Origin of the sequence: Paenibacillus sp. TAF43_2 (genome assembly GCF_052113545.1) — a bacterium.
Classification (GTDB): Bacteria; Bacillota; Bacilli; order Paenibacillales; family Paenibacillaceae; genus Pristimantibacillus.
In genome coordinates this window covers 1-41,740 of sequence record NZ_JBFRDK010000040.1, presented here as the reverse complement: position 1 = coordinate 41,740, position 41,740 = coordinate 1, and the positions used below count along the sequence as shown (strand labels likewise).

The following is a 41,740-nucleotide window of genomic DNA, read 5'->3' as shown; positions in this document are numbered from 1 at the left end:
GGGCTTCGCCACACACTTACAATCGCCTGTCAAGTTCTTTTTCCTCATTTGGGCAAAAAAAGAGCAGGCTATCTTTTTGATAACCTGCTCTTTTGCATTCTATTGAACTTACACCTTAACTTAATGACATTGCCCAATTGGGCTGCTTTTTACTTTATTAATCGTAGCTGGGAAGTAGCATGAGCTATTCCTTAACCGCACCAATGACAATCCCTTTTACAAAGTAACGCTGCAAGAAAGGATAAACCAATAGAATCGGTAATGCGCCGATAAAGATCTGCGATGCGCTAATGGTTCTTTGCGACATATTGGCAACCATTTGCGGATCAAGCTTAGTCATATCCTTTTGAACGATAATCGTTTGCATGAAGCTTGCAAGAGGCAGCTTCTCAGCATCTTTCATATAGATGATACCGTCGAAATRGGAATTCCAATGTCCGACCATAATAAACAAGGAAACCGTTGCAATCGCAGGCAAGGAGATCGGCAAATAAATCATGAAGAAAGTACGCAGCTGGCCGGCTCCATCAATGAAAGCAGCTTCTTCCAGATCCTTTGGAACAGTACGGAAGAAGTTTAGCAAAAGAATAACGTTATAAACGCCGACTGTACCTGGCAGAATAAGCGCCCATAAAGTATTCATTAGTCCGAGCTTAAGGATGAGGAGGTAGCTTGGAATAAGTCCGCCTGCAAATAGCATCGTAACGACAAAATACCAAAGATAAACGTTGCGAGCACGGAAGATATGAGAATCTTTGGACAGCGCATAAGCAGCAAGTGTACTAACTAGCATAGCAAGCGCCGTACCAAGGATGGTCCGCTGTGTCGACACCCACAAGGAAGTTAGGAAATTGCTGTTGTCGAACGTCTTGGCATAGGCTTCTAATGTGAAACCGATCGGCCAAAAAGTGACCAATCCCGCATTGGCGGGAGCGGACGCACTCATGGAAACCATGAGAAGGTGATATAGCGGCAGCAAGCATAATATGGAAAGAAGAATCAAAAACACGTTGTTAAATATGCTGAAAATACGGTATGGCAGTGTTTTATGGTGCATACGTTGTCACCCTTTCTAGAAGATTCGGTAACCGGCAAATTTATAAGCAAGACGATAAGAGATTACGATTAGAATCAAGCTGATCCCTGATTTAAACAGGCTAACGGCTGTTGCAAAGCTGAATTGACCGCTGAGTAGACCTTCACGATAGACAAAGGTGTCAATAATATCACCCTGCTGATAAATCAAAGGACTGTACAAGTTGAACACTTGGTCGAAGTTTGCATTTAGTACGTTACCAAGCGCCAAGGTTGCAACTACAATTGCAATTGGAATGAGTGATGGAATCGTAATATGCGTCGTTTGCTTGATACGGCCTGCACCGTCAACTTCAGCAGCTTCATAAAGTGCTGGATTAATACCGGCAAGCGCTGCAAGGAAGATAATCGTATTGAATCCAAATTCCTTCCATACATCACTAAAAATAATGGTGAAGCGGAACCAGGCGCCATCGCCCAAAAAGAAAATCGGCTTAATGCCGAATACATTGCTAATAAATTGATTAATGATTCCTGTCTGTGCGAGCATATCGATCAAAATTCCGGATAGCGTGACCCAGGAAAGGAAATGCGGCAGATAGACGAGCGTTTGGATTGATCTTTTGAGCCCCATGTTCCTGACTTCATTCAGAAGCAAAGCAAAAATGAACGGAATGATTAAGTTCAGCACGATTTTGGAGCAAGCAAAAAATAGGGTGTTCCACGTAATTTGCAAGAAATAATCATTTTGAAACATGTATTCAAAATGCTTCAAGCCTACCCATGGAGAGCCCATCATTCCAAGCGAAGCTTTATAATCTTGAAACGCCATCATAATACCTGTCATCGGTATATAGGAGAAGATGAAAACCGAAAGTACCGCCGGCAGCACCATGAAATGCAGCATCCAAGGTTGTTTATATTTGTGTTTTGTTTTTGCTCGTGGTGTGGTCTCCAAAGTCACTTGCTTTTCTGTGTTTGCTTCCATAGCTATCCCCCGTWCCATAAAATTGGTTTGTGTATAATAAGAAACCCTGCTATATATAGTAACAAGCATTTCTCTTACTGGACTATAGGACAATGTTAGGATTGATATGGTTTTGTTAGGGGATATCGTCTGGAGGAATGAATGATGGAGATTAGTAACGGTCTTGCTTTTGTCAAAAGAAAGATGGGTGCTCGGTTTAGCCTGTTTTCTAAAATGAATGGGTTGATCTTAATTTTGTTCATCCCCATTGTAATCATGTATACGTATTCAAATGACGTAGCCTTTAACGTTGTCAGCAAGGAGCTTAAGCTATCGAACACGAGACAGTTGTCCTTTTTGTCCAGTCAAATTGACTCGCGGATTAATCAGATGGTCGATTTCTCCAATACATTCTCGAAAGATCCGAATGTGCAGAGATTTAATGGGCTTAAAATATGGGAAGATCGTTATGACCGCATGCAGACCCGCTTTATCGTTCAAGAGAAGATGGCACTGCAATCAGGCGTCATTAACATATGGCCAGTCAGATACACTGTATACTCGCAGCAAAACAAAGAGTTGATATCAAATTACAACAATCCTGCTGAGTACGATGAGGAATTTTTAAAGCGAAACATGAGCGGGAAATGGACTTATGGCAATGGTGAAGCCAAGGCTGATAATGAGGCCAGTTACTTTCATTGGTTTTATACCGAATCATATGGGCAGCAAGGAAAACTGAATGGAAGCAATCTAGTCATTGAAGCGAGCTTCAGTTATGAAAATATTCAAAACATGCTGGACACCTATAAATCAGGCGGACAGGGCGACCCGATTTTTTATCATAAAGGTGACGCTCCGATTACGAACCGCAGTGCGGATCAACAGCTTTCAGGAGAGTTGGTTTCCTACTTGGACGAGCAGTCGCTGGAAGACACAACACAGCAGGTAGTGAAGCTGCATGGTGAGAACTATTTGGTGAGCTCGGTTAAATCCACTTATTTGGGCTGGCATTTGGTTGACGTTGTTCCGCTCGACCAAATATTGAAGCCGATATCGATCACTCGCAATTTGTTTTATGTTTCGATGATTTTGTTATTTGTTGTGGGCATATCTGCTTCCATCCTGCTTTATCGTAATGTGCAGCGGCCGATCAGGCAATTGATCAAAGGTTTGCAAAGCGTACAGCGGGGGGATTTCTCGTTTCGGATCAGCTCAAGCGTAAATAATGAATTTTCATTTTTATTTTACCGCTTTAACGATATGTCACGACAAATTCAGGACTTAATTGAAAATGTGCTGAATGAAAAAATTCGGTCAAGGGAAGCGACATTAAAGCAATTGCAGGCTCAAATTAATCCGCATTTTCTATATAACTGCCTGGGCTATATAATTAATATGGCACAGATGAAAGAACAGGAAGYGGTTGTGTCGATGGCATACAACTTAAGCGCCTATTATCGCTATACGACTCGAACGGAGAGACAAACTGCCGCGCTGGACGAAGAAATTAAATTACTTATTAATTATTTGGACATTCAGAAGCTGCGCAACGGCAGAATAGATTATACAATAGATATCCCAGCAGAAATGCTGAAGCAGCGCATACCGCCGCTTATGCTTCAGCCTATCGTAGAAAATGCGGTCATTCATGGCATAGGAAAATCCTATACATCTGGTGAAATTCGAATTACCGGCGAGATGTCAGACGGGTTATGCAAAATATATATCGATGACGATGGCCCGGAGCTTGAGTCAAGTGTGCTTGAAGCGTTGAACACAAAGATGAGCGAGCCATTGAAAGAGGAAATGGGCTGCGGTCTTTGGAATACGAATCAGCGTATCATTCATCAATTTGGCGATAAATCTTATTTATGCTTCAAAAAATCGCCATTAGGAGGATTTCGGACAGAAATCGTATGGGAAACAGCATCTGGAGAAGAACAGAGACCTTATCCTACTTTAMAAGGAGACACACAACATGCAGATGATAATCGTAGATGATGAAGCACACTGGGTAGAGAATTTATCGATGCACAAGCCTTGGCATACACTTGGTATTGAGCAGGTTCATAAAGCTTACTCTGCACATGAGGCGCTTCAAATTATAGAAACGAATCCCATTGATATTGTCATATCCGATATTTTAATGCCCGAAATGACGGGGCTTGAACTCATAGAGAAAATCCGGGAACGCGATAAAAGAATGAAATGTATTATTTTATCAGGACATTCGGACTTTGAATTTGCCAAAAAAGCGGTCCAAAATCAAACGGTAGATTATTTGCTAAAGCCGCCGTCGGATAACGAGCTATTCAGCGCGGTTAAGACTGCGATTGACCAATTGCAAGCGGAATGGGAAGCGGTCAGCTCGCAGGAGCGGACGGAGTATACGCTGAGGGAGAACCTGCCGCTGCTGCGCGGTCAGTTGCTGATTGATGCGCTAAAAGGCTACCGGATGTCTGCTGATGAATGGACTCGAAAGCTTGAAAGCTACGGCTTGCCGTTCAGCTATGGAGACTGCACATTGCTGCTCGTACGTATGGAAGAGGAATTTGGGCAATATACAAGTAACGGTCAACAGCTGATGGAATATGCCATTATCAATATGGCGGAAGAGATCTTCAGTGAATTTTCTGAAGTATGGGGAGTTAAGGAGGAGCATGGTTATTTGGTGTTCTTGCTTCAACTGAAGGATAAGGGTTCAATCCCTGGAAAAGAGAAGATTTTGGAGAAGCTTGCGATTCAGCTTCAGCATAAAGTAAAACAATTTTTGAAGGGCTCCTTATCCATCGTACTATCAGAATCTTTCAAGTTTCCTGAACAGCTTCAGGATAATTATCGCAAATCGTTTGCTTACTTTAGGCAAATCGTAGGGGACGAGCGAGAATTTGTTATGCGGGTTGGCGATATGGAGCCAAGCGTATCGCATGGTCCGTTGGACGCTCTTTATATGCCGCCGTCTTTGATCAGCTTATTAGAGGCTGGGCGCTGGGAGGCTGCGGAGGATAAGCTGGTGGGCGTTTGCGCGGAGCTCGACGAGAGATGGTCCGACTCATGGGAGCATTGCATGGAGGCTGGATTTTTGATCGCCTCCTCGTTCACACAGCTGGCACATCGGAATGGGCATACGCTGGTCAAGCTGCTAGGGGCAGATATGGAGCCTTTGCAAAGCGGAGAAGCTTTTACATCGATCAGCAAGCTGCGCAAGTGGTCGCTTAACGTGCTTTCAAAGCTGAAGGACGGCACCTCAAGTGAAATTAAAGATATACGTTCTTCTTATGTGAGGAAAATTCAAAATTTCGCGGAGGAGCATCTTCACGAAGACGTTTCTTTGCGAGCGCTCGCTGACCATGTGAATTTGCATCCTACTCATCTATCCAAAATATATAAGATTGAGACGGGTGAAGGCATAAGTGATTATATATCACGTCTGCGGATGGAACGAGCCTGCCATAAGCTGAAAACGACAAGCAAAAAGATTTATGAAATTAGCATGGAAATCGGCTATTTGGACCCGGCTTATTTTATCAAAGTGTTCAAACGCCAGTATGGTGTAACACCGCAGGAATATAGGGACGGCAATCAATAGCCTAACAGAGTCCTATGGAAACTAACAATGTCCTATAGATACCCCCCCGTACAAATTGTTAAAGTTACTCATGTAAGGATCTTACACCGTAGGGGGAAAAGAAAAATGGCTAAATTCAAAAAAGCAGGGCTTCTACTTGCAGCTTTGGGACTCGTTTTCGTTACAGCTTGCAGCGGTAATACCGGCAAGAACGCAAACAAAGAAGAGTCAGGTTCAACGAATACTAGTACTAGTACAGCTGATAGCGCATTCGCCGCTGGCAAATACGATCCACCGATTGAAATCAGCACCGTATTGATGCCGATTAAGAACTATGGCGGTAAAGGCGATACGAAGGAAAACAACGTCCATGATCGTTGGATGCTTGAAACACTTGGTATTAAACATAAGGATACTTGGTATCCAGCAAGTGATGATCAATACAGACAAAAGCTTCAACTTGCGATTTCTTCAGGCGAGAAGCTTCCGGATTTTGTAAAGGTACCAACAAACGCTGTATTGACTAACCAACTCATCGATTCTGGTCAGTTTATTGCAATCGATGAGCTGTTCGACAAGTACGCAACAAAAGTTTGGAAGGACCATGCTGAGAAAAACCCTGAGCTTTGGTATCCCTTTACAAGAGATGGCAAGAAATACAATGTGCCATTGATGGAGTACACGAACAATGACAACACGCTGCTTTGGCTTCGTGAAGATTGGATGGAGAAGCTGAAACTAGAGGCTCCAAAAACAATTGCAGATCTTGAAGTCATTATGGACAAATTCAAAAACGAAAACCCTGACGGCCTAGCGCCAAAAGATGTTTATCCACTAGCGATTTCTTTGAAAGGCGCTACGAACACTTGGATGGGCGGACTTGATTGGTTATTCGGTGCTTATGGTTCTGTTCAAGAGCAATGGAACAAAGATAAAGACGGAAATCTTGAATACGGTTCCGTAAATCCAGGAGCAAAAGCAGCACTTGCGAAGCTTCAAGAATGGATGAACAAAGGTTATATCCATGCAGACTCCGCTTTGTGGGATGAAGGCAAGTCAGCAGAAAGCTGGACAAAAGGCGCAGCAGGCATCTTGCCAGGCGCAAACTGGGTACCAGATTGGCCGGCTCCAGATTTGTTGAAAAACGTCCCAGGCTCCAAATATAAAGCTTACCCGGTACCTGCAGGTCCGGACGGTTACATGGGTACAAAATGGCAGAACTCTGGCGTAAACGCTAGTATTATGATCAACAAGGATGCGAAGCATCCGGAAGCTATTTTCTTGTACTACAACTACTTGCTTGAAAACCTAGCGAATCCTACGGTTGGCAGCAAATATGAGCATGGCTTTGCACAAGGCTATGACTGGGATATCGTAGACGGTCAACCAACGAGCAACAAGGATAAAATCCCTGGATTCACGAACGAATTCCCGTTCCTAACAGGTCCGGCTCGTATTCCTGATCTATTTATGACAACTTTGGTTAAGCTTGCTGATGGAGCTGCTCCGGAAACACCTTACGAGAAACAAACGGCTGAATTCCGCAAACCTGAAAACTGGTATGCAGCAAAAGTCGTTATGGATCAAAAGGATATTCGCAAGCAAAACTACTTTACAGGTGCAGCAACAGAAACAATGGTTTCGAAATGGAACTTGCTGCGTCAATCCGAGATGGAAACGTTCAACAAAATCATCTACGGCAAATTGCCGGTTGATGCTTTCGATGAGTTTGTATCCAGCTGGAAAGCAAATGGCGGAGACCAAATCACAAAAGAAGTTAATGAGTGGTTCCAATCCGTTTCTAAGAAATAAAGATCTTGGCCCGCAGAGTCTTCTGCGGGCTTTTTTGTGTGTGCTGGGTTGTGTGGTGCGAATGGGGGAGGAGGTGGGTGGCACCAACAAGATAAAAAAGGGGATAGAGCGGCTGGTGCGTGGGAGGTGGATGGTTGTTTATGGAGCGGTGTTGGTGGTGAGTAAGATAGTTAGTAAGTCAGTAATTCAGTAAGTGAATGATTAAATGAATGAATGTCGGACGCTCATGTGTGGAACTATGATAGCGGGTATTCTGTAGTGGACTATTGGGTGTGGAACGGTAATGGTGGTGTGTTTGGGCATGGAGCAGCGCGGATGTTGTGTGTTTGGCGAAGGATTCGGAGTAGAACGCTGCAATGTGGAATGGATGAAGCAGACTTGCTTGAGCGTAACGGACATCAGAGCGCTTATTTGAGTAGAATCTGCTGTTTTTGCAGAGCTAACGGACATAGGTTCCGTTATTTGGGCTAAAGTGCTTGAAATTAGTACCTTTTTACTAGAATAACGGAACCTATGTCCGTTAAATTCTAGATTAGACATAATTATTGGAAATAGCGGAACCTATGTCCGCTAGGTGCTAGCCCATAAATGCCAAGCAATGTTTTTGAGGTGATCTGGTGTCAAAGATTTCGAACGCAGAATATATGGATGAATGTGAGAAAAAGGTCTGAAGGGTATATGCATGAAAGATGATCATGCTACGAAAGATGCGGGTAGTGTGGGCTTGGTAAACAATTATGTGTGGAGCGGTGATTGTGAAGTGGGAGTGGGAGTGGGAGTGACGTGGATGACGATTTTGCTTGGAAAACGACAGGTGGCGTGGTAAACAATTGTGCATGGAAGAGTGATGGTGACGACGAACGAGCGCGGAACGAAGCAAAAAGTATGGTTGAGTGGACTATTGTATGGGAACGGTGATTGTGGTGTGGGTGTGGGAGAGGGTGTGGAGGGAAATCGTGCTACTAGAGATGTGGAAGTATTGTGTGCGAGCAACATTATGTGGAACAGTAATGGTGGCTTGCTTGTAGCGGACGTTTGAGTTCGGAACGGTGAGGATGTTGTGTGTGTAGCAAATGATTCGGTGTAAAACGCTACAATGTGGAATGGATGAAGCAGACCTGCTTGAGCGTAACGGACATCAGAGCGCTTATTTGTGTAGAATCGACTGTTTTTGTAGAGTTAACGGACATATGTTCCGTTATTTGGGCTAAAGTGCTTGAATTTAGCGCTTTTTTAATAGAATAACGGATCCTATGTCCGTTAAAATCCAGATTAGAAGTAATTATTGGAAATAACGGAACCTATGTCCGTTAGATGTAAGCCAAATGATGCCCAGCAATGTTTTTGAGGTTGTGCTTGTTGGAAATAACGGAACCTATGTCCGTTAGATGTAAGCCAAATGATGCCCAGCAATGTTTTTGAGGTTGTGCTTGTTGGAAATAACGGAACCTATGTCCGTTAGATGTAAGCTAAAGGATGCCAACACCGTTTAAAGCTTGTGATTATTGGATGTCCGACATTTCGAGTATGCAGCATTCGTAAAAAATAGCTGCTCCAGCACCGCAATTGCCATCGTGTTAATGTGCTAATAAAGGTGCTGGGTTAGTTTGTATGGTGTATCGTAGTGGCTAAATGGACTTCGAAATCATCTGAATATATGCGGCATACATGCGTCCTAGCTCTCGTAATAACATCGGCTGCACAAATACGAGCACTAAGCCGATCCCGCCAGCTATCCAAGAGCGCTGTGCAGAAGTAATCTCTGCGTAAAAAGGAAAGAAGGTCCAGGTGGACTGAAATAGATCAAAGTTGAAGAAGTCTGCACTCACCTTATAGGCAAATGGGGAAAACATGACTGCATAGGCGGTAACCGGCAGGACAATCCCTAGTGTAAATCCGGTAATACCAATCGGAAGCTGCAATAGGCTGTACAGAATACCTTGGTAGGTTTGACCTTTTCCAAGAAGACGAAACATTGACCGCGAGCCTTCCCAGCTAAGGGATAGTTGATCGTTTACCCGATCAAGCGATTGGGAATTACCTCGATACCAAGCTAGAGTAGATTGTTGTTCCTTGACCATCATCCAGCGACACGCTGCAAGTGTCGCCCACAACATGGGCAATCCAACCCATAAGATGATCAGCGGCAAGCTTACTGATAAACCTGCAACAGCTATTACAAATGCTATGATTCCTTTCGGAAGCGACATTAGAAGCATGGCCCAAGCTTTTACGGCACTTTGTTTTTGCATGTATAGAACCCCTCTCTTACCAACACTTCCTTCAGTATAGAGGGATCATTCCACTTAAGCATTGATCCAAAGACTGGATAGCGTGCTCGACTTTGGTCTAGTATTCTTATCTTTTTTTTGGAAAATAAACTCAGACCAACCGTTCCGTATCCTGCGTTCTCTCAACCAACACGCGCATTAAGCCTTTTAAAACATGAATTTTTTGGAAGCAAAAAGCAAATACCTGCTCTCTAGTCAGTTCCAGCAAAATGGTGCGGCTAATGGCTGTACAATCGGCTGAACGCGGCTGTCCGTCGATGATGGCCATCTCACCAAAGCATTGTCCGACCTCGAGTGTTGCAAGCTGCTCAGATCCCTTATGCACTTGCACTTTCCCCTCAATAATTCCGTACATGGTGTCACCATCCTCACCAATGCCACAAATTCTCTCACCGGGCTCATACACGGACTCTTCCACCATTCTAGCCAGTTTTATAACGTCTTCTTGTGAGCAGTGGGCAAAAAGGCTAATCTTCTGCAGCACAAGAATACGCCTAATAATCGTCTCGTTTCGGTCTTCAGCTTCAATTGACGCAAGAGCATGATCCTCGACAGCGGCATCTTCTATTGCAGCTTCCACAATGGCTCTGGACACCTTCTCATTAGTGTTGCGCAATCGGAGCGACAACTGCTTCATCAGCTCCATAGCAATTTCGGTTCGATCAAAAATCATTTCGTAAAATGCACTCGAAGTCAGCTCGTATAGGACGACATTCTCTTCCGCTATAACGGTTGCAGAGCGAACTCTTTGCGTGATCACGCTTATCTCGCCAAAATAATCGTAAGCGCTGAGCTCATTAATTCTGTGGCCATGGATATAAATGCCTGTACGGCCTTGTTCAATAAGATAGAGAGAGTCACCAGCATCTCCTTCGCGAACGATTTCGACTCCTTTATTTATCCATACCTTTTGCAGGCGCATCGCGATGTTGTAGAAATCACGACCTGTTAAACCAGCAAACAACGCTACACGTTTGAGCAAATGAATTTGTTTCATAAGTGAATCCTGCTCAAGCTTATCGTTTGATTGTGATAAATAATCAATATTTAGATTAATCCAAGGATCGCCTTGATCATAAAACCACTGTATTGCTTCTTTAACATGCAATTCTGAGGGAGCTTCTTCTCCGGGAGTGGAAGACGATGAAATGATTTTTGTCATGTCAGTCCGCAATTTTCCTTTAAGCAGCTGGTCAATTACTTCAATGGCATTAGCCTGCTGCCTAGCATTGCCATCCTGCCAATTGGCATACACAGCGTGAATGGACCTTGAGTCATAAAGAAAGGCCAGCAGCTGAAAAATTCTTTTTACATGACGAACCCGCATCTGTTCAATCGCCTCAGCTAGATCACTCATGCGATTTGTATTACCGATAAGTGCAAGTTTCTCCACCCATTTAAAATAATAGGAAATCTCCTGATCAATCAAATGCTCAGCATGTTTTTTGTCAACCTGATTGGCTCCAGCATGAATCCGAGTTGCAGACTCAAGTGCTTTCTCCCTAAACTCGCTGGAAAAGAGCAAATAATGCCTCAATAAGGCATCTAGTGCAGCTTGTGTTCCGATTTCCTCTAATACGCGTGGCAAATGAAGGTTAAACTCTTTCGCAGTCATGCGGCTTTCAAGTATAGGAATGATGATGGCTTCATCATAGCTTGTTAATGCAGCAGTAGCTTGAAGCCTGACCTTGCTATCATCAAGAAGTGGAATAATGAACCGAACCAGCTCGGGTACTCGCAATGTGGAAGCAGACTCCAATGCCCGTATACGAACGAGATGGGAGGAGTCCTCGAACATCGGGATCAACGGTTTGTAAAAGCTGGCAATGCCAATTTGTCCGAACAGGCCTGCCATGGCAATACGCTCTTCTTCCTGTCCATTTTTGAGCAGCTCCTTTATTACGCCGACGGCTTGGAACATGCCTTCTATGCCGTAATATTTAATTAATCCGACGATGGCTGCTGCTCGTATATGAACATCCTCATCATGCAGATAGGCAGTAATGCGATCTAATTGCTCTTCCAGCGCATAGGCAGATAAGGCAAGGATGGCATGGGCGCGAATGGTAACTGATGATGAAGAAAGATGGGCTTCAAGCTTCCTTTCACCAAGGGCAGGCGTGCTCAATTGAAGGTATTTTAACGCTTCGATCTGCAGCTCCTGAACGGGATGCTGAAGCAGAGGCGTGATCTGCTCATTCATATCAAATTCTTGTATGCCGCTAAGAATCGCAAAAGCATATAAAGCCTGCTGCTTGTCGTGCTTATGCAGCGCTGACGCTAAAATTTGAATGCTCGCTGGATCTACGAAATCCGGCTCATCTTGCAGGTCCATGCTTTTCGATTGCAGAGTTGATAAAAGCATGCTTAAATAGTTTTTCTTAATTTTTATCGCCGCAACTATACAGCAGCCAATCAACGCAAGAATAAAATAACTGAATTGCTCAATCGCGAACCATTGCGAAAGCACAATGAGACTGATTGCCGCGATTCCTTTGGCACCATTTCGTACAATGCCATCGAGGAAACCTTTGGCTCTTCCGCGCCATTCGGGAGCAACGGGAAACATAATGAGCTGACTTACGGAGGAGTATATCGTATCACCAAGCACCTTATCGCTTGCTTTAACTGCAGTTGCAATGGCAAGCACAGGCATGATGAGGAGTGCGAAGCTTCCTGTAAACAAGACGATCGGAAAAACAAGAATCGCAGTCATGACACCGTAGCGGGTTATCATTTTTCCGGAAATGAATAATTGAACAAATAGCGCAAGCAATCCCGCAAATCCATAAAAGCTGCCCATAAAGCTGGCGAGCTCTTCATTTTGCAAGGTGCCGCGAAGAATAACTTTGAATTGATAATCAATAAGCGTAAGCGAGATTGTAAGTGTTCCGGCCATGATCGCCACATATTTAAGATGAGGCACGCTTTGGAATAAGCCTTGTTTCTCTTCAACGGCTCGCGTTTGTGCTTTGGATAACTTTTTAACAGTAGATTTAACCGCGAAAAACTCGGCAGGATTTGGCACTCCTCGCAGCAGCTTAAGGACAAATAACAGGCAAAGCAGCTGTGCAGCAGCATAGATGAAGATTAAATTTTCGGTTCCTAACGGCTGTACCAGCAGCTTTAGACCAAAGCCGCTCAAAATACCGCCAACAAGTCCACCGCTTCCTACAAAACCAATCATGCGTTTCGCTTTGCGCTGATCCATAATGGAGGTCGCAAACTGCCAGAAGCAGACGATCATCAAAAAGTTTAGTACATCGTATCCGATGTAGATGACGGGGAAAATCCAGCTAAAGCCGATTCCGACAGCAAGACGCGAGAGAAGCGCGAGCATAGAAGCAATGATTATAACTCTAACAACGAGTTGATCGGTGCGGAAGCGTCCGCATAGCTTTTGGTATATAAATCCGGTTAAGAGAAGGGTGGCTGCTTGGGGCAAATACATATAAGATAAGACGGATGCGTCGTATCTGCTGAGAAACAAAGTATCTGCAGCTGTTCGACTGATAGTAGAGGCAGCGACGATGAAAAACAGATAACCGAATAAATAAAATATTTTGCTATATTCTGTTCGATCGGATTGAAATTGACGTGAGAGCAGAGTGAATGGATTAACGATATTTTTCTTAGACATGATACTTTTTCCTCTCCGTTTCTCTTCCTGCCCGCAATTGCTTAAGAAGAATAGTATATATGAAGAAAATACATATTGGAACAAAATTTGCTAGAATACTGCGCGATACGTATGTTCTTTTGGAGCAAGTAGTAGATTCTTTGCTAAAAATAATGTCATGATTTATGCTGTCAGATATTGAAAATGATAATCGTTATCATTTATAATGGTAATGAATGTTTATATGTAATGCTTTCACAGGGAGAAGGGAGTGATCCGACACGATGAAAATGAGTGATCACCTAATGTTATGGAATCATGCTTCGATCAAAGTGATGGATATACGGCATACGGTCATGGAACCAGGCGAGGAGCTGCGATCGTATCGCTTGCCAACCAGCGCTTTTTTTTATGCGATTCGCGGCAGTGCGCAGATGTGGTCGGATGGAACGATGCACATGGTGAATCGATTTCATGTTTTGCATGGCGGCAAAGGAATGTGCCTGGATATTACCGCTCATGATGCTTTTGAATATTATCTGATTTTTTATAAAGCTATTCTCGCTTTGCCTTCTCGCCAACCTTTAATGAAGCTAATGGAGACGGAGAACCCATTCCAACTGCAATATAGCTTTGTACCTCATTATCCGATCCCCTTATATCATAGTGTTGAGCTAATGAGCAAGGAATGGCGTGAGCCGGAACTGTTGGAGAAATTACATATAAAAATGCTATTCTATCAATTTGCCTATGAGCTTTTAAGTCAAATGAGCAGTCAAAACGTAAAGACCCAAAAGGTGGACCTCGTGTCACAAGTGGTTCGTTATATTCATGAGCACTCTTCAGACCGAGTAACATTGGACGAGCTTGCAGAGCTGCTGGATTGCAGCGTCAGTTACTTATCAAGAAAATTCAAGCATGCGACAGGCAAAAGTCCCATTGAGTATTTGATTGCTGTTCGAATCGACAGAGCGAAGGAGCTTTTGCAAAATACAGATGCAACGCTGCAAGAAATAGCCGAGAGCGTAGGTTTCTCCGATGACAGCTATTTCAATCGCATGTTCAAAAAACATGTAGGCATGTCGCTTGGTCAATTTAAAGCAAAGGTTCAAAATAATCCTGTGGATCGTTCAAGATATACAATTGTCCCACGCAGAATCAGGCGTTATAGTGGTAATGGTTATGAAAATCATTATCAATACAAGAAAGTGGGAATATTCAAAATGTATAGAGGATCAAGAACACCAATGGCTGCATCATTATTGCTTTGCTTTGTTTTATTTCTCAGCGCCTGCTCTGCGGGTACGTCAAATACGAGTTCAACAAACGGAGGGTCGTCTGCACCAACCGCTAATGTGTCTGAAGCAGCTGCAACCGACTCCACACCAGCAAATGTTACCCGCGTAGTAAAACATGCGATGGGGGAAGCAACAATAACCGGCGCGCCTGAGCGTGTTGTCATACTTACGAACGAAGGAACGGAAGCGCTTCTTGCCGTTGGCATTAAACCGATCGGCGCGGTGCAATCTTGGATTGGCGACCCTTGGTACGACMATATCAAAGATGAGATGCAGGACGTTACCGTTGTAGGCGATGAACTGCAGCCGAATATTGAAATGATCGCGAGCCTGAAGCCAGATCTAATAATCGGGAATAAGGTGAGACAGGAAAAAATATATGATCAGCTAAGCAAAATTGCGCCGACCGTATTCGCAGAGGACTTGGTTGGAGATTGGAAAATCAACTTTAAGCTTTATATGGAAGCCGTGGGTAAGACGGAAGAGGGCGAAAAGGCGATGGCTGACTTCGACAAGCGTGTTGCTGAAGTGAAAGCGAAGCTAGGCAGCAAAGCGGATACGAAAATTTCGGTTGCACGCTTCTCCGCTTCCCAGGTACGAATCTATCAGAAGCAAACCTTCTCGGGCGTCCTCTTAAATGATTTAGGATTTGCACGGCCTGAGTCACAGGATAAGGATTCATTTATTGAAGTGATGTCCAAAGAAACGATTCCAAGCATGGATGGAGACGTATTATTCTACTTCGTCACGGAGGCAGCTGGGAAGACCGATGCATCCAAGGTGGTAGAGGAGTGGATGAACGATCCGTTATTCAAAAAACTAAATGTCGTGCAAAACAACAAGGTAATAAAAGTAGATGAAGCGATTTGGAATTCTGCTGGAGGCTACAAGGCTGCGAATTTATTGCTCGATGAAATTGTTGCCTATTTTGATGTAAAGTAGCTTAGCATTGTTAGTCAGCAAGCTGACGTCGTGACTATCAGACGTCAGCTTATTTTTGATGAAAGGAGTGAAGTTAACATGGCATTAAGGCTCCATAGCCGCAAAAGAAAGCTGGTGAGTCTGGTGGCAGGCGCCGTGCTGCTGCTCATTGGTATGCTCGTTAGTATTCTATATGGCATCCATCTATTCGAATTAAAAGATTTATGGCGTGCCTATACGCAATTTGATGGTTCGGATGCACATCTCATTATTAGAAATGCGCGAGTTCCTCGAGCATTAATTGCGGCAGCAGTAGGGGCGAGTCTTGCTATTGCGGGTGCAATCATGCAAGTGTTAACCAAAAATCCGTTAGCTTCTCCATCTATATTTGGCATCAATTCAGGCGCTGTTCTATTTATTGTTGTCAGCTTGGCTATGCTAGGCTCGTCACTAACTATGAATAGAATGGTTTGGATTGCTTTAGCAGGCGCAGCCACTACTTCTTTGCTTGTTTTTACACTGGGAATGCAGGGGAGAAGCGGTTTTGAGCCAATTAAGCTTACGTTGGCCGGGGCTTCTGTAGCTGCATTTGCTTCCTCTCTATCCTCAGGCATGATGCTGATAAATAAAGAATCTCTTGATTCTGCATTGTTTTGGATGGTCGGTTCTGTATCTGGGAGACAATTAAATCATCTAACTATTGTATTTCCTTATATGCTTCTAGGATGGGTCTTAGCGCTGCTATTGGCAGGCTCTTTAAACGTCATGGCTTTGGGTGATGATAGTGCCAAAGGCCTTGGCCAGCGAATGATGCTTATACGGGTTGTGYCTGTCCTTGCTGTTGTACTTCTAGCAGGAAGCTCGGTAGCGGTGGCAGGACCAATTGCGTTCATTGGATTAATTGTACCCCATCTCTGCAGATATATAGTTGGAAATGACTATCGCTGGCTATTTCCTTATTGTGCGTTGGTAGGAGCAATCCTCCTCGTATTCGCTGATATCGCTTCGCGGTTTATCCTTATGCCCAAGGAGGTACCTGTAGGTGTCGCTACTGCGCTTATTGGTGTTCCTTTCTTGATTTATGTGGCGAGAAGGAGTAAACATGCATAGAGGAATAGGCAAATCTATCTTAATACTCGCAATATTAAGCATCGCACTGATTGCGTTGTCTATTCTTTGTTTATCCATAGGCGGTGTAAGTATTCCTGTTAAGGAAATCTTCCTTTCACTGCTGGGTAAGAATAAAGAGGGCAGCGACTTAATTATTATGCAGTTTCGTATGCCGCGAATTGTGGCAGCTGTTTTAGTCGGCGCTGCTTTAGCGGTTGCAGGTGCTGTGCTTCAAGGCGTGATACGGAATCCGCTTGCATCACCAGATTTGCTGGGTGTGACCGGCGGGGCGTCAGTTGCGGTTGTAGCTTTTATGACGCTATTCACAGGATACAGTGTTCACTGGATTCCTTTCTTAGCTGTCGCAGGGGCTTTCGTTATTGCTGCTCTAAACTATGCGCTAGCTTGGAAAAATGGGGTTTCACCGTTCAGGCTCGTACTTATTGGTATTGGCATATCGACTGCTATGGGTGCACTTACGATATTTCTGCTTATTAGCGGACCAGCCTATTTGGCTGCGCAAGTGCTGAACTGGATGACCGGAAGCATCTACGGGACGAGTTGGAAGTATATTGAGGTGTTGTGGCCTTGGGTCGCCATCTTCATTCCATTATCCATTCTCTATGCAAAAGAGCTGAACGTACAATCCTTAGGTGAAGCAACGGCAATCGGATTAGGCAGCCGACTTCAATTAAGCCGTATGATCCTGCTGTTCTATAGCGTAGCGCTTGCAGGAGCAGCGGTCGGAATTGCTGGAACTATTTCCTTTTTAGGATTATTGGCGCCACATATGGCTAGAAAGCTTATCGGCCATTCTTATAAGCTAGTAATTCCAGTATCCGCTCTTCTGGGTGCGATGATATTGCTATTGGCTGATCTGGCGGGGAGAACGCTTTTCCAACCGCTTGATATACCAGCCGGCGTCTTTACCGCAGGTATAGGCGCTCCGTTCTTTATGTACCTTTTGTTTAAACGGAAAGCTTTTAAATGATGTTGTTCGCTCAAAAAGAAGAACGGCGACCGATTATGGTCGCCGTTTTTTCTTGTATAATTATTCTAGGAAGCTTAATAGCCAATGAATGCCTTGAAGCAGATTCTAAAACGGAATCGGTCGAGGAGAGCTAGCTAAAAAGAAAATCCCCCGTATTCTGAACAATTCAGGGGGATTTTCCGTGCTAATAGCAGCAACGATTAAACATGCTGCTATCCTAATAGCCTTATTTTCTGCTGCTTAAATTCATCTTCCGTTATAAGATTATCTCGCAACAATGAGGAAAGTTTTAATAATTCATCTGCAACTGAAAGTTGATTAGCGTTAGTCGGCTTTTCCGTTTCATCCACTTGCTTAATTAAAAAACTCAACATAGCATGCCAATGCGTAATTTCATTATCAACGGATCTGAACATTATATTGTCTTTAGTAATGCCCTTTGGGAAAATCTCAAACGTAATGCGATGGAAAGGTTTTGACATATTATTAACAACGATAAGAAGTTGAACTTTCTTGATTAGATCAAGAGTGGTTCTTGAAGCGCTTAGGCCACCAATAATAGCTCCAGTATCTCCAGCCATAGATCTGCCAAGCAAAGCTCTGCCAATGATGTCCGTTCGTGAGGAAGAGGTTACTGTAACACTGTCATGAAGAATGGTTGATTGTAAAATATCTTTATAGAGAAAAATCTCGCATTTGTAATTGTATTCATTCTTGCTTAATAAAGGCTCCGTATTAGTCTCCTGATTATAAATGATGCATATTTTTTTATTTGTTTCATCCAATGCAATATAGCTTTCTTTATCATCCGACATAAATTCTTGTGAAAGTTTAAAATCTTTTATGCCTGGCACCATATCTTTAATTTGTTTTTCAAGATTTATCGATAATTGATAATAATTTTTACTTTTCCGATTAGCGGCAGTAAGTGTGAATAATATAAAACCTGAAAATCCAATTAGCATGATGGTTTCATGACGCGCAAACAAACCAATAATACCGACAAGCAAAAATACTGCCAAAAAAAATACAGATGGATTTCTATACATCGTTTCTCCCCTATCAAAAACGAACGCAAATGGTTGGATTTGATCATTCGTTTACTTATTAGGAATATCGTACCATGAAAATCTTCCATTTGTCATAACAATCTTCTCTCCATTTTCTCCTGCCAAACGCTTAAAGATGGTTTATACTAAAAACAACAGAAAAAATCGAATTCGAGGTGAAAGAGAATGGCTTATATGGTCCCAGAGGTTATCCGGACGAGTGCGACTGCTGGGGAGCGGTTATTGTTTCGTACGCTGAAGGATTATCTGCCGAGCGATTATGCGGTTTATTTTGAACCGGAAATTGGGGGGAATCGCCCTGGCTTCGTAATCATAGGCCCAGATCTGGGATTGGTCGTTCTTGAAGTGAAGGACTATACGAGGTCTGCTCTATTCGAGGTTGATCGTGACGAGTGGCGTTTGCATGCATCTGGAGGTCAGATTCAAGCTGTCATGAACCCTTATCAAGAAGCAAGGGAGAGCTTGCGGCAGGTGGCGGGCGAGCTAAGAAATGATGACAGCCTCATTGAACAGAAAGGCAAATTTCAAGGACAGCTCAAATTTCCGAACGGCTTCGGAACGGCTTTTACACGGCTGAAGCAGAAGGATTTTATAGAAAATGGTTTGTACGATGTCATTGCAGAGCAATTTGTGCTTTGCCGCGACGAGATCGACCCTGAGGATGCTGGATTTACAGCCGATTCCCTCATTGAGAAGATCCATGGCATGTTTACGGCACGCAAGCGCAGCAGCTACATTTTATCGCAAGAGGAGATCAGGCAGATTCGTAATCACCTCATACCTGAGGCGCGGATCAGCGCGGAATTTCTCCAGCCTGCAAATCAGAAGCAGCAGGAGCAGTTCGTACTGTCGCATCACAATATTAAGGGTATGGATCTGCATCAGGAAAATATGGCAGAGCAGCTTGGTGATCGCCATCGGCTTATCCGCGGCGTGGCGGGGAGCGGGAAGACGCTTGTCCTCGCCAGCCGAGCCAAACATTTGGCCAATCATCACCCAGACTGGAAGATTCTAGTCCTCTGCAGCAGTATCGCCTTGTCTCGAAGTCTTCGGCAAATGATTGACCGGAAGATGGAGGAGCCGGAGGATTTGCTTGATTGGATTAGACTAGCGGAGCAAAAGGAAGGCAAGCCTCGCGACCAAAACGTCGAGGTCTATAATTTTCATGAGTGGCTGCGAGCAGTGCTGAACGTGAGAGATACGGATGTCACTAAGCTTATTAGCAAGCTGGAGAAGAAGGAAGCTATTTTACCTACCTATGAAGCAATCCTTATTGATGAGGGTCAGGATTTTCAGCCAGAATGGCTTAAGCTTCTAAGTTATTTGCTTAATCCAGCGACACAAAATTTGCTGCTGGTTGAGGACCGGGCACAATCGTTCTTTAAACGGAAATCGAGCTTGCTGCAGGACACGGGGCTTGATTTTCGCGGACGTTCGCGCATTCTCTCCGTTAATTATCGCAACACGGCTCAAATCGCGCAGTTTGCTTGGGATTTCTATCAACGGCATTCTCTGTTTCAGAACAAAGTTCAGTACGGAGTGTCGAAAGGGGTAGAGATCATACCTCCTCAGAGTACACGGAGAAGCGGGCCTGAGCCAATATTGGAGCGTCGCGGGAGCTTTCAGGAAGAGATGAAGGCTGTCATTGAACAAATGCGATCCTTGCATGACCATCATAAGATTGCTTATTCAGAGATGGTCATCTTATACCGAGTAAAGGACAATTACTACTCCTCCTTCACGGATATGATCAAGAGGGCGCTTAAGAGACAAGGCTTTCCCGTATATTGGATCACAGAAAATGCCGATTTGAACCAGGAATCAGACATAGCCGGCGATGCGATTAACGTATCGGACATTGACAGTGTGAAGGGGCTCGATTTCCGAGCGGTCTTCATCGTAAATGCCGAGAACATGCCTTTCTCATTGGAAGATGTGGAGGAGCGGGAAGTATCGCTGTTTTATATTGCTATGACACGCGCATTGGATTGGCTGCACATTTCCTACAGCGGGGATTCCAAGTTTACGCTTTATTTGGACGAAGTGCAGCAGCAGCGGCTTAAGCAGGAGCATGCTATAAAGAAGATGGGATGAAGCGAAAGGCTAATTCCATGCTAATGAAAGGCTGTCCGATAACGCATCGGACAGCCTTTTTTTGCTGTCGAGAGCTTGAAGAGGGTTGGCTGAGGCTTCACAAGGAATTTGAAGAACTTTGTCGAATGATAGACGAATCGAAAAAAAGGGAGGCATTGTCATAGACACAAGACAATGGATGTCAATATTGCTGTGCTTCGCGACCGCAGTAATGCTGTTCGTGGCGTTCCTCTCCTACCGGAACCGTCATATGCAGATGGCGAGGACCATGATTTATATGATGATAACGGCGTCTTTTTACGCACTCGGGTACACCTTTGAGATTTTTAGCGACAGCTTAAGCGGTGTGAAGTTTTCTCTACAGATCGAGTACATCGGCATTCCCTTTGTCTCTGCATTTTGGCTGCTGCTCGTTATCCAGTTCACAGGACTTGCGCCACGCTACCGGAAGCGGCTTGCGATCTTGCTGTTTATCGTCCCAACAGCGACTTTCCTCCTTCATCTCACTAACGATTGGCATCATCTTATTTACAAAGAATACGTCCTGAACGCAATCAAGACGGTTCCCTTGTACAATACGGTGAAGGGTCCATGGTATTCCGTACATGCGATCTACAATTATACAATTCTGCTTCTCGGTATTCTTTTGTTTATTCCCATGTATTTGCGCGCATTGCCAATCGTGAGGACACAGATCGTCGTCCTTATTTTGGGCGCGGCCGCTCCTATGCTGTTCAATATCGCCTATATGTTCAGCAAAGTTATCGATTTCACACCACTCGGCTTCGCTGTATCGGGCGTTGTTTATGCTTGGGGCATTTTCCGGTTTAGGCTGCTTCGTTTAACACCGCTTGCATATGCCAAAATGTTCGATACCATACGCGACGGTGTTGTCCTGCTCGATTATGAGGATCAGATTGTGAACCACAATCGCGCGGCGGAAGAGGTATTTCCTGAGCTTGCCTCGGCAAAAAGTTTTCCTGCTCTCATCAAGGACTTGCTGCCAGACTGTCCTGAGCTGCTCGAGCGAATTGCCGCAACGGAATTCCGAGATGATCGGTTTTCGCTTCAGCGCTTGCAAGGCGTTCGGCAAAGGTATTATATTTGCAGCTTGGATTATATTTATGATACAGGTGTGACCCCTATTGGAAAAATGTTGATGCTCAGCGATATTACGGAGCTGAAGGAGAACGAGGAGAGGCTGCGCGAGAAGTCTGAACGATTGTCTCGACTGAACGCCTTCAAGGACAAGCTGTTCACCGTAATGGCTCACGATATCCGTGATCCGATCGCGCTGCTTGTCAGCTTGACCGAGCTGCTGGGCGATGAGCCGGGCGACACTGACATCGCGAATGCTGAAGTGTTTCAAGAGATTAGGAGGCAAGTGCGCGGTACCTATTATCTCGTTGATAATTTGCTCGACTGGTATCGCAGTCAGAATGGGGAAGTGGCGTTTCGACCGCTCACGTGGAATTTGCAGCAGGTCGTTCGCCAAGCCATCTCGTTAGCCGGAGCAAGGGCTGGCATGAAGAGCATCAGTATCTCAGAGCATATCGACGAGAGGCTAACCGTGAACGCGGATAAAGAAATGCTCGATCTCATTTTCCGAAATTTGCTTTCAAATGCGATAAAGTACACGGACATTGGCGGGGAAATTGCGATAAATGCATCTATCGATCGGGACCAGGTGACGGTGACTGTACGCGATAATGGGAGCGGGATAGACGAGGAAACAGCACAACTGCTGCATCATGATGAACTGTTTTTCAAGGAGCCTGGATTTGCCAGTGGAGAAGATGGTGGAGAGATGAGGTTTGGTCTCGTATTAACTCGAGAATTTCTTCGCATGCATGGCGGCAGTCTTAGGTTCGATAGCTTGCCTGGCGTAGGTACAACATTCTTTTTTACGTTGTCCGGCTCATCGAGTCGCGGCGGAACGATGGAAAGGGAAGGAACGGCGGTGATAGCTGATGAAAGTCATATTGATTGACGATGAGCCCGTCATGCATTTAATCATGCGGAAGATGCTCGTGAAATATGCTGAGCTTAAGGTGGCAGGAACGTTTGTGAATACGGATGCTGCGGCTGCCTTTCTGAGCGAAAATCCCGACATCGAGCTGGCGTTCGTGGATATCTCCATGCCGGGTGATAGTGGACTTACATTCGCCGCAAGGCTGGACGAAGCGGGCTGTAAGACACAAATCGTGTTTGTCACCTCGCATAAGGATTACGCTCTAGAAGCTTTTGAGTTGTCCGTGCTTGATTATTTGGTGAAGCCGGTGACTCAGGAGCGGCTGGAGCGGACGATTAACCGGGCACTGGAGAGCAGGAAAATCGTTCAACCGCTGCAGCAAGCAGATACTGCGATTCGGGGTATGAGCCGTGTCAGCGTTGCCACGCTGGGCGACTTTTTTGTACGCAATGAATCAGGACGCGTAAAGTGGATTTCCAGCAAGAGTGCTGAACTCTTCGCCTATTTGCTGCTGAATCGGGGCAGACGAATTTCGCGCTCGCGCCTTGTTGCTGATATATTCGCGGGTATGGCGAGCATGAATGCCGAAAAATATTTAAATACAACCGTGTACCAGCTGCGTAAATCATTGGAGCCAATAGGGCTCCGGGAAGCTATTCGTTCTRAGAATGACGGCTATGCGCTGGAACTGGACGATGCAGTTATTGACTACGTTGAATTTGAGCGTCAAACGGAAAATCTGGGAAGTATCGACGCGGGCAACGTGGAAGAAGCACTTATCGTTGAAAGGCTCTATACGGGTGATTTGTTCGGCAGCAAAGCTTACGTATGGGCAATTCATGAGACAGATCGGCTGTCAGAGCGGTATGCTTCTTTTGTCAAAAATGCAGCAGAGACGCTGCTCACCCTGTCGAACACGGCTGCGGCGTCGAAGCTTCTTCTGAAGCTGCATGCCCGTAATCCGCTTGAAGAATCGGTGGTCGAGCTGCTGATGAAGAAGCATGGACTGGACGGGGATAAGAAAGGGTTAACCGCACAATACACCGACTATGTGAGGCTTCTAAAGCGGGAACTGGGCATTCGTCCATCCCAAGAGCTGCTTATGCTGTATGATTCTCTTGTCAGCGGACTTTCCGAAGTAGGAAAATAAATATTTTGAACAGGTTGCAAAAATCGCGAAGCCTTGATGCTGCGCGGTTTTTGTCGTTTTACGCGAAAATCTTTTATTATTCTTTCATCGCAGCCTATTAGACTTAAGCTTAAGTGCTGTTAACGTTGCCGAACTTGGGCTCTATCAAATACAGAGTAAGCTCTTAAGCCAATTGGCGAAGATGGAAGGGGAAATCATTGTGAGGAAACAAAAAGTTAGAATGTTAAGGAGCCTGCTGCTCAAGTGGATGATGATTACTAGCGTAGTTGTCGGTCTTGTAGCTCCCGGCATAGGCAATGCGAGCGGACAAGCCTTCGCAGCATCTGCAATTCCGGCTAAAGTGCCCGCCGCATTCGCAGATTTAGCGGGCCACTGGGCGGAGAAGACTGTCAGGGAGTGGGCAGGCCAAGGTTTAATTGAGGGTTTTCAGGACGGAACCTTCAGGCCAAATCAAGCTCTAAGCCGGATTGAATACGTAACGCTGGTCAACCGGCTATTCGCTTTCAAAGGGGCGGGGACTAAGCAGTTCACGGACGTCGCTCCGACCGCTTGGTATGCAGTGCAAGTGCAAGCAGCCGCGGAAGCAGGGTACATCGAAGGCTATGGCAATGGAACATTTCGGCCAGAGCAGAAGCTAAGCCGGGTAGAAGCAGCTGTTGTGCTTTCGCGCCTTGTGCCTGTAATAGGCAAAGACGGGGCTAGCCTGCTCAGCGAGTTTAAGGATCAGGCCAGCATTCCGGGTTACGGACGCGATGCATTGGAAGCCATTGTTGAAGCGGGCTACATTAGCGGGCTTGCGGACGGCACGCTTCGGCCGGTTCAGCCGATGACAAGGGCGGAAGCCGTCATGATGCTCGATAGAGTGCTGAAGCAATCAACTAGATCGGCAGACGGATTAACCGTTAGCGCAAAGGTTCTTGAAACAGGCGGCACATGGGGCAAGGCGCAAGGGAACTTTGAAGTCGCCGGCGACTTGACCATTCAGGCTCCAGGCACAACTCTTCGCAATGTAACGATTAAGGGAAATCTCATTATTGGGAAAGAAGTCGGCGAAGGAGATGTGTTTCTCAAAGGTGTGAAGGTGCTTGGCAGCACGTTTGTAAAAGGCGGCGGGCAGCACAGCATACATATTGATGATTCGCAGCTAGCAACTGTCATCGTCGACAAAGCAGATGGACGAGTTAGGGTTGTTGTCGGTGGAACAACGATTATAAGACAGTTGGATGTGCAATCGGAGGCAAATATTGAATCTCCGGTATCGGAAGGCAGCGGGATAGAGGGAATTACGATCTCTTCTTCCGGCGAAGTTATTTTGTCCGGCAAGTTTAAGCAAGTCGAGGTTAAGAGCGATGTGCAGTTAACCATTGCTTCTGGATCTGTAGAGAAATTAACCGTTAGTGAGCAGGTTAAGACATCAACCATTTCACTTTCGGAAGGCGTCAACGTTAGCAGCATGGAACTGCATGGGCCAGCGAATGTGAAAGGCAAAGGAATGATTGAGAAAGCAATTGTCGACGCTCTGGGAGTTGTTTTTGAGAAGGAGCCTGCTCAAAAAGAAGTAACCGAGAAAGGTGGCCTAATTGGAGGTGGAGCATCCGGAGGAACTGGTTCGCCGGGCGGGCCAACGAGCCCAACTAATACACCTAAACCAACCGATACACCCAAACCAACAGAAACGCCAAGACCAACGGATCCGGTTGATGTAACAGTAACCGCGACTGCGGGTCAAGCAGGAGTGACGGGATTCAGACTCGCGTTCAGCTCGCTAGTACCGGGGCTCGCCGCAACACATCTGACGTTGAAAAACGCTGTGAATGGAAACATTACCATTGCATCAGTGGCTACGCTTAACGGAGGAAGTTCTTACTTTATTACAGCAGCTCTCACGGAGGGCGAGTCTTATAAGCTGACGATAGCTAAGGCTGGGTTTCAGTTTGGATCTGAGATTTTATTTCAAGTTCCGAAAACTGAGCAGCCTGCCATTTCGGTTGCAGCATCCGTATATGGGTCCAGCAAAACGGGGTTCTCGTTGCTGCTGAGTCCGTCGGTTGTTGGATTGACGCAAGCTGAATTTACACTCAAGCACGGCAGCGAAAGTGTCGCAATAGGTTCCGTAACCGAGCGGACGGGAGGCAGCGCTTATGATTTCTCAGCGTCACTTGCCGAGGGCGAAACGTATTCGCTTACGGTTGCCAAGGAAGGGTATCATTTCGGCAACGGGGTATCGATATTCGTGCCGATTACTGATCCAGAGGTTATATCAGTAGTCGCCTCAATATCTGGCGCAAGTACAGCTGGCTTTACAATGAAGCTGGATACTCCTGTCGCGGGGCTGACAGAGGATCATTTGTCATTAGCCTTAAATGATCTGGGCACTGAGATTGGAGTGTCGGAGGTCACTACTGATGATGACGGTAGAACTTATGCTGTCAAAGCGGAAATGGCCGAAGGCGAGACATACTCACTAACGATACGGAAAGCTGGATACAGCTTTGGCGCGGCGCTTATCGTTGCGGTTGCTCCTTCCAGCAACATCCCTGTCCATGCGGCGGTTAGCCGCATCTCGACATCCGGCTTCATGCTGGAGCTCGATCGTACCGTTCCAGCTATCGATGCTCTAAGCTTTATTTTAAAGAATGCTGCTGGAGCGGACATAGGCATTAATATGCTAAGCGCGGTATCTATCGGCAAAGAGTATGAAGTGTATTCCTCCCTAACGAAAGGCGAGACGTATACCTTATTGCTAAATAAAGAAGGTTATGTTTTTGGCAGCGAAGTTGTCTTAAAGGTAGAACCTTCCCTAATTCCATCAAGTGTAGGCTGGGTCAATCGTCTAGGCTTTCAGCTGAATTTCCCAAACGACACGGTTGATTTGGCTAAGGCCTTGATCACAATAGAGGATGGAAACGGCAAATCGCTTGCTGTCTCTTCTGTCCAAATGAACGTGGATGGTCATTCGGCTATCCTATCAACCGATTTAATGGCTGCTGGGAGCTATCGGTATAGAATTGATGTGGATGATGACCGCTATACGGTCGGTACGCTTATCGTTCCAGAGAAGATAGCCGTGTCAAAACAAACGGCGTTTGATACGTCCAATGCAGGAATTATCGTGCACTTCAGCGTACCTGTTCCAGGATTAACCGCAGCAGCGTTTTCTCTAGCGAATACAAACGGTGATCAAATTGCAATAGACAGTGTATCTACTCTGGATAATGGCAGAAGTTATTTTGTTAAATCGACGGCCATGCAGTATCAACCCTTAACACTAAAAATAAGCAGTGAGGGTTATGACTTCGGAAACACTGTAAACGTTGTTCGAACAACGATTAACCCATGGTATATAGGCGTTGGTCCGAATAATGTCATGGTTGGGCTTAACCCGAATATAGCGGGTTTGACCGCCAATGATTTCAAGGTCATGGATGCGCTCGGGAATGCGGTGGCCATAACGAATGTCGTGTGGGACCCTCAGCAAAGATTTTATGTTGTCTCTTATAACGGATTGAGAGGAAAACCATATTTTATTAGCGTTGTACGTGAGGGCTTCGACTTTGGTTTGCCAAAATCGGTYACGCTTGCGGAGAAGAACACGATAACTGACATTTCCTATACTGGATTCACCTTTGTTCTTAATCCTCCTGCTTCTATTGATGCGGTCAACGGCTTTGTTCTCAAGCGGGCCGACGGAAGCAGCATAAAACTCCGCTCTGCAGTGACAAGCGACGGCGGTTGGAGTTATCGGATTGCTGCTGATCTGACTCCTGGTGATTACGTACTGAAGGTCAGTGCAACAATGGATCAGACGATTTATAACATTCATGTTCCGGTCGTTACTACCATTTCGGCGGATCAGATTGTCGATTCGGGACTTCGGGTTAAGCTTAGCTATGCCATTGCGGGGTTATTGCCCGGTCAGTTTCTTCTAACTCGCAAGAGTACAGGAGAGCGGGTAACGGTACAAGACGCTGTGACAATGGATGGCGGTCTTACCTACAGGCTGAAGGCTGAATTGCTTGGCGGCAGCTATAACCTGAGTCTTCCCGGTCATCTTCCATCGCAAGGGATCGACTTTGAAGCGGGAGAAACAATCAACGCGGGGAAAGCGACCATTAGCAAAATAGCCATGAATGGCTTTGATCTGACATTTGAACAAGCGGTTCCTGGATTACTGCCGGCTCATATTCAACTGACAGATAATCAGGGCAATGGGGTTAGCGGACTGGCGCTGACAACCGCCAATGGAGGATTATCCTATCGCGTCAGTGCAAATCTGATCAGTGGTCGCGACTATACGGTTTCCTTCCGCAAGGATTACGTGAAGTTTGACGGGCCGGCAACGTTCTACGTCAATCAATTGGTCACCGGGGTTATTACTGATGTCTCCAAAGACGGGGCAGTAGCTGTTACTTTCTCTACTCCTCTAAGGCAAATAGAGTACGGGCAGGGTCTTGCGGTGAAAGATGAACAGGGCAAACGCTATCACCCAAAAACGCTCGTCATGTCTGCCGATGGAATGAGCTTTGAGATGTCTTTTGGCGGTACGTTTGCTTTGACACGCGGACAAACATACGCCTTTGATATTGAGGTGGATGGTTATTCGTTCAGCCACCTGGCCTTTACCGTGCCTTCCGAAGCCAACGTTGCCGGATTTTCTGCTTCGGGTGTTACCGTGCATTTTGACATTCCGGTTATCGGACTTGGGAAGAAAAATTTCGTCATTCGGGGAGCTCAAGGGGAAACGATAAACTTAGCTTCGGCGAACACAACGGATTTCGGAAGCAGCTATGTATTGGAAGCAGCGCTGATTCCTAGTAAATCGTATACCGTTCTGGTAAAGCCGGATTTGGCTTATCAACGTTACGAGCCGGTATCCTTTGTGTTTACCAAGCTCATTACCGCTTCTGTATCCGAGATGAAGAAGGATAGCTTCAAACTAAGCTTTAGCGAAAAGGTTGCTGATTTGAAGCCAGCCGACATTATTTTGCGAAAACCAGACGGTCAGCAAATTCCGTACACGGAATACTCTTTATCAACAAAAGATCAGGGTTTAACTTATATGGTGGCGATTAAGGCCGTGACTGGTGAAAAATATTCGCTTGAGCTAATCCGAAGTGAATTTATGCTAGCGTCGCCGATCACGGTGGATATTCCCGTAATAGGCTCACTTCAATTAAGAGGTACGACGGCAACGAAGATTTATGTCGATGTTTACCCGCTTATTTCAGATTTGACAGGGGACAGCTTTAAGCTGACAGACAGCAAAGGCCGGCCGATCGGATTTACGCTTCATTACGAAGGAGGCGCATCCTATTCTCTCATTGGCAATTTTAATGTATCCGAGACATATAGCCTGGTCATCACTTATCCGGGATATGACTTTGGAAACCCGTTGATCGTTGGGCTGAAGGTTCGTGCCGATGCGATACTGTTACGCCAATCGCAGCAGGGATTCACCATTTATTTCTTCCCTTCGATTCCGAATCTTCAAGCCGCAGACGTGAAGGTTAAAGATAATAACGGAAATACAGTCGCTATCGAATCCATCCAGACGAGTGATGACGGAGCAAGCTATACTATTACGGTTCCTTTAAAAGGAGGAATCACCTATACCGCTATTGTAGAGAAAGAGGGCTACATGTTCCCTACGCTCGACAAGATTACACTGAACTCGAGATCCATTTCGGCCGTGCAAGCAACGGCTTCGAGAGTCACACTGCACTTTAAGGAACAAACGATGATAAATACTTCGGATATTCATATAGTGGATGAAAACGGGGTAAACGTTGCGATTCGCACAAACRTGTCAAACGATGGAGGCTATTCGTATGAGCTAGGCGTCGCAATCGTTCCTGATAAGGCCTATTCGGTGTTTATCTCAAAAATGGGCTACGACTATGGTGATCCGCTAGCTTTCTCCATTCGCTCTGTAGGCGTTCGTTTTGGCGGGATGATTAGCGGGAACAATCAAGCTTTTATATTGCATTTAGATCAGCCAGTTCCTCATTTGCGAATAAGTGACTTCCAACTGAAACGTGTGGAGGGCGGTACAAAGGCAATTACCTCCGCAACCACGAGTGATGGGGGAAATAGTTACCTTATTGAAGCTGAGTTTTGGGGAGCGGAGCAGTATACAATCACCGCTGCCAAAGCCGGGTATGATTTTGGAAGCCCGATTGTGGTTGACGTTCCAATCATAGCAAATGCCGCAGTGCTAAGTTCAGGCGCATCGGAAATTGTCATTGGCCTTAGCCCTGCTGTACCAGGTTTGAATATAAGTCATGTGGCTATCACGGACGAGGAGGGCATCCGGCTTGCTGCAGCTTCGGTTATTACGGATGATGGAGGACTAACCTATCGGATTAAAGCTTCTTATAAAGGAGGCAAAACTTACTCTTTTGCGCTAAGCAAGAGCGGGTATGATTTTGGACAAGCGTTGTCGGCTTTGCTTCCAAGTGCAATTTCTGGGACGGTGGAAGGTGCAACTGAGTCGGGTCTTGTCGTCTCTGTTGCACCGGGACTAAGCGGGCTATCTGCGAGCAGCTTCACGCTAAAGGATGCCGAGGGAAAATTGGTAGTTATTAAAGCAGCAGCAACAAATAACGGTGGAAGAACGTACACATTATCCGCAGCGCTTGAAGGCGGGAAAACATACAAACTGATCATAACAGCAGAAGGATATGATTTTGGAGCGGCATTGAACGCTTTTGTGCCCGTACCAGTAAATCCAACTCTATCAAGTGTCAGTAAGGATGGGTTTAACGTGCTGCTTGATTCGGCTGTTCCGGGCTTGCGTGCAAGTGACTTTAGCTTGCGTAATAGTCAAGGTGCTGCGATTGCCATCGCCTCTATTACAGCCGAGAACGCTGGTATCGAATATGCGGTACATGCCTCACTCGAAGAGGGAGCGGCTTACAGTCTGACTTTAACGAAGAGCGGCTACGCATTCAGCAGCGGTCTTCCGGTTCTTGTTCCAGCTGCGCCTATACCGGAAGCGCAGGTGCCGATTCGTTTGACAGCAAGCCATATTACAACTAACGGTTTCACATTGGAAGTAAGCAAAGCAGTCCGTAATATGGATCGCACATGGCTTACACTGATTGATGACCAGGGACGAGGAATTGGATTCCAGCTTGTAAATCCGAACGGGAACAGTCCAGATGCGCCAGATGCAGGACGAATCTACAACATCATTACTCCGTTGTCAGCAGGTGTGAATTACAAGCTGATTGCTCAAATACCGGATCGTGTGGTGGAAGGACCGCTGGATGTTTATGTTCCGATGACGGAATATCCGAAAAGTTTAGCTGCTGCTAGAAACGGCTTGACGGTCACTTTCGTTGGAGCGGGTCCAAAAGATTTGCAGCCGGAAGATGTGAAGCTCTTGTCAAAAGACGGGACAGAGGTCACAGTCACCGGAGTGACAGCGGGTGCAGAGACAGGGTCGTTCTTAATTAAAGCGAATGTGGTCGAAGGGCAAACGTACACCGCAGCTTTTAGCAAGCAAGGCTATATCTTTGCTGGGCAGGAAAAATTAAATGCCGCTTATGTGCCGATTGTTATCTCTGTATCGCTTGTAAGAGTGAATGAAAATGGATTTAATCTGCTCCTTAGTGCTCCGATAGAAAATTTGAATATCGAAATGCACAATGGCAGCGCAGTCTGGTATCGTCCAACCTCTGTTTCAACGCCGGACTTTGGGCAAACCTACTTTATTAGTGAATATATCGGATACAATAAGGAGTTTAAGCTTCGTCTGAGCAAGGACGGGCATGACTTTGGAGGGGATACGATCATCAGCAACGTGAGCACACCTCCCGAGCTGATCGATGCAGTGTCGAGTGAAAACGGAAAAGCCATTACCCTGACCTTTGATAAGCCGCTTGCTGCTGTTAATTCGGGGTCAACGTTTTCTGTGAAAATTAACAACCAATGGCAAAGCGGGGTTATGACAAGACTGACCTCCGATGCAACGAAAATCGAGTTGACTTGGAGCAGCAGCGGAGCGGTTATCAGTTCGACATCTACGATAGCCGTCGCTTATAGCGGCATCAACCGGGTCAAAGCAGTTAATCAGACGTATTTGGCCACTTTTGGAGAATTCCAGGTAGCTAATGTCGCTACGCTGGATGGTTTCCTGCAAAGCCATTCCACCCAGTACGATGCTGTTTACCCTGTGCATGTACTGCGGGTTGATTATGGCAAGACTGCGTTAGAGTCATTAAGACTGCTCCGGCAAGCTGGATTTACCCCAGCGAACTACGCAAAAGCGGTCAAGAAAGAATATGGTTTGGATTGGAGTGCGTTCATCCGCCTATTATACGAAATAGATACAGATGCGCCTACGTTGTTTCAGGCTTTAAGCGCGTCGGGCTATATTTCCAACTATGTCAATCTGATACCGGATTTTGTGACAGCTGGTTATGAAGCTGAAGACATTGCACTGCCGCTTCGTAATCTTGGCTATCAGCCTCGAGATATAATGGCGCCGTTTAAGCTAACGGGAGTAACAGCCGCTGCAGCAGCCTATGTTCTGCGTTATACGTATGCGGAGACTGGCGGCAACGCAGCCGCGGCATTGAAGCTAGGAAAGTACAGTATTAGCGAGACTAGGGAAGCCGTTCAATCGGTTTACGGCTTAACGAACGAGAGCACCATCGAAGCTTTGGCTGCCGCGAAGTTCACAGCAGCAGAAACCGCAGTTGTCATTAAAGAGGCTTATGCCGCATCTAGCGTAGATAATGCGAAACTGMTTGGCAGTGCTGGTTATCCTGCTGGCAATATAGGAATTGCGCTGCGAGATTTGTATTCGTTCAGCGATGTCAACGAGGCTGTTCAGACCTACTTGGGCGCAGGCATCGAGATAGGACAAGTTTACGCTATCCTAAGAAGCACCTTCGACAAGAAAGAAATAGCTTCAGCTATGCTGGCGGCAGGTGTCGCCGCTGCCCAGGTCGCCAGAGGCATTCAAGCCTCCGGCGATGGTGCAACCGTCATCGTTGGCGCTATGAAGAGCGGATCATACGGGATCGGTGATATTGCTAGCGCCGTACTTGGCGCATGGGGTTCCGAAGCGGGTGGCCTAAGTGAGGCTATGAGAGGGTTTACGGAACATGGTTATGACATGGAAAGCAAGGCGCAATTGCTTCGAGAAAGCTTCGGGGCTGATATCGCAACGACCATCAGCGTGCTGTATCCGGGGGTGAAGGGCGACCAAAGAAAGACGATGCTATTATCATTAATCCGCGCTGGTTATGAGCCTGCGGAGCTTACGGCTTATATTCTGAGTAATCGAATTGCCAGCAGCCGTTCGGAAGCTCTGACGCTGCTGAGGCAGTCGGGTATGTCTACCGCGATGGGTTTAAGCACAATTCGAAATGCCGTCATTCGCGGAGGCGCGTCCTTCAAGCTGGAGGATGCGGTGGAAGTCATTTACCGCAGCTATGACCGATTCGAAGCTGTAGATGTATTAAATGCGCTTCGTACGACTTTTGCAAGTGATGAAACGGTGACTATGGATGCCACTACTTTGGCCCGTTCGCTCACAAGCATCAAAAGCTGGGAGAAGTTAGCCATCGGTCAAGCTCTAAAAGCTCAGCTAGGCTTGACGCTGCAGCAATGGGTAGAGCTTGAAAGGACTACTGCATTTGATTATTTTAAATGTCCTTGCAGTGTATCAACGGTTGTAAAGGACTCGCAATATTTGTTCCCGGGAACGTCAATACAGGAAGCGACAGTGGCGATGAGCCTCTCTAGCTTCTATACGCTGGATAACATTATTGAAGGAACAATTAATCTTTACCCTACTGGCGGAGTACGTGCGAAAGGATTGCCGTATTTGACCGCAGCGCTAAAAGACTCGGGGTATAAATTTACGGAAATTGCACAGGCATTTGAAGCGCGGGGCTGGACGGAATGGATTGGGGCTTTCAGCAAACAAGGCATAGCCGCTAGTGAGGTTGCTGCCTATCTGAACCAACGGACCGAACCGCTGACGATAGGGCAAGTCATCACACGCCTTGCTCCATATTCGGTAAGGGATATTGCATTAGTGCTTAGAACGGAATACGGCTTGCCATCGTCAGACGCGTCTGCGCTTCTGCTTGTCAGCTATTCGTCAGAAGAAGTAGGTACTGCCATCGCTTCTGCTTATGGCGGAGACCCTATGACGATTTGGATTAAAGTGCTGAAGGAGCAAGGCGCAACGGCCATTTCTGTCATCAATACGCTGGGTGCGCTGTATCCGTCATATTTTGACTCAGGCAAGGTTGGACCGGCACTGATTAAGGGTGGATATTCGAAAGAAGAAGTGATGGAAGGACTTCTCATCCACACCCGAAGAATGGGTAATATGAAATCGACCATAGCGATTCTGCAGTCTTTGTACGGACAAGAGCAAGTGACGATTGCTGGTCTGCTTGACGCTTCGTCCAGCAAGGAGCCTAAGGACGGTATTGCATTTCTTAGAATGAGCGGTTATTCCTTATCCGTTGTTGCTCGCAGCCTGAAAGATTATTATCAGCTTACCTCCAGCGAAGCTTCATATTTGCTGGCAAAAGAATATCCTAACGACATCGACGATATTCTGCTTGGCCTCGCTTCCTTATACGGTCAAGGACTTGATGAAACAGTTGCAGGCGCGTTGGAGCAGCAAGGCATCACGACCTTTGATGAAGCGGTTAATTATCTATACGTCACAGGTTTCCCGATGAAAGATATCGTGAGCGTTGGCAAAAACCATTTTGGCCAATCGCCTGGTGTAATCGCGCTCCGCTTGTCAGCGGTATACTTGTCGTCAAGCAATGTGCTTATCCAGGCAGTAGCTTCAGCTTTTAATCAATCTGTTGAGTTAACGATGTATCAACGGCAGGCAGCAGAAGGATCAGTATCCTTTGCCAGTGGAATTGAACTTGCTTATAAGGCGCAATTCAGCTTAGTTTCGATCGTGAAGATGGCAAAGGATGGTTATGGTATTTCATCGGGTGCAGCTCTTCAAGCACTGCTGGATACTGGTCGGTATCGCCAGAGCGACGTGCTTTCTTCTATATCGAATGTTTACGGCAGCTCACAAAACGCAAGCATTGTTGATTCTTTAGAGGCTCAGCACCTGGTGACATTAAAGGATGCAATACCTTATCTGACAAAGATGAGATTCAGCCTCCGGGATATGATTCAGGTAGGAAAAGATTATTACAAGCTCGATTCCTCTAAAGCGGTACAAGCCTTAATGGATGGTGCAGTCGATGAGGAGAGTCGGATTTTGGCGGAAGTTTCTGCTGTTTACGGTTTAGCGTTAGAGCAGGTTACGATTCAGGCCATGATCGATCTGGGCATCGGAAAGTTGGCGGATGCGATTCCACAGCTTAAGCTCAGCTACAGCTTGCGGGATATTATCCGAATTGCCAAGGATTATTACCATATGACTGCTGGCGAGACACTAGCCATTCTTTCCGAAACAAACGGATATTCATTTAATGAGCTAGTTGCAACTGTATTTGAAGTTTACGGTAAACCGATTGAGGAAAGCTTATCCAGCCTGCTTAAGAAGAGCAAAATCTATACGCTGGAGGAAGCTGTTCCACTCCTTCGGGGCATGGGCTATACGCTCCATGATATTGTGGGTGCTGCCAAGGATTATTTTGGATTTGCAGCAGACAAAACGATAACGGTCCTAACCGCTCTCCAAGTAGACAACGAGAAGGTTATTGAAGTGACAGTAGCTGCCGTTTATGGGCAGTCATCAGAGTCTACGGCGCTGCAGCATCTAGAAGAAGGGGGAATCACGGACGCAGCAGCGGCCATTTCTTACTTGTGGAATTCAGGCGTTCCGATGATAGATATCGTACGCGTAGTTAAAGGCTTTTACGGCAAGACAGCCGGCGAAACCGCAGCATTGCTAATTGGCAGTGAGCTGTTCGAGCTGAACGTCATTCTGAGCAGCGTAAATGCAGTATACGGACAAGCGGTGAACGGCGCTTTAATCGAAGTAATTAAAGCAGGTGGAGCAACATCAGCTGAAGCTATGGCGGATCAGCTCTTGCATGCAGGCTACCGCATGGAGGACATCGTTAAGGCGAGCAAGGAGCAATATGGCAAGACGAGAGAAGAGGCGCTTGCGATTCTTCAGGGACTTGCCGTTTATCAAGAAACGGCCATTCAATCAACGCTTAATAAAGTGTACGGAGAGGCTTTTACTCCGGTGAGCATTATCAAGGATGTCCTTAAGCTGAAAGGTGTTGCGACGCCACAAGGAGCGATTGTGTTCTTGCGGGATGCCGGCTATGAGATTAAGGAAATTGTCCAATATCTTAGGTTTGACTATAAACTCGACTMAGGAGCAGTTACTGAATTGCTTTCTCCCTATTATCCGGCGGAAGTGATTGGACTTGCTATAGTGGGAGTCTACTATACCAACACAAACCTAAGGGTATTGGAAGATATTTTCCCGGCAACCACCGCATTTGTGCCACTCAATGTTGTGCGGTTTATGAAAGCCAAATTCACTGTCGCGGATATCGTACTCGCTATGAAGCTGTTATTTCAAATGGATGCAGCAACGATAATGGAAACTATTCCGGAAACTTTGATTCCGCAGGATCAGGTACGGATGGCCGCAGGTGAAGTATTCGGCGGCAATCCGCTAATTGCTTACCTCGCCCGTATGAAGTCGAAAGGAACGGACGCCGCCGGGATTGCTACCGAGCTTGAACGGCAAAACCTGCTTGGTCCTGATCGTTCCGGATATTTGATCGACACGTTATGGACGCTTGGTTTTGATCGAGCCAGCATTATCCGTGCTTTCTATATGTTCTTCACAGCTGGCAGAGGGACGGCAACAACGGTCGAGGAGCAATCGGCGCTGTTCGTCAAGCTGGGGTATTTGAAAGCGGGAGACATCATTGACGTGCTGAGGCAGAACGGGTACGTAAACAGTACCAGCTATGCTTACCGCGTATTCACAACCGTCAAGATGACTTTGCCGAACGTTTCTATGGTCGATATTGCGAAGGAAATGAAAAATCGCGGTTATGACGGTAGAGAAATTTTGAACACGCTGAATCGGTATGACGCGCGAGAAGATTCCATCTTTACGCTTCTGAAGGAGTATGGTTATAACGCAGAAGAGGCGCTGCGGTACATGAAAGAGCGGACGCTCGAAAATAAACTATATTGGCTGCATAAAAACGGATACGCTGTCGGTGAATACTTAAGATACACCTTCAATTGGGATAACGACACGATTTCTATTTTGAAGCAGCTCGGCATACCTTCCGCCGATCTCTCGAAGGCTTTGCATAGCAGTGGCTACAGTCTTTATTCTATTTCCAAGTTCTTGTACGATGGAGGATTCAAGGAAATTGCTGAGCTTACTAGAGCGCTGCTGGCGGTAAATGCCCGCGTACAATGGGTTCCTTACAACCTGCTTGAGCTCGGTCACTGGTCGCTTAAGGAGATAGCCAAGGGGATGCTTGACTCTGGGCTGATCACTCTCGTAGAGCTTAGCGATGCCATACGGATGGCTAACAACAACAACTTGGACGAGACGTATCTGATTATTAAGGAAATATCGACACGTGAGCAGCAAGCTTTTTACGATGATCTGTCCAGTGCGGAACGCATGCTGCTCAGCAATAATGAAATTGCCATTATCGTTACTTTGACGACTCTTCGGGGCGATAGAGTAAGGATAGGTGAGGCGACTAAGCTAATGCGAAACACAGAGAGAGTAGACTATAAGGACTCCGTCATTATGACAGCTCTTTCTGGATACAATGTCCTCGATGCTCTTGATGCGGTATGGGATGTTTATCGCTTTGAAATTGGTGTCGCTATTCTTAAGACGATGATCGGTCAGACTTGTACGAAGGTACTTACGGAATTCAAGGATTACTACAGGCTGGGAAATCTGGTTTACAAGATCGTATCAAGAGTGATGAAATAATTTATTCAACCACTGAAGCAGAATTTCGCTATTGCTAAAGCACCCTGTCAAAGCCATTTTTTATATGGCTAGATAGGGTGCTTTTTATTATGGTTTAGTTTCGCAGCTAACTTAATTTATTCTACTCCGGGATTGTTTGTTTTCCTGTAGTTGACATAATGTATCCTTCACTTTAAATTGAATATAAATACATTATAATGTATAAATATTCACTAGAGGTGAAATCATGACTCATTTATTATCACTAAGAGAATACGACGCGGACACCATTCACTCCATTATCAGGCAAGGAATCGAGATAAAGAACAGCCCAGAACGCTATTACCACGCAGCAGAGCGTAAAGGTCTTCTTATGCTTTTTCAGAAAACTTCTACTCGTACGAATCTATCGTTTCAATCCGGGATTAACCAAATGGGCGGATACTCAGTCGTTATGGATTGGGATTCCAGCAACTTCAGCATTTCCCCTATCCAGTATGAAGCGCAGTATGCATCAAGAAATTGTGATGTGATTATGGCGAGATTAAAGAAACATTCCGATTTGCTCGAATTAGCCAAGTACTCCAAGGTTCCTGTCATTAATGGCTGCTGCGACAAATACCATCCTTGCCAAGCGCTAGCGGACTTGATGACCATCTATGAGGTCGCAGGTACGTTTACGGGAATAACGCTTACGTACGTTGGCATTCATAACAATGTTGCCAATTCTTTGGTCGCAGGCTGTATGGCGGTGGGAATCAAGCTGCTGCTGGTTACTCCGATCATTAACGAGCCCTCGTGGGATGAGGAGCTTATGCAAAAGGCTTTTCAAAGTGGATTTGTTGAAAAGGTTATTGATTTGCCTAGTGCGGCAGCTAGATCTGATTTTATATATACGGACACATGGATCGATATGGAGTTTTATGCGGAGAGCCATTACCAAGATGAGAAAAATCAAAGAATGGAAATGATGCTTCCTTTTCAATTGAATAGAAGCAATCTTGCTGGTCACTCCCCCTACTTAATGCATGACATGCCTATCCATCCGGGCTTCGAGATAGAGGAGGATTTAGTGGAGTCGGAGCGTTCCATCATCTATCAGCAAGCCGAGAACAGGATGCATGTTCAAAAAGCTTTGCTTTTGCACTTACTTAAATAAAGTTATCAAAAAAGCTCATCCACGCATACTAAGCGCAGTTGAGCTTTTGATTGTTTTTTTGGGATAATCTCAAAATGAACCATGAGCAGCTATGATCTCTCTGACCTGCGTCATTGTATCATTAAAGCGGGTGTCATCATGGTTCCATATGACCACATCAGCATGCTGCATATACTCGCTCTTTAGTTCAATCTCCTCCGCGCGTTGCACCCTTTTGGCGATTTCCTCAGGCATTCCGCATCTTATTGCCAATCTTCTCTTAATGGATTCAACATCCGCACCTACATAGATCGCAATCACATGATCATACCGCTTCTTTAAAGCGAGTACGCCAGCAAGGTCCATTACAATATGAGCATTCCTATTTTGATCGAATACTTCTTCAATGCTGGATTTTAGTGTACCGTAATAATGCTCRTTGTATCGTGTCCATTCAATAAAGGCATCTGCACGAATGCGATTTTCAAACTGGCTCGTTTCCATAAAAATATAATGAATCCCGTCTGACTCATTCGGCCTCGGGAGTCTGGTTGTTGAAGTAATAATCTTTTGAAAGCCGCTAAGGGTCAGCTCTTTCTGGATTTCGGATTTACCTGAAGCGGAAGGGCCATAAAATGCGAATATTTTCCCCAAACGAAGCTCTCCTTTATGAATTGTTCATCGATCTCTTCTAATAAAGACCATATATTGTTAAAATGTTTCTAAATGACAATGAGCTGGGAGCGAGCCTATGATTCTCTATAAACATTCTTCAAATTCATTTTATAATGATACGGATATTCAGAGGCATATTAATATAGAAAATGCGAAGCAAAGAATTTCAGTTCGGGATGACTTTGAACGTGATTTTGGCAGAATCATTCATTCAGCAGCGTTCCGTCGCTTACAGTCCAAGACGCAAGTCATTGGAATCAGCGAAGGAGATTTTCATCGAACAAGGCTTACGCATTCCCTTGAAGTATCTCAAATTGCAAGAGGAATTGCCACAACCCTAAATGAAAAAAACAATATTTTCAAAGAAACGGAGAGTAAAATAGATATTTCTCTTATTGAGGCAGCTGCTTTAGCTCATGATTTGGGGCACCCGCCATTCGGGCACCAAGGCGAACGTGCATTGAATAAATGCATGAGCGCATTCGAGCTTAACTTTGAGGGGAATGCGCATACGTTCAGGCTTTTGACGAATACGACTAGCCATGGGGACATGGAAACGGGCCTTGATTTAACAAGAGCTGTTTTATTGTCCATTTTGAAATATCCAGCCAGCATGAAGCAAGTTAATAATCCCGAGATCACGGGCAAACCGCCTAAATGCAGTGTTTTTGAAGAGGACGAGCATGTATTTCGGTGGGTGATTGAGAGCTTTTCGCCTGAAGAGAAGGCTTACTTCACGCAAGTTTCCGACTTGCAGGCTGGCAAGCATAAGAAGACTTTAAATAAAACGTTTGAATGCTCCATAATTGAGCTCGCAGACGATATTGCTTACGCAACCTATGATTTAGAGGATGCCTTCAAGCTTAATATGATCAAAATAGATGACCTATGTGAGGTAGCAAATAAGCATAAGCATATTTCATCCGCTAGAATTGCAGAGTCTTTACGGGTTTTTATGGAGAACAGCGGGGAGCGGCATAAACAGACGAAGCGTTTTTTTGCTGATTTGGTTTCTGGATTTATACATGAGATTACGGTTATTGAGACCCAGCCTGCATTCTCCTCCAACCGGTTGCGCTATAAGGCAGTAATTACTGAGGATGCTATGGAGCTGCTGGAGGATTTGAAGAAGCTGGTCGAAACGCATGTGATCTTCTCACAGAAGGTTCAAACCTTTGAATGGCGCGGCGGCAAAATAATTGAAAAGCTCTTCGATGCGATGTTCAATGATCCAAACCTGCTTCCAGAAGATAAAAAGCTAAGCTGGCATGCAGCTGATGATCGGATGAATGCTAGATTGGTTTGCGATTACATTGCTGGAATGACAGATACCTATGCATTAAAAATGTATTCTCGTTTATATGAAGCTGCTGGAGGCAGGTTGTTTGATATTTAATTTGAGTGGTTATGAGCACATGTTCAATTAGTTCTTATCTATTAAGTGCTAGGCTGCAACAGCTGTACGCAAGCACATTCTTCTAATGAAGGGATGTGCTTGTATGGTATGAATAAAGGCACATTCTAATAGAAGAAGAGCAAGACTATAGAACATAAATCTAGCAATATTTAAAGTTTATAAACTATTTTCAAAAAAACACTTGCATTACTAGACGAGTACATGGTATATTCTATTTCTGGCCGAGAGACACACGCGGACAGCAAGCAAAACAAGCATGACAAACGAAAGAAAAGATTGCTCTTTGAAAACTGAACAACGAGTAATAACTGCCCTTACGATTCTAACGAATCGTGAGAAAAGCGATAAAAAAGTAATGAGCATTTCAAACACATGAAGCTTTTCTCTTCGACATCGAGTCGAAGCGAAAACTTCCATTTGGAGAGTTTGATCCTGGCTCAGGACGAACGCTGGCGGCGTGCCTAATACATGCAAGTCGAGCGGACTAGCGTTTTCTTCGGAAAACGCCGGTTAGCGGCGGACGGGTGAGTAACACGTGGGTAACCTGCCTRTAAGACTGGGATAACATTCGGAAACGAATGCTAATACCGGATACGCGATATGGTCGCATGACTGAATCGGGAAAGATGGAGCAATCTATCACTTAGAGATGGACCCGCGGCGCATTAGCTCCCGCGGCGCATTAGCT

21 protein-coding genes and 1 rRNA gene are annotated in these 41,740 nt (G+C 45.5%); 16 read left to right on the top strand and 6 right to left on the bottom strand.

The window, feature by feature from the left end; all coding sequences use genetic code 11:
• The coding region (locus AB4Z17_RS11565) for a hypothetical protein (protein WP_441959841.1) at nt 1-183 on the top strand (183 nt) is incomplete at its 5' end.
• A 1-nt stretch (nt 184) separates the two neighbouring features.
• Here AB4Z17_RS11565 and AB4Z17_RS11560 read toward each other — a convergent pair.
• Together AB4Z17_RS11560 and AB4Z17_RS11555 are read right to left on the bottom strand one after the other, a co-directional pair.
• A complete protein-coding gene (locus AB4Z17_RS11560) occupies nt 185-1,057 on the bottom strand; it encodes a carbohydrate ABC transporter permease (protein ID WP_441959839.1) in 873 nt (290 codons plus the stop codon).
• A 15-nt stretch (nt 1,058-1,072) separates the two neighbouring features.
• On the bottom strand, nt 1,073-2,023 hold the full coding sequence (locus AB4Z17_RS11555; protein WP_339207058.1) for an ABC transporter permease: 951 nt from the start codon (nt 2,021-2,023) through the stop codon (nt 1,073-1,075).
• Between the two features lie 141 nt (nt 2,024-2,164).
• Between AB4Z17_RS11555 and AB4Z17_RS11550 the strand changes: the two genes are divergently transcribed.
• The 5 genes from AB4Z17_RS11550 (at nt 2,165) to AB4Z17_RS11530 (ending at nt 8,424) form a co-directional block, all read left to right on the top strand.
• Nucleotides 2,165-4,006 (top strand): cache domain-containing sensor histidine kinase, encoded by a 1,842-nt coding sequence (locus AB4Z17_RS11550; protein WP_441959837.1) that lies wholly within the window; start codon nt 2,165-2,167, stop codon nt 4,004-4,006.
• Complete coding sequence (locus AB4Z17_RS11545; RefSeq protein WP_441959835.1) at nt 3,984-5,594, top strand: response regulator transcription factor; 1,611 nt, start codon at nt 3,984-3,986, stop codon at nt 5,592-5,594. The genes AB4Z17_RS11550 and AB4Z17_RS11545 overlap by 23 nt, the downstream gene beginning before the upstream one ends.
• A 105-nt stretch (nt 5,595-5,699) precedes the next feature.
• Nucleotides 5,700-7,385 carry an ABC transporter substrate-binding protein gene (locus AB4Z17_RS11540; RefSeq protein WP_441907878.1) on the top strand — a complete coding sequence of 562 codons (1,686 nt, stop codon included), beginning with the start codon at nt 5,700-5,702 and terminating at the stop codon, nt 7,383-7,385.
• A gap of 283 nt (nt 7,386-7,668) precedes the next feature.
• Nucleotides 7,669-7,800, top strand: coding sequence for a hypothetical protein (locus AB4Z17_RS11535; RefSeq protein ID WP_441907877.1), 132 nt, complete (start codon nt 7,669-7,671; stop codon nt 7,798-7,800).
• Nucleotides 7,801-8,217: 417 nt separating this feature from the next.
• Nucleotides 8,218-8,424 (top strand): hypothetical protein, encoded by a 207-nt coding sequence (locus AB4Z17_RS11530; RefSeq protein WP_441959833.1) that lies wholly within the window; start codon nt 8,218-8,220, stop codon nt 8,422-8,424.
• A gap of 589 nt (nt 8,425-9,013) precedes the next feature.
• Here the strand turns inward: AB4Z17_RS11530 and AB4Z17_RS11525 are convergent.
• Both AB4Z17_RS11525 and AB4Z17_RS11520 read right to left on the bottom strand, forming a co-directional pair.
• Nucleotides 9,014-9,637: a sensor domain-containing protein gene (locus AB4Z17_RS11525; protein WP_441959831.1), complete on the bottom strand. Its 624-nt coding sequence runs from the start codon at nt 9,635-9,637 to the stop codon at nt 9,014-9,016.
• A gap of 130 nt (nt 9,638-9,767) precedes the next feature.
• Complete coding sequence (locus AB4Z17_RS11520; RefSeq protein WP_441959829.1) at nt 9,768-13,316, bottom strand: Npt1/Npt2 family nucleotide transporter; 3,549 nt, start codon at nt 13,314-13,316, stop codon at nt 9,768-9,770.
• A 269-nt stretch (nt 13,317-13,585) separates the two neighbouring features.
• On the opposite strand from AB4Z17_RS11520, the gene AB4Z17_RS11515 reads away from it, so the two are divergent.
• From AB4Z17_RS11515 to AB4Z17_RS11505, 3 genes are all read left to right on the top strand, one after another.
• A complete protein-coding gene (locus tag AB4Z17_RS11515) occupies nt 13,586-15,535 on the top strand; it encodes an ABC transporter substrate-binding protein (RefSeq protein WP_441959828.1) in 1,950 nt (649 codons plus the stop codon).
• Between the two features lie 78 nt (nt 15,536-15,613).
• Nucleotides 15,614-16,624, top strand: coding sequence for a FecCD family ABC transporter permease (locus AB4Z17_RS11510; RefSeq protein WP_441959826.1), 1,011 nt, complete (start codon nt 15,614-15,616; stop codon nt 16,622-16,624).
• Nucleotides 16,617-17,615, top strand: a complete 999-nt coding sequence (locus tag AB4Z17_RS11505; protein ID WP_441959824.1) for a FecCD family ABC transporter permease — start codon at nt 16,617-16,619, stop codon at nt 17,613-17,615. Before AB4Z17_RS11510 ends, AB4Z17_RS11505 begins: the two co-directional genes overlap by 8 nt.
• 212 nt (nt 17,616-17,827) lie before the next feature.
• On the opposite strand, the gene AB4Z17_RS11500 is transcribed toward AB4Z17_RS11505, so the two are convergent.
• Nucleotides 17,828-18,664 carry an SHOCT domain-containing protein gene (locus AB4Z17_RS11500; RefSeq protein ID WP_441959822.1) on the bottom strand — a complete coding sequence of 279 codons (837 nt, stop codon included), beginning with the start codon at nt 18,662-18,664 and terminating at the stop codon, nt 17,828-17,830.
• A 186-nt stretch (nt 18,665-18,850) separates the two neighbouring features.
• Here AB4Z17_RS11500 and AB4Z17_RS11495 point away from each other — a divergent pair, with 186 nt between their 5' ends.
• The 5 genes from AB4Z17_RS11495 (at nt 18,851) to AB4Z17_RS11475 (ending at nt 38,981) form a co-directional block, all read left to right on the top strand.
• On the top strand, nt 18,851-20,779 hold the full coding sequence (locus AB4Z17_RS11495) for a 3'-5' exonuclease (protein ID WP_441959821.1): 1,929 nt from the start codon (nt 18,851-18,853) through the stop codon (nt 20,777-20,779).
• Between the two features lie 178 nt (nt 20,780-20,957).
• A complete protein-coding gene (locus AB4Z17_RS11490) occupies nt 20,958-22,769 on the top strand; it encodes a histidine kinase N-terminal 7TM domain-containing protein (RefSeq protein ID WP_441959819.1) in 1,812 nt (603 codons plus the stop codon).
• Complete coding sequence (locus AB4Z17_RS11485; protein ID WP_441959817.1) at nt 22,750-23,901, top strand: response regulator; 1,152 nt, start codon at nt 22,750-22,752, stop codon at nt 23,899-23,901. The genes AB4Z17_RS11490 and AB4Z17_RS11485 overlap by 20 nt, the downstream gene beginning before the upstream one ends.
• A gap of 199 nt (nt 23,902-24,100) precedes the next feature.
• On the top strand, nt 24,101-37,843 hold the full coding sequence (locus AB4Z17_RS11480) for an S-layer homology domain-containing protein (RefSeq protein WP_441959815.1): 13,743 nt from the start codon (nt 24,101-24,103) through the stop codon (nt 37,841-37,843).
• A gap of 226 nt (nt 37,844-38,069) precedes the next feature.
• On the top strand, nt 38,070-38,981 hold the full coding sequence (locus AB4Z17_RS11475) for an ornithine carbamoyltransferase (protein WP_441907864.1): 912 nt from the start codon (nt 38,070-38,072) through the stop codon (nt 38,979-38,981).
• A 69-nt stretch (nt 38,982-39,050) separates the two neighbouring features.
• Here the strand turns inward: AB4Z17_RS11475 and AB4Z17_RS11470 are convergent, their stop codons facing one another.
• Nucleotides 39,051-39,614, bottom strand: coding sequence for a guanylate kinase (locus tag AB4Z17_RS11470; RefSeq protein ID WP_441959814.1), 564 nt, complete (start codon nt 39,612-39,614; stop codon nt 39,051-39,053).
• 97 nt (nt 39,615-39,711) lie between these two features.
• Here AB4Z17_RS11470 and AB4Z17_RS11465 point away from each other — a divergent pair, with 97 nt between their 5' ends.
• Nucleotides 39,712-41,031: an anti-phage deoxyguanosine triphosphatase gene (locus AB4Z17_RS11465; protein WP_441959812.1), complete on the top strand. Its 1,320-nt coding sequence runs from the start codon at nt 39,712-39,714 to the stop codon at nt 41,029-41,031.
• 435 nt (nt 41,032-41,466) lie between these two features.
• A 16S ribosomal RNA gene (locus AB4Z17_RS11460) occupies nt 41,467-41,740 on the top strand; the annotation flags it as partial.

What these genes read in the sequence shown, in the direction of transcription:
- AB4Z17_RS11555 (WP_339207058.1), bottom strand. Translation starts at nt 2,023, where the DNA reads ATGGAAGCAAACACAGAAAAGCAAGTGACTTTGGAGACCACACCACGA.
- AB4Z17_RS11545 (WP_441959835.1), top strand. Translation starts at nt 3,984, where the DNA reads ATGCAGATGATAATCGTAGATGATGAAGCACACTGGGTAGAGAATTTA.
- AB4Z17_RS11540 (WP_441907878.1), top strand. Translation starts at nt 5,700, where the DNA reads ATGGCTAAATTCAAAAAAGCAGGGCTTCTACTTGCAGCTTTGGGACTC.
- AB4Z17_RS11535 (WP_441907877.1), top strand. Translation starts at nt 7,669, where the DNA reads ATGGTGGTGTGTTTGGGCATGGAGCAGCGCGGATGTTGTGTGTTTGGC.
- AB4Z17_RS11525 (WP_441959831.1), bottom strand. Translation starts at nt 9,637, where the DNA reads ATGCAAAAACAAAGTGCCGTAAAAGCTTGGGCCATGCTTCTAATGTCG.
- AB4Z17_RS11520 (WP_441959829.1), bottom strand. Translation starts at nt 13,316, where the DNA reads ATGTCTAAGAAAAATATCGTTAATCCATTCACTCTGCTCTCACGTCAA.
- AB4Z17_RS11505 (WP_441959824.1), top strand. Translation starts at nt 16,617, where the DNA reads ATGCATAGAGGAATAGGCAAATCTATCTTAATACTCGCAATATTAAGC.
- AB4Z17_RS11500 (WP_441959822.1), bottom strand. Translation starts at nt 18,664, where the DNA reads ATGTATAGAAATCCATCTGTATTTTTTTTGGCAGTATTTTTGCTTGTC.
- AB4Z17_RS11495 (WP_441959821.1), top strand. Translation starts at nt 18,851, where the DNA reads ATGGCTTATATGGTCCCAGAGGTTATCCGGACGAGTGCGACTGCTGGG.
- AB4Z17_RS11490 (WP_441959819.1), top strand. Translation starts at nt 20,958, where the DNA reads ATGTCAATATTGCTGTGCTTCGCGACCGCAGTAATGCTGTTCGTGGCG.
- AB4Z17_RS11475 (WP_441907864.1), top strand. Translation starts at nt 38,070, where the DNA reads ATGACTCATTTATTATCACTAAGAGAATACGACGCGGACACCATTCAC.
- AB4Z17_RS11465 (WP_441959812.1), top strand. Translation starts at nt 39,712, where the DNA reads ATGATTCTCTATAAACATTCTTCAAATTCATTTTATAATGATACGGAT.